We start from the raw sequence: 56,398 nt of genomic DNA on the forward strand, positions 1-56,398 counted from the left end.
TCCCCACCCTCAGGCTCTACCGCAACCCCGTCTCGGGCCATTGCCATCGCGTTGAGTTGTTCCTCTCGCTGCTCGGCCTGCCGTTCGAAAGCATCGATGTGGACCTCGCACAGAAGCAGCACAAAGCCCCCGACTTCCTCGCCATGAACCCGCTGGGCCAGATCCCGGTGCTGCGCGATGGCGAGCTGACGCTGGCGGACTCGAACGCCATCCTGGTCTACCTCGAAGCCCGTTACGCGCCCGGCCAGTGGTTGCCGCGCGACCCGGTGGGCGCGGCGCGCGTGCAGCGCTGGCTGTCGTTGGCCGCCGGTCCGCTGGCCTTCGGGCCGGCCGCCGCCCGCGTGGTGCAGCTGTTCAAGCTGCCGACCGACCCGAAAGACGCCGTCGCGCGGGCCGAGGCACTGCTCGGGTTGATGGAGGTGGAGCTCCACCGCACGCCGTTTCTGGTGGGTGAGCGCGCCACGCTGGCCGATCTGGCGCACTACGCTTATGTGGCGCGCGCACCCGAGGGCCTGGTGTCGCTGCAGCCGTATCCGGCGATTCGGGCCTGGCTGGCGCGCGTCGAGGCGTTGCCCGGGTTCGTGCCCATGCTCAAGTCGCCGGTGGGATTGGCAGCATGAGCGCTCGCACAGCAGCTCGCATGGCGAAGGTACACACATGACCACTTTTCACCTAGGTGAACAGACCCTGCAGGCGCGCGTGGGCATGCAGGCGCAGCTGGCGCAGATCGGCCCGCGCGTGATGCGTGACCACATGCCCGACCAGCACCGCGAATTTTTCGGCCTGCTGCCCTTTGTGGTGGTGGCCAGCGTGGACGCACAGGGCCAGCCCTGGGCCAGCGTGCTCGCGGGCGCGCCGGGCTTCATGCACTCGCCCGACCCCGGGCACCTGCACGTCCGCGCACAGGCGCTGCCGCACGACCCCCTGCAACACACGCTGCATGAAGACGCTGCGCTCGGTCTGCTCGGCATCCAGCCACACACGCGCCGACGCAACCGCATGAATGGCAGGGCGCATTTGCGGGACGACGGCTTCATGGTCGAGGTGGTCCAGAGCTTCGGCAACTGCCCGAAGTACATCCAGGCGCGCGAGCCGCGGTGGACACCCGACGCGCCCGCCGGTCAGGTGGCGCACCAGGGCCCAGGGCTGGACGAGGCCTCGCGCGAGCTGATCCGTGCGGCCGACACCTTTTTCATTGCCACCGCGCACCCCGGTGCGGCCGCGGCGCGCGAGCCCAGCCACGGGGTGGACGTGTCGCACCGAGGCGGTTTGCCGGGTTTCGTGAAGGTCGAGGGCCAGCGCCTCACCGTGCCCGATTTTTTGGGCAACCAGTTCTTCAACACGCTGGGCAACATCGCGGTGCATCCGCTGGCGGGCCTGCTGTTCATGGACTTCGAACGCGGCGACCGGCTCTACCTCGCCACGCGCGCCAGCGTGGTGTGGGACGGCGCTGAGCTCTCGGCATTCGAGGGTGCGCAGCGCTTGCTGCGGTTGGAGGTCACACACGCCCAGCGCGTGCAGGGCGACTTGCCGTTGCGCTGGGGTCCAGCCGAGCGCTCACCCCACCTCGCCGGCATGGGGCATTGGCCATCCCGCTAGGCGAGGGCGCAAGGGCTCAGCCTCTCAGGGTGGGGCTATGTCTTGGCGCGCACCTCGTCGCGCCGCAGTGCCCGGCGCTTGGCCATCTCGCGGCCCATGCCCAGGGTGTCCGCGCCGATCAGGCGTTTCTTCGCCTCCGGGTAGGCGATGGACTCTTCCAGAATGATGTGGTCGAGGTACAGCGCTTCAAACACCTCCAGCGCGTGGCGCAACTCGACGGTGTCGAACCACAGGTTGCCGCCGGTCGCGGCCTCCAGCGAGGGTGCGATCTGAATCCAGTTTTCCTCCAGCCAGCCATGGTCCTGGATCAGGTGTTCGGTGGCCTGCACGACCTCGGCGTTCGGGCTGTCGAGCAGCGCGGGAAAGATGTGTTTCTCTTCGTCCAGATGGTGCTGCCGCGCCTCGCCGTTGAAGTAGTCGAGCACGCGCCGCGCCTGGGCCCGGTTGGCCTGGTTCAGGCCCGAGGATTCGATCGTGTCCACCAGCGTGTGCAGCAGTTTGATCTGGCTCTGGATCTCTTGATGGGTGCTGTCGAGGAACTCGAAGACGGCGATGGAAACGGGGGCGGCACTCATGTTGAACTCCTGTGGAACGGTGGGTTCATTCTGAAGAAGCTGCGCTGTCGCCCATTGATCTTGCTCAAGAAATGGTTCCCCCCACGCTCCGCCGCTGTGCGGGTCGCTGCCCCGTAGGGGCGCGGCCTTGCTTGGGGCGGCCCGTCGCTGCGGCAAAAAAAGCCCGCCGAAGCGGGCTCTCGACGAACAGCGGTGTTGGGGTCAGTACGTGTACACACCTCTGCCCGACTTGCGCCCCAGCCAGCCTGCCGCCACCATTTCCTTGAGCAGCGGGGCAGGGCGGTACTTGCTGTCGTTGTACTCGGCCATGTAGACGTTCATCACCGCCAGACACACATCCAGGCCAATCATGTCGGCCAGCGCCAGCGGGCCGATGGGCTGGTTGCAGCCGAGCTTCATGCCGGCATCGATGTCCTCCGGCGTGGCCAGGCCTTCGGCCAGCACGAAGAAGGCCTCGTTGATCATGGGCACCAGGATGCGGTTGACCACGAAGCCGGGGGCGTTCTTCACCGTGATCGGCGTCTTGCCCAGCGCTTCGGCCATGGCCTTCACGGCGTCGTGCGTGGCGTCGCTGGTCTGCAGGCCACGGATGATCTCCACCAGCGCCATCATGGGCACGGGGTTGAAGAAGTGCATGCCGATGAAGCGGTCGGGGCGCTGCGTGGCAGCGGCCAGTTTGGTGATGCTGATCGAGCTGGTGTTGGTGGCCACGATCACCTCAGGGGCCAGCAGACCGTCGAGCTGCTGCAGGATCTTGACCTTCAGGCTTTCGTTTTCGGTGGCGGCTTCGATGACGAGCTGCGCGCCCTTGAGGTCGTCGTAGTTCGTCGAGCCTTTGATCAGTGCCAGGGCCTTGTCCTTGTCGGCGGCCGTGATCTTTTCTTTCTTGATCAGGCGGTCCAGGCTGCCAGCGATGGTGGCCACGCCCTTGTCCACGGCCGCCTGGGCGATGTCGACCATGACCACGCGAAGGCCGCTGGTGGCGCAGGCCTGGGCGATGCCATTGCCCATGGTGCTCGAGCCGATGATGCCGACGGTTTGAATGCTGCTCATGAAGGGTTCACTCCTGTGTGGAACGTGTCAAAAAAAGCCATTGTCCGGGGTGGCGCTGGAAAGGAGCCGAAGGGGCGTCACGCAGGTGTCTTTCCTAGGCTGGCTCACCTACCGGCGCCTCCTGAGGCCGTGCTAACTTCCCGCAGATTGTCGCGCTGCATCTTGCAAGGGCATGACGGCGGCGCGCCACGCACGGGGAAGCGATTCCCGTGCCACACAACGGAGACCTCATGTTTGATTTCATCATCGTCGGCGGCGGATCGGCCGGCAGCGTGCTGGCGGGCCGCCTGAGCGAAGACCCGGCCGTGCGCGTGGCCCTGCTCGAAGCCGGTCCGGCGGACAAGAGCGTGCTGATCCACTGCCCGGGCGCCCTGGCCGTGATGGCCAAGTACGAGCTCAATGGCTGGGGCTACAGCACCACGCCGCAGCCGGGCCTGAACGGGCGGCGCGGCTACCAGCCGCGCGGCAAGGTGCTCGGCGGCTCCAGCTCGATCAACGCCATGATCTACGCGCGCGGCCATGCGCAGGACTACGACAGTTGGGCGGCCGAAGGCAACCCGGGCTGGTCGTTCGCGGATGTGCTGCCTTACTTCAAGCGCTCCGAACACAACGAGCGTGGCGCCGATGCGCTGCACGGCCAGGGTGGGCCGCTCAACGTGATGGACCTGCGCTCGCCGAACCCGTTCCTGCCGTCCTTCGTCGAGGCGGGTCAGCAGGCGGGCCAACGGGTCAACACCGATTTCAACGGCCCGGAGCAGGAAGGCGTGGGCGTCTACCAGGTCACGCACAAGAACGGTGAACGTTTCAGCGCCGCCAAGGCCTACCTCACGCCGCACCTGTCGAGACCCAACCTGAAGGTGATCACGGGCGCGCCGACCACGCGGGTGCTCACCGACACGGTGAACGGACAGCTGCGCGCGGTGGGCGTCGAATACCGGGCCGATGGCGGTCGCGGCGCTTCGCAAGCCTTGAACCTCAAGCCGGGTGGCGAGGTGCTGCTCTGCGCCGGCGCGTTCGGCTCACCGCAGCTGCTCATGCTCTCGGGCATCGGCCCGGCGGCGCACCTGCGCGAACACGGCATCAGCGTGGTGCATCACCTGCCCGGTGTGGGCGAGAACCTGCACGACCACCCCGACGTGGTGATGGTGGTCAACGCGCCCCGGCTCACCGAGCTGTTCGGTCTGTCGTGGAAGGGCGTGTTGAACATGCTCAAGGGCATCGTCGAGTGGCGACGCCAGCGCAGCGGCCCGCTCACCACCAACTTCGCCGAGGCGGGCGGTTTCATCAAGAGCGCGCCGGAAGAGGCGATCCCCGACCTGCAGCTGCACTTCGTGGTCGGCAAGCTGGTGGACCACGGCCGCAAGACGGTGCTGGGTCACGGCTATTCGTGCCACGTGTGTGTGCTGCGGCCGAAGAGCCGCGGCACGCTGCGCCTGGCCAGCGCCGACCCGCAGGTGATGCCGCTGATCGACCCCGCTTTCCTGAAAGACCCGGACGACGTGGCCCGGCTGGTGCGCGGCTTCAAGGTGATGCGGCACCTGTTGCAACAGCCCGCGCTGGCGCGCCACGGCGGCCAGGAATCGAAGGCATCGGCGGGCGCGCAGAGCGATGCCCAGATCGAGCAGTTCGTGCGCCACCACGCCGACACCATCTACCACCCGGTGGGCACCTGTCGCATGGGCAGCGATGCGATGGCGGTGGTCGATGCCCGCCTTCGCGTGCACGGCGTGCAGGGGCTGCGGGTGGTCGATGCGTCCGTCATGCCCAGCGTGGTCGGCGGCAACACCAATGCGCCGGTGATCATGATGGCGGAGAAGGCCACCGATATGATTCTGGAAGATCGTCAGGCCGCAGTGGCATGACGCCTATTCCGGGACCTCACCATGATTCTTGAACACGCCGACATCCGCATCGACCCCGCCAAGGCCACCGAATTTGAAGCAGCCATCACCCGCGGCGCCAGCACGGTGATCGCCCATGCCAAGGGCTTTCAGGGCTACAAGGTCAACCGCAGCATCGAGAGCCCGGGCCGCTACCTCCTGACGATTTATTGGGACACGCTGGAAGACCACACGGTGGGCTTCCGCCAGTCGCCAGCGTTTGCCGAATGGCGTGCCATCGTCGGCCCGTTCTTCGTCCAGCCGACGGTGGTGGAGCACCTGGAGCTCGTCAGCAAAAGCTGAGTCACATCCCACCCCCATCGCTGGCTCACTTCGTGTAGCCAGCTCAGCCCCTCAAGGGGCAATGCCTGCGGACCGGCGAACCCGGTTCCGCGGCATTCTTGGTTGGGATCACGCGCGCCGGATTCAGGCCGACGTCCGGCGCAACCCCGCCAGCACCAGTCCAAAGCCGATGAACACGCTGCCTGCCACGCGGTTGATCCACAGCGCGGCGCGTGGCCGCTGCAGCCAGCGGCGCGCCCGGCTCGCCAGCCACACATAGGTCAACAGGCACGACACCGAGGCGCACACGCTCAGCGACACCAGCGTGGCGAACTGCGGAAGCAAGGGCTGTTCGGTCTGCACGAACTGCGGGAACAGCGCGCCAAAGAACAGGATGGCTTTCGGGTTGGTGAGCGAGACCCACAGGCCCAGGCGCAGCATCTGCGCGTCGCTGGCGGGCGGCGCTTCGCCGCGGTCGGGGCTCTCCAGTTCGAGCCCGCCGCGCGCCAGCAGCATGCGCGTGCCCAGGTACACCAGGTAGGCCGCGCCCACCCACTTCACCAGTGTGAACAGCCAGGCCGAGGTATGCAGGATCACGCCCAGGCCGAGGATGGACGCACCGGCCAGCAGCAACAGGCCCAACTGGTTGCCGAGCGTGGAAAAGAAGCCGGCGCGAAAACCGCGCGTGGCGCCGTTGCGCAGCGCCAGCAGCACCGCCGGGCCGGGCGTGGCCGCGGTGAGCCAGGTGATCAGGCTGTAGGCCAGCAGCAGTTGCAGGCTCATGGCTCGGTGGTGTTCAGGCCCGCGGCGCCGTCTGGCGCATCAGCGTGGACTTGCCGAACAGGCTCTCGATCAGGTCCACCGCCACCTCGGCGGTGCGGTTGCGCACGTCGAGCGCGGGGTTCAGTTCCATCACGTCGAGCGAGGCCAGGCGCCCGGTGTCGGCGATCATTTCCATGCAGAGCTGCGCCTCGCGGTAGGTCGGGCCGCCGGGCACGGTGGTGCCCACGCCGGGGGCGATTTCGGGGTCGAGAAAGTCCACATCGAAACTCACGTGCAGGTGGGTGTTGTCGTCCATGCCCATCAGCGCCTGGTCCATGGTGTGGCGCATGCCCATCTCGTCGATGTAGCGCATGTCGAACACCTCCAGCCCCGCTTCGTGCACCAGCCGCTTTTCGCCCGCGTCCACGCTGCGGATGCCGATCTGGCGCACCACGCTCGCGCTGATGGCCGGGGTGGTGCCACCGATGCCGGTGAGGGCGGCCGGACCCATGCCGCAGAGCAGGGCCACCGGCATGCCGTGAATGTTGCCGCTGGGCGTGAGGGCGGCGGTGTTGAAGTCGGCGTGGGCGTCGAGCCAGAGCACGCGCAGCGTCTTGCCGGTGTCGCGGCAATGGCGCGCGACCGCGCTGATCGACCCCAGCCCGAGACAATGGTCGCCGCCGAGCACGATGGGCATGCGGCCCAGCGCCAGCTCGGCGTGCACCGCGTCGTGCAGGGCGGTGTTCCAGGCCACCACCTCGGGCAGGTGGCGGTAGCCCTCGGTGGGCGGCAACCAGGGGTTGGCCGGGCCGCCCAGGTTGCCACGGTCGGCCACCTGCAGGCCATGGCTTTCCAGCACGGCCTGGAGGCCTGCCACGCGCAGGGCTTCGGGGCCCATGGAGGCGCCGCGCGCGCCCGCGCCGATGTCGGTGGGGGCGCCAATGAGACTGATGGGATTTTGCATGCCCTTATTGTGAAGCGAGTCGCCCCGCTGACCGACAATCGCGGGCCCGATTCACCACCGCGCGCTGCGGTTTCTTTCTGCCCCTGCCGTGCACCCTTTCTGGACCTCCTGCGGCCACGACCGCCTTGAATGCAATCCCCGTGGCTGGCTTGTGCCCACCGACGGCTACTGGCGGCTGTGGCTGGAGCGGCCCGAACTCGCTTTGGTGGACGAGTCGTGCGAGGGTGAAAGAGCTCTGCACGCGGCCCTGGTGGAGTCGCCCCTTCGAGCTGTCAATGCCGTTGAGCTCGACGCCATTGAAGACGCCGACGTGCGCGCCAACTTCCGCCTGTTTCTCGGTTTCCGCGACACGGTGCAGGCGGCGGGCTCGCTCGAAGCGGCCTACGCGGGCTTCTTCCGGGACGGCGCGATCCAGATGCCCCCGCTGTTCCTGGACCTCATGGTGCAGGCCATCGTCTGCCACCTGCTGAGCGGCGACGACGATGCCTGGCACTGGCGCGCGGCCGAGCTGCTGTTTCGCCGCCAGCGCGTGAGCGTGCAGGACGGTCGCGTGCTCTGTGGCGACAGCGCGGTGCTGGACATGATGAGCCAGACCGGCGGGCTCGGTGACATGGGCCGCTTGCTGATGCAGGGCGGCGCGGCGCTGCCGACGGTGCAGATGGACGTGCTGGGGCCGGACAACGCCGCGCGCTACCGGCAGAGCCAGGCGGGGGAGGGCCGTTTCAACTTTTTGCTCGATCTCACGCACGAGGTGCAAAACGAGCTGCCCCACGGCCTGACCCTGACGATGAACCGCGCCGACTCGGGCCTGAAAGCGCTGGCCCGGGTGCTGGAGCGGTGGGTAGGGCACTTCCTGGGCGCATCGGTGCAGATCCAGCCCGAGTCGCGCGTGGAAGACCCGTCGTGGCGCTGGCACCTGGGTCTGGACGCCGAGTCCAGCCCCTTGCTCAACGACCTCTACCTGGGCCACGAGGTGGCGCCCGAGCGCCTGCAGCGGCTGATCAGCCTGTTCCGACTGCGCTTTGACGACCCTCAGCAGATGCGGGCCGATCTGCAGGGCAAGCCGGTCTACCTGGGGCTGTCCATGACGGCCGACGGCCTGCTCAAGCTCAAGCCGCAGAACCTGTTGCTCAACCTGCCGCTGGCGCGGACGGTGTGACCCCGTTCGCCGGCGCAGCGCTCACATGTTGCGCCGGTACTGACCACCCACCTCAAACAACGCGCTGGTGATCTGACCGAGCGAGCAGCAGCGCACCGCGTCCATCAGCACCTCGAACACGTTTCGGTTCTCGATCACGGCGAGCTTCAGGCGTGCGAGCTGGGCGGGCGCCTCGTTGGCATGCCGGGTGTGGAAGTCGGCCAGCCGCTGCAGCTGGCTTTGTTTTTCTTCTTCGGTCGAACGCGCGAGCTCGATGGTCTCGGGCGTCTGGTCGCCGTGCGGGTTGCGGAAGGTGTTGACACCGATGATGGGGTACTCGCCGGTGTGCTTGAGCATCTCGTAGTGCATGCTCTCTTCCTGGATCTTGCTGCGCTGGTAGCCGGTTTCCATCGCGCCCAGCACGCCGCCACGCTCGGCAATCTTCTCGAACTCGCTCAGCACCATTTCTTCCACCAGCTCGGTCAGCTCGTCGATGATGAAGGCGCCCTGGTTGGGGTTCTCGTTCTTGGCCAGCCCCCACTCGCGGTTGATGATGAGCTGGATCGCCATCGCGCGGCGCACCGACTCTTCGGTCGGCGTGGTGATGGCTTCATCGAACGCGTTGGTGTGCAGCGAGTTGCAGTTGTCGTAGATCGCGATCAGCGCCTGCAAGGTGGTGCGGATGTCGTTGAACTGGATTTCCTGGGCATGCAGGCTGCGGCCGCTGGTCTGGATGTGGTATTTCAACTTCTGAGACCGTTCATTCGCACCGTACTTCTCCTTCATCGCCACCGACCAGATGCGCCGCGCCACGCGGCCGAGCACGGTGTATTCCGGGTCCATGCCGTTGCTGAAGAAGAAGCTCAGGTTGGGCGCGAAGTCGTCGATGTGCATGCCGCGCGCCAGGTAGGCCTCCACAAACGTGAAGCCGTTGCTGAGCGTGAAGGCCAGCTGGCTGATCGGGTTGGCGCCGGCCTCGGCAATGTGGTACCCCGAGATCGAAACCGAGTAGAAGTTACGCACGTCGTGGTGCACGAAGTACTCGGCGATGTCGCCCATCACCTTCAATGAGAACTCGGTCGAGAAGATGCAGGTGTTCTGGCCCTGGTCTTCTTTCAATATGTCGGCCTGCACCGTGCCGCGCACGTTGGCCAGCACCCACTCGCGGATCTTGGCGGCTTCGGTGTCGGTCGGCTCGCGGCCGTTTTCGGCTTTGAACTTCTCCAGGTTCTGGTCGATGGCGGTGTTCATGAACATCGCCAGGATGCTCGGCGCCGGGCCGTTGATCGTCATGGACACCGAGGTGGTCGGGTGGCACAGGTCGAAGCCGCCGTAGAGCACCTTCATGTCGTCCAGCGTGGCGATGCTCACGCCCGAGTTGCCGACCTTGCCGTAGATGTCGGGCCGCGGATCGGGGTCGTTGCCGTACAGCGTGACCGAGTCGAAGGCGGTGGACAACCGCTTGGCGGGCATGCCTTCGGACAGCAGCTTGAAGCGGCGGTTGGTGCGGAAGGGGTCGCCTTCGCCGGCAAACATGCGCGTCGGGTCCTCGCCCTCGCGCTTGAAGGCGAAGGTGCCCGAGGTGTAGGGGAAGCTGCCGGGCACGTTGTCGAGCATCAGCCACTTGAGCAACTCGCCGTGGTCCTCGTACTGCGGCAGCGCGACCTTGCGGATGGTGGTGCCGCTGAGCGACTTCGTGGTCAGCGCGGTGCGGATCTCCTTGTCGCGGATCTTCACCACGTACTCGTCGCCCGCGTAGGCCTTCTGCATGTCGGGCCACTGGGCCAGCAGCTTGCGCGCGGCCGGGTCCTGCGTCAGCTCGCGGGATTCCGCGAGGTCGATGGCTGCTTCGGACGCCTTGGGCCGGTTGGGCTTGTCCACCGCCAGCATGTCGGCGGCGGCGCGCAGTTGTTGTATCTCGCGCGCCAGCTTCGCCTGTTCGCGCGCCTTCTTCTTGTAGCCGCGCACGGTGTCACAAATCTCGGCCAAGTAACGCGTGCGCGCGGGCGGCACGATGGGCGTCTGGTTGGTGCTGTGGCGCACGTTCACCCGCGGCAGGTGGCCGTCGGTGAGCGGCAGGCCGAGCGCGATCAGCCGCGCCTTGATGGCCTGGTACAGCGCGGTCACGCCGTCGTCGTTGAAGCGCGCGGCCATGGTGCCGAAGACCGGCATCTGGTCTGGCATGACGGTGAAGGCCTCGCGGTTGCGCTGCACCTGCTTGGCCACGTCGCGCAGCGCGTCGGCCGCGCCTTTGCGGTCGAACTTGTTGATCGCCACGAACTCGGCGAAGTCGAGCATGTCGATCTTCTCCAGCTGGCTGGCCGCGCCGAACTCGGGCGTCATCACGTACATCGGGATGTCCACGTGCGGCACGATGGCCGCGTCGCCCTGGCCGATGCCCGAGGTTTCGACCACGATGAGGTCGAAACCCGCCACCTTGCAGGCGGCCACCACGTCGGGCAGGGCGGCGCTGATCTCGCTGCTGGTGTCGCGCGTGGCGAGCGAACGCATGTAGACACGCTGCCCGTTGCTCCAGGGCGTGATCGCGTTCATGCGGATGCGGTCGCCGAGCAGGGCGCCGCCGCTCTTGCGGCGCGAGGGGTCGATCGAGATCACGGCCACGCGCAACGCGTCGTCCTGGTCAAGCCGGATGCGGCGGATCAGTTCGTCGGTCAGTGAAGACTTGCCGGCGCCGCCGGTGCCTGTGATGCCGAGCACGGGGGTTTGGCTGCCCGCTGCGACCTGGCGCATCGCGTCGAGCACCGACGCCTGGGCCTTGCCATTCTCGATGGCCGTGATCAGCTGCGCCAGAGCGCGCCAGTTCATTTCACCGTGACCCTGAATGGCTTCCATCGCCTTGGGCGCGTAGGCGCTGATGTCCCGGTCGCAGCGCATGACCATCTCGCCGATCATCCCCTGCAGGCCCATCTTCTGTCCGTCTTCGGGGCTGTAGATGCGGCCCACGCCGTAGTTGTGCAGCTCGCGGATTTCGGCCGGCACGATCACGCCGCCGCCGCCGCCGAACACCTGGATGTGCTCACCGCCGCGCGCGCGCAGCAGGTCCACCATGTACTTGAAGTACTCCACATGGCCGCCCTGGTAGGAGCTGATCGCGATGCCTTGCACGTCTTCCTGCAGCGCGGCGGTGACCACGTCGTCCACCGAGCGGTTGTGGCCCAGGTGGATCACCTCGGCGCCCATGCCTTGCAGGATGCGCCGCATGATGTTGATGGCCGCGTCGTGGCCGTCGAACAGGCTCGCGGCGGTCACGAAACGCACCTTGTTGGTGGGGCGGTAGTTGGCCAGGGCCTTGAAGTCGGCGGACAGGTCGCTCATCTCGGTGTCTCTCTCGGGTGGGTCGGTTGTTATTCGATGCGCAGGCCCTTGAGGGCCGGATTCTCGGGGGGGTAGCGCAGGTCCAGCGCCTGCAGGCTGTCGCGCACGAGCGTCGCGATCATCAGGTTGCGGTGGGTCTTGGAGTCGGCGGGCACCACGGTCCAGGGCGCCCAGGGCGTCGAGGTCGCGTGCAGCAGGTCTTCATAGGCCTTTTGGTACGCCGGCCACTGTTTGCGCACCTCCAGATCACCGAGGCTGAATTTCCAGTGTTTCTCGGGGTCGTCCACGCGCTCCTGAAGGCGTTGCTTTTGTTCTTCGCTGCCGATGTGCAGCATGCACTTGATGATCACCGTGCCGGTCTGGGCGAGCAGTCGCTCGAAGTGATTGATCTGCTGGTAGCGCTGCTGCGTTTGCTCGGGCTTGATCCAGCGGTTGACCACCGGCACCAGCACGTCTTCGTAGTGGCTGCGGTTGAAGACCATGATCTCGCCCGCGCCGGGCATCTTCTGGTGGATGCGCCAGAGGTAGTCGTGGTCTCGCTCGGGCTCGGTCGGCGCCTTCCATCCCACCGTGTGCACACCCAGCGGGCTGGTGCGCGCGAACACGCCGCGCACCGTGCCATCCTTGCCCGAGGTGTCGCTGCCCTGCAGCACCAGCAGCAGCTTGAAGCGGCGGTCGGCGTAGAAGCGGTCCTGCAGACCGTCCAACTCCAGGGCCAGCGCCTCCACCGCCGCGAGGTCGACGGCTTTCTTGCCCAGACTGAACGGCTTGGCGCCGGTGTCGAAGCTTTTGAGTGCCTGTGCCTGGCGCGCCTTGGCGCTGCGTTCACCCGCCTCCGGTGCGATCTGCCAGTCTTTCCACGGACCCAGGCTGGCGCGAATGGCGGCAGGGGGGAAGGGCAGCGTGGCGTCGTCGGGACTGGGCATGGCGGCTCCGGAAAGGGGGTGGGTGGCCGTCTGGCCGAGTTGACGTTTACGTAAACGTCATGGTAACCGGTTTGGCGAAAAATGACACCTGGACACCCCCAGGGAGATGTGCCGCCCGGCGATGTGGCCGATATGCTGTCGCGTTTTGCCTGACATGCTTTTTTTGGAAGCCGACCTGCCATGAAGCCGATCCAGTTGTTTGACCCCGCCTCCAGCACCTTCACCTATGTGCTGTTTGACCAGTCCACCCGCGACGCGCTCATCATCGATCCCGTGGACGACCAAATCGAGCGCGATCTGGCGACCCTGCGCGAGTACGGCCTGAAGCTCGTGTGGACGGTGGAGACCCATGCCCACGCAGACCACATCACCAGTGCCGGCAAGCTCGCCGAACTGACCGGCGCAAAGACCGCGGCCCCATTTGGCTGCGGCATCGGCACGGCGGGGGTGCAACTGCAACACGCCGACACCTTGTCGTTCGGCGGTGAGAGCCTGCGCGCCTTGCACACGCCCGGCCACACCGCAGGCAGCATGAGCTTCGTGTGGCGTGAACACGTGTTCACCGGCGACACGCTGCTCATCAATGGCTGCGGCCGCACCGACTTCCAGTCGGGCAGCGCCGCCGATCTCTACCGCAGCCTGACACAGGTGCTGTTTGCGCTGCCCGACGCGACCACCGTCTGGCCGGGGCACGACTACCAGGGCCGAAGCCACTCGACCATCGGTCAGGAGAAGGCCACCAACGCGCGTGTGGCGGGCAAGAGCGAAGCCGATTTTGTGGCCCTCATGGATGCCTTGGAACTGCCCAAACCCAGGCGCATCGACGAGGCCGTGCCGGCCAACCTCACGTCAGGCATCCGCCATGACGCGGACGGCGCGCTGCTCATGCAGCCGCGTGCGACTCAGGGCGGTTACGCCGGCGACGTGTCACCGCAGCTGGCCTGGCAGTGGATGCAGGCGGGCCAGGCCGTGCTGGTGGATGTGCGCACCGACGCCGAGCGTGAATGGGTGGGCTTTGTACCGGGCGCCGTGCCAGTGGCCTGGAAGCAGTGGCCGGGCATGGCCATGAACCCACAGTTTGACGACGCCGTGCGGCAAGCGGCGGCGGGCGGGAACAAACTGGTGCTGTTGTGTCGAAGCGGTGTGCGCTCGATCGCTGCCGCCAAACGGGCCACCGAGCTGGGCCTGGAGGCTTACAACATCCTCGAAGGTTTCGAGGGCGATCCCGACGCCCAGGCCCATCGCGGGCGAAGAGGCGGTTGGCGCCACCATGGTCTGCCCTGGCGCCAGAATTAGCCGACCTGCGGCCTCGGTCGGCTGAATGGAATCGCGATATCAGGTGGCATCGAAGGGCCGCCAGCGCCGCTTATCGGATAGGTCGCCCCAAACTTGATAAGAAAGCGTAACAACCCCTGTCAGACCTAACAGGTGGGGTGGCGGTTTCATCTTGTTTCTTTCTTCAATGGGTTCTTCTTTTCACAGGAGTACCCCATGGAATTGCTGGAAACCACCCATTCAACGCAACGTCTCGCACCCCGGCTGAGTGTCGCGCTGGAGGCCCGCGTGGAGCGGGACTTTGTGCCGCGCTGGAAGGATCTTTGGAACGAGCGTTTTGCCGTTCAAGGCGCACGGCCCGGTCCCAATTCGGTGCGATTGGATGGCAACGACTATTTGTCCGTTTCGGGTCACCCGGACATCGTTCGCGCGCAGGTCGAAGCCCTGACCCGTTGCGGCAATTTCGCGGTGCAGTCGGGTGTGTTCATGCACGATGAACATCCCACTCGAAATCTGGAATTGAAATTGGCCAATTGGGTGGGCATGGACGATGGATTCGTTTGCCAATCGGGTTATGCGGCCAATGTCGGTCTGATCCAGTCGGTCGCGAACCAGGACACGCCGGTGTATCTGGACGGACAGGCCCACGCCTCGTTGTGGGAGGGGGCGCACGCGGCCCGCGCCCCGGCGCACGTGTTCCGGCACAACGACCCGCAGCACCTCGACAAGCTCATGTCGCGCGCGGGGCCGGGTCTGGTGGCGGTGGACTCGGTCTACAGCACCACGGGCGCCTTGTGCCCTCTGGTGGAGATGCTGGATGTGGTCGAGCGGCACGGCTCCATGATCCTGGTCGATGAATCGCATTCACTGGGCACGCACGGTCCGCGCGGTGCGGGGTTGTGTGCGCAGCTGGGTGTGACCGACCGGGTGCACTTCATCTCGGCCAGCCTGGCCAAGGCGCTCGCGGGCCGCGCGGGGTTTTTCAGCGCGCCCGCCCGGCTGCGGTACCACATCCTCACCTCGAGCTTTCCCAACATCTTCAGCTCCTGCGTGCTGCCGCACGAGGCGATCGGTCTCGGCGCGACGGTGGACGTGCTGCAGCAGGCCGATGCCGCGCGGGCCACGCTGCAGCGGCACACCCGGCGCATGCGCCAGTCGCTCACTGACATGGGCTACCCCATCCATCAGGGGACCGAGCAGATCATTGCGCTGGAGGCTGGGCTCGAACCCGACACGATCCGCTTGCGCGACGAGCTGGATGCCCGGGGCGTGCACACGGCGTTCTTTGGCGCGCCCGCGACCAGCCGCAACCGGTCGCTCGCCAGAATGACCCTGCACGCCGCGCTGACCGAGGCGGAGCTGATCCATGTCGAGGCCGCCGCCCAGGAGGTCGCGGCGCTGGTGAAGCCCTGGGAGTGGCCGGTGGCTCGCAGGAACCGGGGGGCGACTCATACGGCATTGCCTTCAAACGTATAACTTCGTTGCTTCGCCTGGCCGTGCTTTAGCACTGTCTGCGGCTTCGCGCCTTGTTCTACGCTTGAATGCAAAACCGTATCAGCTGTCGTGAATCGTGCGCGACCCCTGCATGTCCAGGAAGTTGTGGTACGGGTAGATCGGGTGCGGTGTGTCGGCCTCGTCCAGGCTGAACACCGCGCCGGTGAGCAGGCCCTCGTCGCCGATGGCAAAGGCGGGGGCGGTGCGGATCGGGCCGCGCAGGCCCAGTTGCTGGTGCAGCTCAACCGCCGGCAGCAGCGTGCCGTTCTGAATGGCGCGCACGGTGTCAAACCCCAGCCCGGCCGAGCGGGCCAGCTCGGCGAGGTCGTTGAGGCCCGAGCCGGGTTCAAGCTGCAACCAATGGCAGTGCCCCGCCGCGTCCAGCCCCAGCATGCCAAACGGTTCGCCCAGCACCACGTATTCGATCCAGTGCTTCAGCGCGTGGGCTTGCAGCGCTTCGGCCACCGAAGGCACCTGCAGCAGCGATTGCTGAGCCGGTTGCAGTGCGGTCCGCCACACGGTGTTGAGCCGCGGGTGGGCGGCGTGGGCGAGCCGGACCAGGGTGGTCAGCAGGCGCCCGGCAATGTCGGCCGTCTGCTTGGCAATGAACTGGTCGATCAAACCCTGGTTGAAGGCCTGAATGGCAATCTGTTCGTCGGCCTGACCGGTCAGCAGGATGCGCGAGCCGGGCCAGTCCAGCAGGGTTTTGAGCACCTTGAGGCCGTCGGTGCCGGGCATGGCGTAGTCGACCACACAGGTGTGCGCCAACTGGTAGCGCGCCGGGTTGGTGCCCCAGTAGCGCATCACCTGGGGCAGCAGGGGATGGCCCTGGCGCCAGCGTTCGATCATCAGCAAATGCAGAGCCGCGTCCGCTTCCCAGCGCGAAGGCTCGTCGCGCATGCGGTTCAGGAACGCCGCAGGACGGGAATACAGCTCCACCTGCAGGTGCGTGGGCACGACCATGCCGAGCATCTCCAGGTAGTCGATGTCGTCATCGAGAAAGAGAATGCAGCCCGAGCGGTGGTACAGCGGAAGTTTGAGGGCCATGGATCAAGCGGTATCAGGGGATGGTTCGGCGGATGTGTGGTGATGAATGGGAAGGGTGACCGTGAAGGTGGCACCGTGCGGAGGCTCGGAGCGCAGGCTCAGATGACCATCAGCCGCTTCCACCACATTCTTGCAAAAGGTCAGGCCCAGCCCATTGCCCACGGTGCTCTGAAGTGAAAAGAAAGGTTCGAAGACCCGCTGCTGCTTCGCCAGAGGGATGCCCGTGCCCTTGTCGGCCACCGTGAGACAACCGCGGCCCTGGGACACGTCCACCGTGATGTGCAGTGCGCCGGTCTGCAGTGCTTCGCTGGACGACGCCAGCGAATGGAGTGCATTTTTGATCAGATTCACCAGTACCTGGGAAAATTGAGCCCGTGAACCCAAGAAACAGAAGTCTTCTTTGAGTTCCAGGGTCACGCACTCGCGTTCGCCGGTGGACCGGTATGGGTACTGCGACACCACATCCTGGACCAGTTCAAACCCCATGATCCGGGTGGTTGGACGGGGCAGGCGCAGCAGCTGGGCGTTGGAGATCTGGGTGTCGATCTGCCGGTTCATGCTGCGCACCATGTTTTGCAACCGCGTCGAAAGCTCTTCGAGCTTCTTGCGTTTGATCTCGGGGACATCGGCTTGGGCCAGGCCGCGCAACACGTCGCCCATCAGATTGACCGAGGCCAGGGGCGTGCGCAGCTCGTGTGCCATGACGCCCATGGTGCTCAGGGTGTTGATGAGCCGCGCGCGGCGCAGGTTGGCGCCCGACATGCCCAACATGATGCTCATCACCCAGGCGAAGGCCAGGACCGCGAGGTTGTCCAGGTCCAGACCCAGCCAAGCCTGATCGGTGCGGGTGAGTTGAAACAGGATGGCTGCCAGGCCAAACCCGGTCACCGTGCCCAGCGTGGCCAGCCGCCAGTCGGTGATGTGGTAGTAGATCAGGACCATCGAGCAGAGGCTGGCCAGCCAGACCTTGTTGCCCTCGTTCATCAGGTACATCCAGCCAAAGTACAGCGGCAGTTGCATCCAGAAGATGAGGCCGAACACCCAGACACTGGTTTTGGCGCTCAAGTCGCGGTTCACGCGATTGAGCAGCAACAGCAGTCCCATGAAGGCCAGTCCGACCCGCACACTGAAGACCTCGTGGGGTTGCGGCAGCAAACGCCCCCACATCCAGGCAAACAGGAAGTGGCCGCCAAATGTGAATAGGCCCAGCCACTGAAGCCGCACCGTGGATGGGTGCAAAATAGGCTCCAGAGGAGCGCGGACAATTTCGTCCACCACCCAGCGCCAGAGCCTTGCACTGGCGTTGTGAACCCTGAGGCGGTCCAGCGGCAACATGTATTCCTTTCAGCTTCGGCCAACAACCTTCGCCAGAGCCTCCTGGGCGAACCACTGCATTGTCCCTTTTGTGGGAGGTGCCCGGCCATGACACTGCCTGTCAATTTTGACAGCGTGGGTGTGGACGCTATTCTGGCCGATTGGGTTCGTGCCTTGCAGGACCACGGCGTGGAGGCGGTCATGGTGCTGGGGCCGAATCCGCTGGGCGGGCGCGACGAGCGCGAGGTGCTCGCGGTGCATCCACCGCGACTGCTCGGCCCGGCGCAGGCCTTGGCCGAGAGCTCGGATTTCGGCTCCAGCTGGCGCGACAGCGACGCGCCACTGGTGGCCTGGCAGGACATTTCCAAATCGGCCTACGCCGAGCAGGCCGGGCGCTGGCGGCGCCTGTGGTTGGCGCACGGCCACCAGACGCTGGTGCGCGTGGCGTTCAGCCTGCCGGCGGGCCGGGCGTTCGAGTGTTTCATGTTCAGCCCGCGCGCTTTTGCGGACCGTTCGGAAGCCGCTTCGCTGGCCTGGTCGGCGTTCAATATCTGGCCGATGCTGCGGCGCGCGATCGCCGACCAGCGCGTGACCCTGAGTCCGCGCGAGCAGGAAAGCCTGAACCTCGCGTTCGAGGGGCTGACCGCCCGAGAAACGGCGCTGCGCATGGACTGTTCCGAGCGCACGGTGAACTACCACCTGGCCAACGCGATGACCAAACTCAAGACCGACAACAAGTTGTCGGCCGTGCAGCGAGCCTGCTGGATCGGTTTGATTTGACCCACCCCCGCCGCGCTACGAGCGACCCGGTCAGAGCCGGTTCCACCGCCTCCTGGGTTGATCCCTTCGCGCCGAAGCTGGCCTCCCGTCGAAGGCGCGGCAGGGGTTGTCCCGCAGCATCCGTGCTGCGCCGCCGCATATTCGGTGTGGCCCCTTGTTCATAATCGAGCCATGACACTCTTGGCCCTGGACGTAGGCAACACACGATTGAAGTGGGCGCTGTACGACGTACCCCGAGTGGGCGGACGCTTGTTGGCGCACGGTGCCCAGTTCCTGGAGAACATCGAGAAGCTCGCCGACGGTGACTGGAGCGCCCTGCCAGCCCCCACCTGGGTGCTGGGCTGTGTGGTGGCCGGCGATGCCGTCAAGCGCCGCGTGGTCGAGCAAATGGAGTTGTGGGACGTGGCCCCGCAATGGGTGGTCTCCAGCGCCGCAGAAGCCGGCGTGACCAATGGCTACGATCATCCGGCCCGGCTGGGTTCAGACCGTTGGGTGGCCATGATCGGCGCGCGTCAGCGGCTGTTGCGGCAAGGTCCTCAGCGGCCCTGCGTGGTGGTGATGGTCGGTACCGCCGTGACGGTGGAGGCCATCGACGCCGAAGGGCGGTTTCTTGGCGGCATCATCCTGCCGGGCCACGGCATCATGTTGCGCGCCCTGGAGTCGGGCACGGCCGGCCTGCACGTGCCGACCGGCGAGGTGCGTGACTTCCCCACCAACACCAGCGACGCGCTCACCAGCGGTGGCACCTTCGCCATCTCAGGCGCGGTGCAGCGCATGGTGGACAACCTCCAGCGCCACTGCGGTGAAACGCCGGCGGTCTTCATGACCGGTGGTGCCGGCTGGAAGATGGCGCCGAGCATGTCAACGCCATGCGAGCTGGTGGACAGCCTGATCTTCGACGGGCTGCTGGAAATCGCACATCAACGCTTGACGTAGCCCCCGTGCCGCAGAGATGGCTCCCCCCGCGCCGCCTGCGGCGTCACCCCCAGGGGGCGGCACTGGCGGCCCGGCAAAGCCGGTTCCGCGGTGCCCTGGGATCACTTCCCCTGGCTCCACCGTGGTCGCTCCGGCGCGCGTGACTGACCCAGGATGCGGTGGAACCGGCTTCGCCGGGCCACCCGCATCGCCCCCTGGGGGGTGACGCCGAAGGCGGCGCGGGGGGTTACTCGCTCCCCCACGGCAGCATCAGCGTCACCGCGAGCAATTGTGCGAACTCGGGTTCGAAGGCGTCAATGATCTGCTGGGGGTCGGGGCAGAGGGCGCTGTCTGAAATCACGCCGAACTGCACGCCGCCGCCGTAGCTCAGGATCGACACGCCCAGGCCCACGCTGCCGGTCTGCGGCACCCAGAACATGGTCTGCTCCAGCGTTGCGCCGCAAAACTTCAGCTTGGTTGCCGGCCCCGGCACGTTGGTCATCACCGCCGTCGTCTTGCGGCCGAACAGGCTCAACATCGCGTCTTGCGCGGGCTTGATCAGCAGGCCCGCCACCGACAGCAGCCCAAACGTCAGCAGCGGTTGCAGGCTGCCCTTGAGGTTGTTCATGCGCGAGCGCACCGTGTACACGCGCTCAATGGGGTTGGGCATGCCGATCGGCAGCACGAGCGGAATCAGGCCGAAGCGGTTGCCCAGTTTCCAGGCGTCTTCCATGGGGCGCAGGTTGATCGGCACCATGGCCCGGATTTCCTGTCCTGCCGGGTCATCACCTTGCTTTCGCAGATAGGCGCCGATGGCGCCGGCCACGCAACCCAGCAACACATCGTTGACCGAGCAGTTCAGGGCCTTGCCAATGGCCTTGACTTCGTCGAGCGGAATCGGCTGACACCAGGCCACGCGCTTGCTCCCCTGGGGCTGACCCTTGAGCCGGGTCGGCGAATCGTCGGGCATGAGCGCGAGCGCGGCGAGGTCGCTCGCGAGCTGGCCGCCCATGCGGGCGAGTTCCACGGCCTGGCCCAGCGAGTCGCTGAGTCCCTGTTGTGGCGAGGCCAGCAAGGCGAACGACTTGGCCGCGCCCCCGCCAGCGGCTTCCAGCGCCCGGGCGGTCAGGTCGCCGAACGGGCGGATCAGGGTGTCGGCCACCCAGTCTTCTGCAGCGTCGATGCCGCTTTTGGACTCTTTGGCTTTGCGCTTCGGTGGCAAGGCCCCGCCGTCGACCAGACTCATCATCACGCTGATGAGCGCAATGCCGTCTGCGATGCAGTGGTGGATGCGGGCCACCAGCGCCGAGCCGCCGTCGTAGCGCTCAATCAGCTCAAAGCGCCACAGCGGGTGTTGTGCGTCCAGCGGATCCATCGCCAGCGTACCGACGCGCGCCTGCAGGGCCTCCTGCTCGCTTTGTCCGCGCTCTCGGACCAGCGTGTGCCGAACCACGTGCCGATCGATCGAAAAATCGCCATCGTCGATCCAGTGCGCACCGGCCGCGTCCTGCCGCGCGATCTGCACGAAGCGGCGGTAGGGCAGCAGGCGCTCACTCACTCGCTCGGTCAGTGCTTTCAGGGTGATGCCCGGGCGCAGGATCCAGACGCCCACGATCATCATCAGGTTGGTGGCCGAGTCCATGCGCAGCCAGGCGGTGTCCACCTTGCTCATGCGCTCGCCTTCCAGCCCCAGCGTGGTTGCCAGGGACTTGGCCGCGGTCGCGGGCGGGCGGGCTGTTGCTGCTGGCGGGCGCGTCGCCCGAGGAATGCGCTGAACCATGAAGTCTCCTGCTGCGCCGCGTCATGGCGCGGCTGTTGTGGTTGGGTGTTGACGTCTATTCTGCCGACGGATCCAAACGTAAGATACCGGGCCAGCCCTTAGCCCGGCCCTCTGCCGGCACCCCACTTGCCTTCCACAGGAGCCCCCAACATGTCCGATCTGCAGTCCCGTTTCGATGCCGCCGTGGCCAATTCCAAGAATCTCAGCGAGCGCCCGGACAACGCCACGCTGCTGAAGATCTACGGTCTCTACAAGCAGGCCACCAGCGGCGACAACGCTGAGAAGAAACCCGGCTTCGGGGACATGGTCGGCCGTGCCAAGTGGGACGCGTGGAATGGGTTGAAGGGCACGGCGCAAGACGACGCCCAGCAGCAGTACGTCGACCTCATCGAGTCGCTGAGCTGAGCCGCTTCACTTCTTTCGTGAGCCGGAGGCCGCCTTGGTCGCCGGCTTTTTCTTCTTCTCGGCCAGCAGTTCGTCGAGGTTCTTGACGATCTCGCTTTCGATGCGGTCCTTGAACGCACCCAGCAGGAAGCCGAGCTGGGCGTCGAGTTCGAAGTGTTCGGCCGACACCCTGAGCGTGCCCTTCACGCCCGAGCGCGTGAACTGCACTTCGTCGCAATCGTCGCCTTCTTCATAGGCGCAAGCCATGTCGAACTCGGCCTCGGCCTGCTCGGCCCATTTCCAGGCCACCTTGCGTGCGCCGGTCAGACCCAGTTGGTGGGAGCGCTGAATGTGGATGTCTGCCATCGGGTGTCCTGTTCAGTGGATGAAGTCGGGGCCGGCGCCAGGTGCCAGCGCCTGCAAGGCTGCCCGCCGGTCCTTGGCGCTCAGGTTGGCCAGCGCGCGCACCGCATCATAGAACCGGATCAGGTCCCGGCCCTCGCGCGCGAAGAGGGCCTCGAAGGCCGGCACCCATTGGTCATAGGCGGCCTGCGCGCCAAAGGTGGCGTTGCTGGCTTGCGCCACCCAGGCGTCGTAGCCTTTGTAGCCGCCCCAGCCCTGTTTCAGAGCTTCGTAGCGCTGGCGGAAATCGTTCATGGTCTCGGCTTTGGCCTGCCGCTTGCTCTCTTCGTCCAGCGCTGCATCGTCGTAGACCGCCTGCAACCGCTGCCGCGTGGTCAGCGCATGGGCCCTGAAGGCCTGTCGGCGGCCGTCGAACTCGGTGTAGGTCCGGCGCGCCGTTTCGTCGGCCTGGGCCAGCCAGCGGGCCCCGCCGATGCGTTCGACCGCAGTGGCAAACGATTCGTTGAACACCGTGTCACCCGGGGCATAGACGACCTGGTGCGCCAGCTCGTGGAACAGCAGTCGGGCCAGCTCGCCTTCGGGGTAGCCGATGAAGGTGTTGAGCAGCGGGTCCCCGCCGGCCCAGTTCATCCAGCCCAGGGTCGAATACGCCGGCACCGGATACACCGACACGTCCATGTCTGTCGGGAGTGTCGCGGCGAAAGCCTTGGCTTCGGTTTCGTCGAAGTAGCCGCGGTAGCCCACACATCCCGCCACTGGAAAACACCAGTTGTGCAGCTTGAGCGACAGTTCCGGCGCGGCCACCACGTTGTACACGGCGGCGCGGCGTTGGAGGTCGGCGTAGTGCTGGTAGCTCGCGTTGTCCGGCAAGCCCAGCTCGGTGACGGCGAAGCGGCGCATGCGTTGCGCCAGCAACAGCCGTTGCTGCAGGGCGGGCGGCGTGGCCGGGTCGGCCAACCAATCTTTCACCGGGCGGGCGGCATTCATCATCTTCAGGTGACCAGCGACCGACTGCCAGTAGTAGCCGGGACCGGCGTCCGTGGACGCGCAGCCGCCGACGAGATTGGCAACAAGAAGCAGCGCCAGCAAGCGCCGTGTTTGCGCTCTGGGTGCCCTCTGAACGGCCGGCGCAGCGGCGCCGTCGAAAAACACCCCCCTCAGCCAAAGACGGGCACCCCCCCAGCACACGCCGAAGATCCGGCTTTGCCGGTCCAAGGGCGTGGTCCCCCTGGGGGGAAGCCGCGAAGCGGCGCAGGGGGGAGTCATGTCCTCTCCACCTCGACCAGACAGTCGTAGAACACCGGGCCCCGGCCCATGTCGGTCAGCCGCTGGCTGGTGAGCTGGTTGACGTTGGTGCCGTCCAGCCCCAGCTTGCGCCACCAGATGCCCAGGCCGTTGACCACGCCGGGCCGAGCGCGCGCCGACACCTTGGCTTTGCAGCGGTACTCGCCCCGGCTGTTGAAGATGCGCACCACGTCGCCGCTGTGGATGCCACGCACCTCGGCGTCCGTGGCGTGTATTTCCAGCAGCGGCTCGCCCTCGATGTCGCGAAGGCTTGTCACGTTGACGAAGCTGGAGTTGAGGAAGTTGCGCGCGGGCGGCGAGATCATGGCCAGTGGGTGGCGCGGGTCGCTGCCCGCCGTCTCGAAGTTGGGCAGGTGGTCGGGCAGGCCGTCCTGACCCTGCGCATCGAGCGCGGCGCTGAAGAATTCGCAGCGGCCCGAGGCCGTGGCGAAGCCGCCTTGCGCGAAGGGCGCTTCAGGCAGCGGCAAGGTGGCGAAGCCGTGCTCCAGCAGCTGGTCGAAACTCACCGCCGAGCCAAACGCCGTGCGGCACAGGGTCTCATCGTCGTCGGCGAAACACGGTTCATCGAAACCCATGCGTGCGGCCAGCGCGCGGAAGATGTCGGTGTTGCTGCGCGACTGCCCCACTGGTGCGATGGCCGGGCGGTTGAGCAGCACGTCGGTGTGACCGTAACTGGTGTGGATGTCCCAGTGCTCCAGCTGCGTGGTGGCAGGCAGGATGTAGTCGGCGTAATCGGCGGTGTCGGTCTGGAAGTGTTCGAGCACCACGGTGAACAGGTCTTCGCGCTCAAAGCCCTTCACCACCCGGCCCGACTCGGGTGCCACCGCCACCGGGTTGCTGTTGTAGACGATGAGCGCCTCGATCTTTGGCCCGAACCCGGGCGAGGCCTCGCGCAGCAGGTCGTCGCCGATGGTGCTCATGTTGACCGTGCGCGGCGTGCGCCCGGCCAGCAGGTCGGGCCGGTGCAGCGCGGCTCGGTCCACGGGGAAGTGCCCCGAGGCCGAGAGCAAAAAGCCTCCCGCCCGGTGCCGCCACGCGCCCACCAACGCCGGCAGGCAGGCCACGGCCCGCACCGCGTTGCCGCCGCCGCGCACGCGCTGCATGCCGTAGTTCAGGCGGATGGCGGCGGGCTTCGTTGTGCCGTAGGCGCGCGCGAGGTCGACGATCTGCTGCACCGGCACGCCGCACACCTCGGCGGCCCGCTCGGGCGGCCATTGCAGGGCGCGCTCGCGCAGGGCGTCCCAACCCAGTGTGTGCTGCGCGATGTAGTCGTGGTCCAGCCAGTCGTTGGCGATGAGTTCGTGCATCAGTGCCAGCGCCAGCACTGCGTCGGTGCCGGGGCGCAGGGCGATGTGTTCGTGGCATTTGTCGGCGGTTTCGCTGCGGCGCGGGTCGATGCACACCAGCCGCGCGCCGTCGCGCTTGGCCTGTTGCGCGAGACGCCAGAAGTGCAGGTTGCTCGCGATGGAGTTGCTGCCCCAGATGACGATCAGCTTCGCCTCGGCGAAGAACTCGACTTTCATGCCCAGCTTGCCGCCCAGTGTCTGCACCAGGGCCTCGCCGCCCGCGGCCGCGCAGATGGTGCGGTCCAGGTGCGCGGCGCCGAGGCGGTGGAAGAAGCGCGCCGCCATGCCCTCGCCCTGCACCAGGCCCATGGTGCCGGCGTAGCTGTAGGGCTGGATGGCCTGCGGGTCGCGGGCAGCAATGTCTTTGAGGCGGCGGGCGATGTCACTGAGCGCTGTGTCCCAGTCCACGGGCTCGAACTGGCCGCTGCCTTTGGGTCCGACGCGCCTGAGCGGGTGGAGGATGCGCTCTGGGTGGTAGGTCCGTTCGGTGTAGCGCGAGACCTTGGTGCACAGCGCACCGTCGGTGTGCCTGTGGGCCGGGTTGCCGGCCACGCGCACCGCCTTGGTGTCGATCACGGTGGTGACCAATGAGCAGGTGTCGGGGCAGTCGTGAGGACAGGCGCCGCGCACCGTGCGTTCTTGCATGACTTGGGACATTTGGTACCGCCGAAAGTGTGGGCAGGGTGAAGGGGCTGTAGTACGCTCAAGGCTTGTGGTTACAGCTGCTCACAGATGAGGTGCGGGCAGCGGGCCGAACGCATCAAAAAAGCATATCAGGAGAATCTGTATGCAACGTCGTCGGGTGATTGCGAGTGTGGGTTCGTTGGTGGGTGGGTCTGTTCTCGGCGGGTGGAGCGCTGTGGCGCGTGCCCAAAGCGCTGGAGGGAGCGATGCCCGCATCGTGCTAGGCCAATCCGCGCCGTTCACTGGCCCGTCGACACAACTGGGCCTGCAGTTTCATATGGGCGCCCAGCTTCACTTTGAGCAGGTCAATGCCAAGGGCGGCGTCAACGGTCGGCGCATCGAGCTCCAACGCCTCGACGATGGCTACGAGCCCGAGCGCTGCGTGGCCAACACCAAACAATTCATCGCGGACGGTGTGTTCGCCTTGTTCGGTTATGTCGGAACGGCCACCAGCCTGGCGGCCCTGCCGCTGGCCACCGAAGCCAAGACGCCGTTCTTCGCGCCGTTCACTGGCGCCCAGGCGCTGCGCGAGCCCTTCAACCGCTATGCGATTCACGTTCGGGCCTCCTACTTTGACGAAACAGCGGCCATCGTGCGCCAGATCACCTCCACGGGCATCAAGAAGGTGGCAGTGTTCTACCAGAACGACGCTTACGGCAAGGCCGGTCTGGAAGGCGTTCAGCACGCGCTCAAGGCACTGAACCTGGAAACCGCCTCGTTGGGCTCGGTGGAGCGCAACACCACCGATGTGGCACAGGCGCTGAAAGACATCCTGGCGGCCAAGCCCGAGGCGATTGTCCAGGTCGGTTCCTACAAGGCTTGCGCCACCTTCATCCGGCTGGCGCGCCAGCAGGGCTTTGGCGGCAACTTCTACAACGTGTCTTTCGTCGGTACACAGGCTTTGATGGACGAGCTGGGCGCGATGGCCAAGGGGGTGGCGGTGAGCCAGGTCATGCCCTTCCCCTATTCCCCGGCCACGCAGCTGTCGGGCGAGTACCTTGCGGAGCTCAAAGACAAACGCGGCCTGGCGCCCAACTACTCGGGCATCGAGGGCTATGTGGCGGCGAAGGTGTTTGTCGAGGCGCTCAAACGGGCCGGTCGGGGTGTCACGCGGGAATCCTTCATTGATGCCATCCACGGCATGCAGGCGGTCAACCTGGGTGGGTTCCCTGTGGATTTCGGTCCGCAGAAGCACACGGGATCGCGCTTCGTGGAGCTCACCTTGTTGACCGAGGACGGCCGCATCCGGCGCTGAGGCCCTGGCCCGACGGGCCAAAAGGGTTGTCGCTGGCTGCCACTCAGGGGCGCGGGTCTTGGTTACCATGGGCCCTTGACACAAGGCGCCCTGCCACGGGCACCCGGAGGCCCCTATGCAACTCATCGATTCCATCCTCACCCAGGCGGCCGGCATCGCGGCTCTGCGCCGCGACATCCACGCCCACCCCGAGCTCTGTTTTGAAGAGGTGCGCACCGCCGACGTGGTGGTACAAAAGCTCACCGAATGGGGCATTCCGGTGCGCCGGGGCATGGGCACCACCGGTGTGGTGGGCATCGTGCACGGCCGCGACGGTGGATCCTGCGGGCGAGCCATCGGCCTGCGCGCCGACATGGACGCCCTGCCCATGCAAGAGCACAACGACTTCGCCCACAAGAGCCAGCACGCCGGCAAGATGCACGCCTGCGGCCACGACGGCCACACGGCGATGCTGCTGGCCGCGGCACAACACTTCGCGAAACACCGGAACTTCGACGGCACGGTCTACCTGATCTTCCAGCCGGCCGAAGAGGGCGGCGGCGGCGCGCGAGAGATGATCAAGGATGGTCTGTTCGAGCAGTTCCCGGTCGAGGCGGTTTTCGGCATGCACAACTGGCCGGGCCTGGCGGTGGGCAGCTTCGCCGCCAGCGCGGGGCCCGTGATGGCGTCGAGCAACGAGTTTCACATCGTCATCCGTGGCAAGGGTTCGCACGCCGCACTGCCGCACAACGGCATCGACCCGGTGCCCGTGGCCTGCCAGATGGTGATGGCCTTCCAGACCGTCATCACGCGCAACAAGAAGCCGGTGGACGCCGGCGTGATCTCGGTCACCATGATCCACACCGGCGAGGCGACCAACGTGGTTCCCGACAGCTGCGAGATCCAGGGTACGGTGCGCACCTTCACCTACGAGGTGCTCGACATGATCGAGCGCCGCATGCAGGAGATCGCCGAACACACCAGCGCGGCCTTCGGCGCCACCTGCGAATTTCGGTTCAAACGCAACTACCCACCCACGATCAACCACGCCGCCGAAACCGCGTTCGCGCGCGAGGTCATGGCCGAGATCGTCGGGTCCGAGCGCGTGCTGGAGCAGGAGCCCACCATGGGTGCCGAAGACTTTGCCTACATGCTGCAGGCCCGCCCGGGCTGTTATGCCTTCATCGCCAATGGCGACGGCGCGCACCGCGAGATGGGGCACGGCGGTGGCCCCTGCATGTTGCACAACCCGAGCTACGACTTCAATGACGACCTGATCCCACTGGGCGCGACCTACTGGGTGCGGCTGGCCGAAAAGTGGCTCGCACGGGCACGCGAGGGGCAAGCGGCATGATCAATCCACAGCTGGCTTTTGCCCACTCGTATGCACGCGCCCGCGTTCAGTTTCTCGAAGGTGCCGCGACCGCTGGCATGGCGATCCAGAGCCACGTGCACCCGCTCACCGGGCGCGAGGGTGAAACCCTGGCCATGGACACGGCGCTGGACGGTTCGACCGATGCCGGGTGCCTGCTGATCGTCAGCAGCGCCTGTCACGGTGTGGAGGGGTTTTGTGGCTCGGGGGTGCAGGTGTTTGCTGCGCACGACGCTGAATGGCGCGCGCACGCCAAGGCCGCTGATGTGGCGGTGCTCTACATCCACGCGCTCAACCCGCACGGCTTTTCCCACCTGCGCCGCGTGACCCACGAGAACGTGGACCTCAACCGCAACTTTCCCGATTTCAGCCGACCGTTGCCGGTCAACCCGGCCTATGACGAGCTGCACAGCGCACTGGTGCCCAAGGAGTGGCCGCCCAACGCGGACACCGAGGCCCGCATCGCCCACTACATCGGCCGGCATGGCCTCGGTCGCTACCAGGCGGCGGTGTCACAGGGCCAACACCACCACCCGGACGGCTTGTTCTATGGCGGCATCGCGCCCACCTGGAGCCATCTGATGTTGCGGCAGGTGTTGCGCCAGCACGCCCGGTCAGCGCGGCACATCGCATGGATCGATTTGCACACCGGCCTCGGCCCGAGCGGTCTGGGCGAGCGCATCTTTGCCGGCCGCGATGACGTGGAAGCGATGCGGCGCGCGCGCGCCTGGTGGGGGGGCGACGGGCAGACCCCGGTGACCTCGATCTACGACGGCACATCCAACTCGGCCAGACTCACAGGGCTCATGTGGAGCGCTGTGTACGAGGAATGCCCGCAGGCCGAGTACACCGGTGTGGCCATGGAGTACGGCACCTTGCCGTTGCTGGATGTGCTCAATGCCTTGCGTGGTGATCACTGGCTGCACCAGCAACCCGACGCCCCCGCCGGGTTGCGCGCGGCGATTCAGCGGCGCATGAAAGATGCGTTTTATGTCGACACCGACGATTGGCGCGCCCAGGTCGTGGTGCAGGCCCGGCAGGCGATGTTTCAGGCCGTGGACGGTCTGCGCCGCCGCAGCAGTGTCAGTGCGTGATCACGCGGATCGGCGCCGGGTGCGATTTGTTCAGCCGTCGAGGTCGGCTCTGGCCGCGGTGAGGTAGAGCTGTTCCATCGCGTCCAGCGGCTCGAAGGCGTTGGCCTGCTCGCGCAGTTGCGTGGCCCGCTCCAGCCCCCGCTCGCCCTCCAGCATCAGCAACCCGTTCGCGAACTCGTGCATCGTCACCGCCGACCTGGGATTGAGCAACAGGGCTTTCTCATACAGCTCCAGCGCCGCGCACTTGCGCGCGCCATGCACCAGGTTGCCGATCAGTTCGCCGACCTTGTCGATGACTTCCGCGTGAAAGCTGGCGAGCGCCAGGTGCGCGTCGGCGTGGTGCGGTGCCAGCTTGATGGTGGTGTCCAGGGCACGCCGTACCGTGCTACCCAATCCTTTGGCCAAAGCCCTCGCCACACTCACACCCTGGCTGTAGCGGCCCAGTGCATAGCCTTGCCAGTACCAGGCGCCGGGGAGGTCTGGCGCAAGGCCTTGCTGTTGTTGGGCGCGTTCCGCGGCGCTCAGCAGGCGCTCAAGCCGGGCCGGCTCGCTCGGTTCGACATACGTGGCGTGGATGCAGGCGGCCTTGTTGGCCAGGGTGAATCCTGAAGGGCCCAGCGCCAGCGCGGCGAGCGAAGCGGCTTCGAACGCCCCGTTGTGGTACAGCACCCACGCGTCCATCAGCGCCGCATCGGTGGGCAACGGTTCGGCGTCGCCGGCGTGCAGGTGGGCCCAATGCCCGACGATGCTGTCGCGGTTGTATTGAAAAACGCCAGCGTACGGGCAAGGTGTCCAAGAAGGCATGGCGCGCGTCCCTGGGTCTTCAGGCCGGCTGCTGGTAGGCACCGGTGAGCTGCAGCAAGTGCTGACGCTGGCCGGCCTCCAGGTAGGGCGCCAGCAGGTTGAGCACATGCTGCGCGCCGCGCAGCAGGGCCTTCTGGGCGTTGTCGGGTTCGAGCGCATGGCGCGGATCGCGCACATACTCGAAGCTCAGCCAGTAGGTGAGCAGCACCACCATGCAGTTGGCCGTGGGTTCGAGTTCGCGGGCATCGAGGTCGATGGCGCCAGCGCGGCTCATGCCCGAGAGCAGGCTGCGGATGGCGCGGGTCTTGTTTTTCAGGACGCCCTGAAAGCGGGTTTCGAGCAGGCGATTTTTCGACAGCAGGTCGTTGAGGTCGCGGTACAGAAAGCGGTATTCCCAGACGATCTCGAACAGCGAGTGCAGGAAGAACCAGGCGTCTTCCACGTTGCGCACGCCGTCGCTCGCCTGCAGCAGATCGCCCAGCGCCTTTTCGTAGCGCTCGAACAGCGAGTTGATCAGCTCGTCTTTGGCCGGGTAGTGGTAGTACAGGTTGCCCGGGCTGATGCCCAGCTCCGCCGAGATCAGGGTGGTGGAGACATTGGGTTCCCCGAACCGGTTGAACAGCTCCAGCGAGACCTCAAGGATGCGCTCGGCGGTGCGGCGGGGGGCTTTTTTCACCATGGCTCAGCTCTCAGGCGGGCTGCGTCTGCAGCCGGTGTTGCAAGGTGTCGAGCGTGGCATGCAGCCGGTCCAGCGCGGCGGGGCGGCGCCGTCGGGGCGGCGCGAGCAGGTGGCGCTGGCGGTCATGGATCACGTCCATGTCCAGCGTCACGCCATGGCGCTGCAGGCGCGGCGCAAGCACCGCAGCGCGCTGGCGCAAGAGCCGCCGTGTCTGCTGGTAGGCGTGTTCGGCCAGTTCGCGGCGCTGGCGGTAGCTGAAGGTGTTGGCGAAGAACAGCTCGGCGTCGGTTTGGTCGGGTTCGATCAGCACGATGTCGGTGTCGGGGTAGGCGCGTTCGTAGTGCTTGAAACCCAGCGCCAGCCGGGAGTGGATCATGGAGCGAAAGGTCTGGCTCATCACCGCTGGCAGGCCGCCCTCGACCAGCGACGGAATGCGGGTCGTGTGGCTGGCGCGCGGGTCGGCGTGAAATGGCACGAGCGGATTCAGGCAGAGCAGCAGGTCAATGCCTTCATCCAGCGCCACCGTGGCGTGCACCGTCTTCTTCAGCGCGCCATCCACGTAATGTTTGCCTTCGATCTCCACCGGCGGGAACAGGCCGGGCAGGGCGGCGCTGGCCTGGATCGCACGCGAGATCGGCACATGGTCCCAGCCCGGTTGGCCAAACGGTGCGGCCTCGCCGGTGTCGAGTTCGGTCGCAACCAGGGTCAGGCGCGCGCGCAGGCGGCGGAAGTCGTTGCTGCGACCGGGTTTGTCGAAGAGGCGCTGAACTTGCAGGTGAATGCCTTCGTTGTCGAGCACGCCCGTGGGCAGCGCAGCACCCATGCGCTCGAAGGCGTTGGTGAGGCTTTTGCCTTGTGCGGCCCAGGCCCAGAGCGCGCCACCCAGCAGGCCCGGGATTCGCTTGGCCCGATCGCCCAGCTCGCTCCACGCGGGCTTCATCAGGCAGGCCGGGTCAAAGTGGTCGTCGTCCTGGCGGTCTTCGATGAAGGCCTCGCAGAGCTGGCGCGGGGTGATGCCGTTGGCCAGGCCCGCCGCAATGAAGCCACCAGCCGACACGCCCACATAGTGATCGCAGCCGTTGAAGTCCAGGCCCTGAAGGGCGTCGGACAACGCACAGAGCGCGCCGATTTCGTAGATGGCGCCGAGCGGACCGCCACCGGCAAAGGCCAGCGCGATGCGCGGCCGGTTGCGGCGGGTGTCCTTCGATCGGGCAGCGGGGGCTTTGCGTGAGGACGTCATGCGATTGAGTGTAGACCGGCCGTGTGGCACGCCATGCTGCGTCGCAGCACAAACACGGGGCGTAAAAAAGGGGCGCCTCGCGCCCCGGTTGCTGCGTGCAAACGGTGTGCACGGTCAGCGGTTTCAGGCCTTCTTGGCCCGGGCAGGGGTTTTGCGGGCGACTGGCTTCGCTTCGACCTTGGCCGGCGCTGCCTTCCGCGTGGGTGCCTTGGGCACGGCGGTGGCCTTGATGCCCTGTTTTTGCACCAGTGCGTTCAGGGCATCGATGCGCTCAATCAGCGCGTCAATGTCGCGCGCCGAGGGCACGCCCAGCTTGTTCAGGGCTTTGGCGACGCGGTCTTCAAAGATGTTCTCCAGCTTGTCCCACTGGCCGGCGGCCTTGGACGAAATCTCGTTGGCCATGCCGCTCATGCGGTTGGTGGCTTCCGAAATGCGCTCTTCGGCCACGGCCTGGGTCTTGCGCTGAATCGACAGGCCTTCCTTGACCAGCGATTCAAACGCCTTGCCGCCTTCTTCCTGCGCCTTGGAAAACGCGCCGAGGCCGGCCAGCCAGATCTGCTGCGCGGAGTCCTTGATGGCGCCGGACAGAGGGGAGCCGGAGGCGGCGGTGCTGGCTTTGGCGGTGCCGGATTTTTGTGTCTTGGTGACCATGGGGAAACTCCGTTGAAGGTTGACGGGGGGTGTGCTCGGCAGAGCGGCAAGCCGTTCTGCAACGGGGTCAATGTACGTGCGCGCCTTGGGGCCTGTGTAGGGTGTCGCAACTAAATCCCGAAGGCTTTTCCACGGGTTTGTGCTGAATCCACGGGGCTCGGGCATGGTGAAGAATGGCGGGCTGTGCCCGAAATCAACGACCTCAGGAGAACCGCCATGCATTACTTCGTCACCGGTGCCACCGGCTTCATCGGCAAACGCCTCGTCAAGAAACTGCTGGAGCGCAAAGGGTCCGTGGTGCACTTTTTGTTGCGCCAGGAAAGCGAGTCCAAAGTGCCCGCCTTGCGCGAGTACTGGGGTGTGAGCGCAGCGCGCGCGGTGCCGGTCTTTGGTGATCTCACGACCAAAAAACTGGGGGTGAGCGCCGAGGCCGTGAAGTCGCTCAAGGGGCAGATCGACCACTTCTATCACCTGGCCGCCGTGTACGACCTGGAGGCCGACGCCGAGAGCCAGATCGCCGTCAACGTGGACGGCACACGCAACACGGTGGAGTTCGCCAAGGCCATTGCCGCAGGGCACTTCCACCACGTGTCCTCGATCGCCGCCGCCGGTCTCTACGAGGGTGTGTTCCGCGAAGACATGTTTGACGAGGCCGAGGGGCTCGATCACCCGTACTTCATGACCAAGCACGAGAGCGAAAAAATCGTGCGCCAGGAGTGCAAGGGCCCATGGACGGTGTACCGGCCCGCGGCCGTGGTCGGCGACAGCCGCACCGGCGAGATGGACAAGATCGACGGGCCTTACTACTTCTTCAAGCTGATCCAGCGCATGCGCCAGATCCTGCCGCCATGGATGCCCAGCGTCGGCCTGGAAGGCGGGCGCATCAACATCGTGCCGGTGGATTTTGTGGTGGATTCTCTCGATCACATCAGCCATCAGAAGCGCGCCAGCGGCAAATGCTTCCACCTCGTGGACCCCATGGGCTACCGCGTGGGCGATGTGCTGGACATCCTGAGCAAGGCCGCACACGCGCCCAAGATGAACCTGTTCATCAATGCTGCGCTGATGGGCTTCATTCCCAAGAGCGTGAAGAAAGGGCTGATGGCGCTGGCGCCGGTGCGCCGCGTCTACCGCGCGGTGATGCAAGACCTCGGCTTGCCCGAGGACATGATGACCTTCGTCAACTACCCCACGCGCTTCGACTGCCGTGAGACGCAGGCCGCGCTCAAGGGCAGCGGCATCGCGTGTCCCGATTTCAAGGACTACGCCTGGCGCCTGTGGGACTACTGGGAGCGCCACCTCGACCCCGACCTGCACATCGACCGCAGCCTCAAGGGCACCGTGGCCGGCAAGGTGGTGCTGGTCACGGGCGGCAGCTCGGGCATCGGCCTGGCGGCGGCGCACAAGTTCGCCGAGGCGGGCGCGCTCACGATCATCTGCGGGCGCGACCAGGACAAGCTGGATGAGGCCTGCAAGGAAGCCAAAGACAAGGGCTACCAGTTCATCGCCTACCCGGCCGACATCGCCGACATGGCCGACGCCGACCGCTTCGTGCAACTGCTGGTCGCCAACCACGGCGGCGTGGACTTTTTGATCAACAACGCGGGCCGCTCGATCCGCCGCGCCATCGAAGGCAGCTACGACCGCTTCCACGATTACGAACGCACCATGCAGCTCAACTATTTCGGCTGCCTGCGCGTGACCATGGGCCTGTTGCCCGGTATGGTGGCGAAGAAGAAGGGCCATGTGGTCAACATCAGCTCCATCGGTGTGTTGACCAACGCGCCGCGCTTCAGCGCCTACGTGGCCAGCAAGGCCGCGTTGGACGCCTGGACCCGTTGCGCCTCCAGCGAGTTTGCCGACCAAGGCATCAGCTTCACCACCATCAACATGCCGCTGGTGCGAACACCCATGATCGCGCCCACGCAGATCTACAAGAACGTGCCCACGCTGGCGCCGGAAGAGGCGGCCGACATGATCGCGCAGGCCTGCATCTTCAAGCCGGTGCGCATCGCCACGCGCCTGGGGGTGACGGGGCAGGTGCTGCACGCGTTCGTGCCGCGCATCGCGCAGATCGTGATGAACACGAGCTTCCGCATGTTCCCGGATTCGTCGGCTGCGAAGGGCGAAAAGGGCGCGAAACCTCAGCTGTCGCCGGAGGCGGTGGCCATGCAACAGATGATGCGCGGCATTCACTTCTGAGTGTCTTTGGCCACGGACCGGCGGAGCCGGGTCCGCGGTGTTCTGAATGGCGGATCTGCGGTGCGGCGCGACCTACAATTTGGCGGCCCTCTCTTTTCACATGCCCATCCGCCATGACCAGCCCTGACCATACCCCCATCGACCTCTCTCACATCCAGCCCCGCGAAAAAGCCGAGATCCTGGCCCAGGCCTTGCCCTACATCCGCAAGTACCACGGCAAGACCATGGTCATCAAGTACGGCGGCAACGCCATGACCGACCCGGCCCTGCAGCAGGACTTTGCCGAAGACGTGGTGCTGCTGAAGCTGGTGGGCATCAACCCGGTGGTGGTGCACGGCGGTGGCCCGCAGATCGAGACGCTGTTGCAGCGCCTGGGCAAGAAGGGTCAGTTCATCCAGGGCATGCGCGTGACCGACGCCGAAACCATGGAGGTGGTCGAGTGGGTGCTGGGCGGTGAGGTGCAGCAGGACATCGTGGGCTTGATCAACGCCGCCGGCGGCAAGGCCGTGGGCCTGACCGGACGCGACGGCGCGATGATCCGCGCGCAGAAGCTGCGCCTGGCAGATCAGAAAGACCCGGGTCTGGAACACGATGTGGGCCAGGTGGGCGACATCGTCAGCATCGATCCCAGCGTGGTCCAGGCACTGCAGGACGACCAGTTCATTCCCGTGGTCAGCCCCATCGGCTTTGGCGAGAAGAACGAGAGCTACAACATCAACGCCGACGTGGTGGCCGCCAAGCTGGCGACTGTGCTGCAGGCCGAGAAATTGCTGATGCTCACCAACATCCGTGGTGTGCTGGACAAGGATGGCAAGCTGATGACCGAGTTGACACCGCGTCGCATCGACGAACTCGTGGAGGACGGCACGATCAGTGGCGGCATGATCCCCAAGATCGCGGGCGCGCTGGACGCCGCCAAAAGCGGCGTGAACGCGGTGCACATCATCGACGGCCGCGTGCCGCACGCTTTGCTGCTGGAGGTGCTGGGGGACCAGCCCTTCGGCACCATGATCAAGTCATGAAGCACCCCCTGCGCCGCCTTCGGCGTCACCCCCCAGGGAGGCGATGCCAGTGGCCCGGCAAAGCCGGTTCCACGGCATCCTGGCCGTTGGTTCGCGCGGCTGAACTGAGTTTTCATTGGCTATGACATGAGACTTTTGCTGGTCGAAGACGATGTGATGGTCGCCAGCGGCATGAAGCTGGGGCTCACCGACGCCGGCTACACCGTGGACTGGGTGGGCAGCGGTGAGCGGGCCGAGCAGGCGCTGGAGCGCGACAGTTTTGATCTGGCGATCGTGGACATCGGGCTTCCCGGGCTCAACGGCCTCGAGCTCACGCAGCGTTTGCGCGGGCGCGGGATCACCATGCCGGTGCTGATCCTGACCGCGCGCGACGCGCTGCACGACCGCGTGCAGGGTCTCGATCTCGGCGCCGACGACTACATGCTTAAACCCTTCGAGCTGCCAGAGCTGCTCGCCCGCCTGCGCGCCTTGCTGCGCCGCTCGCAGGCCGCGACCTCGGCGGTGCTCGGGCTGGGGCCGCTGGAGATGGACACCGCGCTGCGGCGCGCGAGCCTCGCCGGGCAACCGATGGAGCTGGGCCCGCGCGAGTGGACTGTGCTCGAATACCTGCTGCTCCAGGCGCCCAAGCCGGCCGCCAAAGACAAGCTGCTGGCCGCTCTGACGGGTTGGGACAAGGAGATCACGCCCAACGCGATCGAGGTCTATGTCTCGCGCCTGCGGGCCAAGCTCGAACCGGCGGGTGTGGCTCTGCGCTCCATCCGCGGGTTTGGCTACCGCCTGGAACTGATGGCGCCGGCCGACCATGCGCCCCCAGGCTGAACGCGCAGCCTCGGATGGCCTGATCTGGGGCCTGCAGCGCCGCCTGCTGGTCATGCTGTTTCTCCCGCTGGGCATGGTGGGCATGGTCAGCGTGTTTTTCCACTACCAGAGCGCCGGTACCGCGGCCTTGCAGCAGGACCAGCAGCTGTTGCACCTGGTGCCGTTGCTGGCCGATTCGGTGGTGGTGAGCCAGGACGGTTCAGATTCCCGCGCGCTGGGCACAGAGCTGGGACTCGCGCTGCTCCTGGCGCCGCCGGTGGAGGAGTTTCTCAAAGAGCGGGAAGGCTTTGCCGCCTACGGTTTGATGGACGCCAGCGGCCGCTTGTTGCTCGGAGACGCCTGGCTGCCGACGGTGCTGCCTTCGACCGGCGACGCCGAGTTTCTCAGTGTGGTGGAAGGTGGTGTCACCTACCGCGTGGTGGCGCAGCGCAACGACACCGCGGCCGGTGAGTTGATCGTGATGCTGGCCGATGGATCGGATGCCCGGCAGAACTGGCTCGAGACGGTGCTGCTGCGGGTGCTGCTGCCCAACCTGCTGCTCCTGCTGGTGGCGGCTGCGGCCGTGACCTGGGCCGTGGCCCGTGCGCTGCGGCCGCTGATCGATCTGAAGGACGCGGTGGAACACCGTTCGCCTCGCGACCTGAGTCCCATCGACGCAGAGAGTGCGCCCGCCGAAGTGCGACCGCTGGTGGCGTCGCTCAACCGCCTGTTCTCGCTGGTGAACGACCAGACGCAGGCACAGCGGCGTTTTGTCGCCGACGCCGCGCACCAGCTGCGCACACCGCTGGCCGGTCTGCAGGCTCAGGTGGAAGCCTGGGCTCAGGCGGCCCGCTCCATGGGCGCGGGCGACATGCTGAGCCTGCGCGTGGATCAGGTGCAGCGCATGCGGGACGCCACCCGCAGGACCTCGCAGTTGGCCAACCAGTTGCTGGCACTCTCGCGCGCCGACAGCGTGAGCGCCGACGCCCAGCCGATGGAGCAGGTGGACCTTCGTGAACTGTGCGAGAACATCCTGGCGTTGTACCTCGATGCGGCGACCAGCAAGCAGATGGACCTGGGCATCGAGAGTGCACCGGCCCAGACGCGTGGCCATGCCTGGCTGTTGCGCGAGCTGCTGATCAACATCGTCGACAACGCGGTGAAGTACACCCCGCCCGGCGGGCGCATCACCCTGCGTTGCGGGCTGGAAGAAACGCCGGCTGGGTGGCGTGCCTGGATGGAGGTCGAAGACGATGGCCCGGGCATCGCCTGCGACGAGCAAACGCGTGTGCTGCAACGCTTCTACCGCCTGCCCGGTACGCAGACCGAGGGCAACGGCCTGGGCCTGGCCATTGCCGACGAGATCGCTCGCGCGCACCGCACGCAGCTTCAGTTGGCGGTGGGCGCCATGGGGCACGGCCTGCGGGTGCGGGTGGCCTTTGATGCGGTGACACCACCGCTCGCCACTGTCGCGCATGGACCTCAGCGCGGGCGGAGCGCTGACGGGCCTGTGCGAGAATCAAAAGAGGGATGACACACCACGGGCAGGGACTCTCGCCCGACCGACGAAAACCAACGGACCCTTCGCCCATGACCTCCAGCGCCCCTCTGCCCATGGCCGCAGCCGCTTCCGATGCCGCACCCGATGCCGCCGACAGCAGCGAAGGCAACGGGCGCAAACGGCCCAAGCCGGGTGAGCGCAAGGTGCAAATCCTGCAGGCGCTGGCGACCATGCTGGAACAACCCGGCGCCGAGCGCATCACGACGGCCGCGCTGGCCGCCAAACTCGATGTGAGTGAAGCCGCCCTTTACCGCCACTTCGCCAGCAAGGCCCAGATGTTCGAGGGTCTGATCGAATTCATCGAACACACCGTGTTCGGGCTGATCAACCAACTCGGTGACCGCGAACCCGATGCTGTCCTGCGTTCGCGCAAGCTGGTCAGCCTGCTCCTGCAATTTGGCGAGAAGAACCCCGGCATGGCGCGGGTCATGGTGGGCGACGCGCTGGTGTTTGAAAACGAGCGGCTGCAGCAGCGCATGAACCTGTTCTTCGACAAGATCGAATCGGCCCTGCGCCAGAACTTGCGCGAAGCGGCCGTGCTGGTGGGCACCTCCACGCCCACGGTCGATGCACAGGCCGACGCGTCCGTGATCACCGCGTTTTGCGTGGGGCGCTTGCAGCGTTTTGCGCGCAGCGGCTTCAAGCGCTTGCCCAGCGAAAGCCTGGAGCACAGCCTGGCCCTGCTGTTGCCCGAAGGCCGGTTGTAGACGAGGCACCCCCGCCGCGCTTTGCGCGACCCCCTCTAGGGGGCGGCACTGGCCGTCCGGCAAAGCCGGCCCGGCGGTGCCCTGGGCTGACCACCTCGCGTGTTGAGATGGCTCCGCTTCAAGCAAGACAGAGATGACGCTGACGCGTGCGGGTTTACCCGCGCCAGACCGTTCTTCTCCGGACCTTTTAGGGCCTGGCACCTAAACAATTTCGATGCCCGTGGCGTGCTGATCGCACGGGTGGCGCGTTTTGCGGTAAAAATAGCACGACCGTTCGATTTGCGAGCGGTTTGTTTTTTCAACGCACCGCCACCTCGCATGAGCATCACCTCCACCGTCAAGCGCTCTCGCAGCGAACCCGCCGAGGTCCGACCCTTGCAGAAGGGCCAGCAGACCAAGGCCGCCATCGTCGATGCCGCGCTCGGTCTGGCCACGCAGATCGGCCTGGAGGGCCTGTCCATCGGCGCGCTGGCCGAGGTCATGCAGATGAGCAAGTCGGGCGTGTTCGCTCATTTCGGCTCGCGCGAAGAACTGCAGATTTCGGTGGTGCGCGAGTACCACGCGCGCTTCGAGGAAGAGGTGTTCTATCCCGCCATCCACACCCCGCGCGGGTTGCCGCGCTTGCGTGCGCTGTTCGACAACTGGATGAAACGCACCTCGGTCGAAATCGATTCGGGCTGCATCTACATCAGTGGCGCGGTCGAGTTCGACGACCGGCCCGGCCCGGTGCGTGACGCGCTGGCCAGCTCGGTCAACACCTGGCTCACTGCCATGCGCCGCGCCATCGAGATCGCTGTGGAAGAAGGGCACTTGCGCGCCGACACCGATGCCGCGCAGATGGGCTTCGAAATCCACGCCCAGATCCTGGCCTTGCACTATGAGGCGCGCTTCCTGCGAAGCCCCAATTCGCTCCAGCGCGCCCTCGCGGCGTTCGAGGGCATCGTCACCCGCTTCAGCGCGGTGCCTGCCTCGCCCCCCGCGGCGCGCCCGCGAAAGACGGCCGCATCCAAGGCCTGAACGTTCCCCTCTTTTCACAAACCCCACAGGAGTTCCCCATGCCCGTTTACAACCCGCCCCTGCGTGACATGCAGTTTGTGATGCACGAAGTGCTGAATGTGACCGCCGATCTGCAGTCCATGCCGCAACACGCCGAGATGGACGCCGACACCATCAACGCGGTACTCGAAGAGGCCGGCAAGTTCGCCTCGCAGGTGATCTTCCCTCTGAACATCAGCGGTGACACCGAAGGCTGCACGCTTGACAGGACCACCCACGAGGTCAAGACGCCGACCGGTTTCAAGGCGGCCTACAAGACCTACGTGGAAGGTGGCTGGGCCGCGCTGAGTTGTGATCCGGCCTACGGCGGCCAGGGCCTGCCACTGGTGGTGAACCAGTGTCTGTACGAGATGATGAACTCGGCCAACCAGGCCTGGACCATGTACCCCGGGCTCACGCACGGCGCCTACGCCGCGCTGCACACCTACGGCACCGATGCGCAGAAAGACGCCTACCTGCCCAAGATGACCAGCGGCGAGTGGACCGGCACCATGTGCCTGACCGAACCGCACTGCGGCACCGACCTGGGCCTGATGCGCACCAAGGCCGAGCCGCTGGCCGACGGCAGCTACAAGATCACCGGCAACAAGATTTTCATCAGCGCCGGTGAACACGACATGGCCGACAACATCATCCACCTGGTGCTGGCCCGCCTGCCCGACGCGCCTCCCGGCATCAAGGGCGTGAGCCTGTTCATCGTGCCGAAGTACCACGTCAACGCCGACGGGTCGCTCGGCGAGCGCAACGGCATCTACTGCGGTGGCCTGGAGCACAAGATGGGCATCCACGGCAACGCCACGGCGCAGATCGTGATCGACGGCGCCATCGGCACCATCGTGGGCCAGCCCAACAAGGGCATGCAGGCCATGTTCGTCATGATGAACGCCGCGCGCCTGGGCGTGGGCAACCAGTCTCTCGGCCTGACCGAAGTGGCCTACCAGAACGCCCTGGCCTACGCCAAGGACCGCATCCAGATGCGCAGCCTGACCGGCCCCAAGGCCAAGGACAAACCGGCCGATCCGATCATCGTGCACCCCGACGTGCGCCGCATGCTGCTCACCGCCAAGGCCTACGCCGAAGGCGGCCGCGCACTGGCCATCTACAGCTCGGTGCTGCTGGAAAAAGCGCACAACCACCCGGACGAAAAAGTGCGCAAGGACAGCGACGAGATGCTCTCGCTGCTCACGCCCATCACCAAGGCCTTCCTGACCGACAACGGCTACAACGCCGCCACCATGTGCCAGCAGGTCTTCGGTGGCCACGGCTACATCAAGGAATGGGGCATGGAGCAGTTCGTGCGCGATGCCCGCATCAACATGATCTACGAAGGCACCAACACCATCCAGAGCCTGGACCTGTTGGGCCGCAAGGTGCTGGGCAACAACGGCGCCACGCTGAAGAAGTTCGGCAGGCTGGTGGGCGCGCTGGTGATGGAAGAGGGCGTCAACGAGAAGATGGCCGAGTTCATCAACCCGCTGGCGGTGCTCGGTGAGCAGATCACCAAGTTCACCACCGAGATCGGCTTCAAGGGCCTGCAGAACGCCGACGAAGTGGGCGCTGCCGCGGTGGACTACCTGCGCGTGGCCGGGCATCTGGTGTTCGGCTACTTCTGGGCCCGCATGGCGCAGGTGGCGCTGCGCGAGATCGCGGCCGGCAACACCGACCCGTTCTACGTGGCCAAGCTGCAGACCGCACGTTTCTATTTCGCCAAGCTGTTCCCCGAGACCGCGACGCTGATGCGCACGGCGCGCACCGGCAGCAAGGTGTTGATGGACACCGACGCAGCGCTGGCCTGATCACCCGCTCCACCACCCACCGGAGACAGACATGAAGAAGACCGCCTTTGCCGCCCTGCTGAGCCTCGCCGCCGTGTCCGCCTTTGCGCAGATGTCGCCCGTGGGTCTGTGGAAGACCATCGACGACGACACCAAGAAGGAGAAGTCGCTGGTGCGCATCAAGGAAACCAACGGCGTCTACAGCGGCACCATCGAGAAGCTGCTCGACCCCACCAGCAAGCAAGACGCGGTGTGCGACAAGTGCACCGACGAGCGCAAGGACAAGCCCGTGCTGGGCATGACCATCCTGCGCAACCTCAAGCAGAGCGCCGACGACAAGACCGTGTACGACGGTGGCGACATCGTCGACCCGAACAACGGCAAGGTCTACCGCTCGCGCCTCAAGCCGGTCGACGACGGCAAGAAGCTGGAGATGCGTGGCTACATCGGCCCGTTCTACCGAACCCAGGTCTGGTTGCGAGTCGAGTGACCGCGAGCCTTTCCCCATTCATGGAAAACCAATGAACCGATTTCAAGTGAAGAAAGTCGCCGTGCTCGGCGCGGGCGTGATGGGCGCGCAGATCGCTGCGCACCTGGTCAACGTCAAGGTGCCCGTGGTGCTGTTCGACCTGCCTGCGAAGGAAGGCACTAAAAACGGCATCGTCACGCGCGCCGTCGAGAACCTCAAGAAGCTCAAGCCTTCGCCGTTGGGCGTGGCCAGCGATGCCGACCTGATCGGCCAGGCCAACTACGAAGAGCACCTGGAGCAGTTGAAAGACTGCGACCTGATCATCGAGGCCATCGCCGAGCGCATGGACTGGAAGCTCGATCTGTACACCAAGATCGCGCCCTTCATCGCGCCGCACGCCATCGTCGCGTCCAACACCTCGGGCCTGTCGATCACCAAGCTCAGCGAAGTGCTGCCCGAGGCGATCAAACCGCGCTTCTGCGGCATCCACTTCTTCAACCCGCCGCGCTACATGACGCTGGTTGAGCTGATCGCCACGCCCACCACGCAGCCACAGATCCTTGACGACCTGGAAACCTTCGTGACCAGCGGTCTGGGCAAGGGCGTGGTGCGCGCCAAGGACACGCCCAACTTCGTGGCCAACCGCATCGGCATCGCCGGCATGCTGGCCACGATCAAAGAGGTGGAGAACTTCGGCCTCACCTACGACGTGGTCGACGACCTCACTGGCAAGCGCCTGGGCCGCGCGAGCAGCGGCACCTTCCGCACCGCCGACGTGGTGGGCCTGGACACCATGGCCCACGTGGTCAAGACGTTGCAGGACAACCTGAACGAGCAGACCGACCCGTTCTACGGCAGCTTCGGCACGCCGCCGGTGCTGGCCAAGCTGATTGAAATGGGGAACCTGGGCCAGAAAGCCAAGGCCGGCTTCTTCAAGAAGGTCGGTCGCGACATCCAGCGCTTTGATCTGGAGAGCGGTGAGTACGTGCCCGCTGGCGAGAAGGCCGATGAGGTCTATGGCCGCATGCTCAAGCGCCCGGCCGCCGAGCGCCTGAAGCTCTTGCGCAACGCCGAAGGCCCGCAGGGCCAGTTCCTCTGGGCGATCCTGCGCAACAGCTTCCACTACGCCGCCGTGCACCTGGCCACCATCGCCGAGACCGCACGCGACGTGGACCAGGCCATGCGCTGGGGCTTCGGCATGAAGCAGGGCCCCTTCGAGCTCTGGCAGGAAGCCGGCTGGCTCGAAGTCGCGAAGATGGTTCAGGAAGACATCGATGCCGGCAAGGCGCTGAGCACAGCGCCGCTGCCCGAGTGGGTGTTCAAAGGCCCGGTGGCCGAGGCTGGTGGCGTGCACACCGCCCAAGGTTCGTGGAACCCGCCCCAGGGCGTGTTCGAAGCGCGCCGCTCGCTGCCGGTCTACGGGCGCCAGCACTTCCCCGAGCTGCTGCTGGGCGAAGCCGGGCCGAAGTTTGAGACCGCCGGAACCACCATCGAAGAAAACGACGCCATCCGCGTCTGGACGCTGGACGGCGACGTGCTGATCGCCAGCATCAAGACCAAGATGCACGCCATCAGCCCCGATGTGTGCGAGGGCCTGATGGCGGCCATCGACCTGGCCGAAAAGGAGTACCAGGGCCTGGTGGTCTGGTCGGGCGACGAGCCCTTCAGCGCCGGCGCCGACCTGCAGGCCATGCTGCCCGCCTTCATGGCGGTGGGCGTGAGCGCGATCGAAGACGCCGAAGGCTTCATGCAGCAGACCATGCTGCGCCTGCGCTATGCCAACGTGCCGGTGGTCAGTGCCGTGCGCGGCCTGGCGCTGGGCGGCGGGTGTGAGCTGGCCGTGTACAGCGCGCGCCGTGTGGTGCACATGGAGAGCTACATCGGTCTGGTGGAAGTCGGCGTGGGCCTGGTGCCCGGCGCCGGCGGCCTGACCTACATCGCGCGCCGTGCGGCCGAGAACGCCGAGACCTCCACCGGCAAGGACCTGCTCCCGTTCCTCACCGAAGGCTTCACCGCCGCGGCCATGGCCAAGGTCGGCACCAGCGCGCTGGAGTCCCGAAAGCTGGGCTACGTGCTGCACTCCGACGTGATCGTGCCGCACAAGGACGAGCTGTTGTTCGTCGCCATCAACGAAGCGAAGGCCTTGTTCAACGGCGGCTACCGCGCGCCGCACAAGCGCCTCTTCCCCGTGGCCGGCCGCGACGGCAAGGCCACCATCCTCGGCAGCCTGGTCAACATGCGCGACGGCGGCTTCATCAGCCAGCACGACTTCCACATTGCGTCGCTGATCGCGGGTGTGGTGACGGGGGGTGACGTCGATCCCGGAACGCTGGTGAACGAGGACTATTTGATGACGCTGGAGCGCCGCGCGTTCTGCTCGCTGATCGTGCATCCGAAGACGCAGGAGCGGATTCTGGGGATGCTGAATACCGGCAAGCCGGTGCGGAATTGAGCGCATGAAACCCGCCGAGGCCGACGTGTCTTACCCCCTCTCCCGCGTGCGGGAGAGGGTTGGGGTGAGGGCGGGCGCCAAAGTGAAAGCCCGTGGGTTGCGCGGCCAGATGACAGAAGACGAAACCCTGCTGTGGCAGCAACTCCGTGGTCGTCGCTTCCAGGATTTCAAGTTCCGCCGCCAGCGCCCGCTGGGGCCCTACATCCTCGACTTCGTTTGTTTGGAAGCGGGTTTGGTGATCGAAGTCGATGGCGGGCAGCACGCTGAGCAACAAGCGCATGACCTGGCGCGAACCGCCTTGATCGAGTCGCAAGGCCTGACCGTGATCCGGTTCTGGAACCACGAAGTCATGAATGAAACCCCTGCCGTGCTGGAGACGATCTGGCAGACGTTGCAGACCCTCACCCCGGCCCTCTCCCGCAAGCGGGAGAGGGAGTAATACCGAATTCCGAAAGTACCTCACCATGAGCAAACAGATCCAAGACGCCTACATCGTCGCCGCCACCCGCACCCCCATCGGGCGTTCGCACAAGGGCTCGTTCAAGCACCTGCGCCCGGACGACCTGCTGGCCCACGCGCTGCGTTCGGCCATGGCCCAGGTGCCGGGCCTGGACCCGAAGGCCGTGGAAGACGTGATCTGCGGTTGTGCCATTCCCGAAGGGCAACAGGGCCTGAACGTGGCGCGCATCGGCGCCATCCTGGCCGGCCTGCCCAACTCGGTGGGCGGCATCACCGTCAACCGCTTCTGCGCCTCCGGTCTGTCGGCCGTGCAGATGGCGGCCGACCGCATCCGCGTCGGTGAAGCCGACGTGATGATCGCCGCCGGCGCCGAGAGCATGAGCATGGTGCCGATGATGGGCAACGCGCCCAGCCTCTCGCCCGCGATCTTTGCCAACACCGATGACGTCGAGAAGTACGGCATCGCCTACGGCATGGGCCTGACGGCCGAGAAGGTGGCGCAGCAGTGGAAGGTGTCGCGCGACGCCCAGGACGCGTTTGCGGTGCAGTCGCACCAGCGCGCCGTGATCGCGATGAAGAACGGCGAGTTCACCGACGAGATCACGCCGGTGGAAGTGACCGATCGCAGCGTGGACCTGGAGACCGCCGAGGTCACGACACGCAGCCGCATCATCAGTCTGGACGAAGGCGCGCGCCCCGATACCTCGCTCGAAGGCCTGGCCAAACTGCGCACCGTGTTCGCCGCGCGCGGCTCGGTCACCGCGGGCAACAGCTCGCAGACCAGCGACGGCGCCGGTGCGCTGATCCTGGTGAGCGAAGCCGCCTTGAAGCGCTACAACCTCACGCCGTTGGCCCGTTTTGTGAGCTACGCCTCGCGTGGCGTGCCGCCGCACCTGATGGGCATCGGCCCGGTGGAAGCGATACCTGCGGCGCTGAAAAACGCAGGCCTGAAGCAGGACGACATCGACTGGTTCGAGCTCAACGAAGCCTTCGCCGCTCAGTCGCTGGCCGTGATGAACACGCTCGGCCTGGACCCGGCCAAGGTCAACCCCATGGGCGGTGCCATCGCCCTCGGCCACCCGCTGGGCGCCACCGGTGCCATCCGCGCCGCGACCGTGGTGCACGCGCTGCGCCGTCACAACAAGAAGTACGGCATGGTCACGATGTGCGTGGGCATGGGGCAGGGCGCTGCGGGAGTGTTCGAAAGGGTGTGAACAAGCACCCCCCGCGCCGCTGCGCGTCACCCCCAAGGGGCGGCACTGGCGGCCCGGCAAAGCCGGTTCCGCGGTGCCTCTGGATGAAGGCACGTCAGCCTGAAACCAATGGGTAGGGAAGCACCGTGTTCAAGGTCTGCCCAGAAACAGGTACAGCCCCGTGTAGCCCTTGGGCGCGCTGACCACGCCCAGGTACAGCGGGCCCACGCCGGTGTCGGCGCCGATGAAGAGGCTGGTGCCGGTGCGCAGGCCCTTGAAGCTGATGTCCCTTCGGCTGGCCCAGGCGTTGCCTGCTTCGACCGACGCGCCAGCGAACAGGGCGCGCGCCACGTTCACGCTCCATGGCAGGCGCTGGTAATAGGTGAGCCGCCCGAACAGCAGGTAGTTGCCCGCCACCTGGCCCACGCGGTAGCCCGAGAGCTGCTGGAAGCCGCCGAGCGAGTATTCGTCGATGGCGCCGGTCGGAATTTGCGTGGCGCGCGCGAAGCGGCCGCCGAGGTTGAAGCTGTGGCGGCCCCAGGTGTGCACGGCCGTGCCGCTGGCCTCCAGCCGCGTGAAGCCGGTGCTGGCGCCGCTGTCCAGGCTGCGCCGCCCGGCGGCCAGCTCGCTCTGGATGCGGTAGCCCGACGAGGGGAAGTTGGCGAAGTCCAGCTGGTCTGAAATCACCGCCGTGCGCAGGCCCGCGTCGCGCCACCGCTGCGAGGAGATCACCTCGCCCGAGTCGACCACGCTGGCCGACACCAGTTCGGGCACGGCCTTGTTCAGGCCCAGCTGCAGGCCCACGCGCAAGTCGCCGTAGCGCCCCAGCAGGCCGATGGGCCAGCCGATGTCTGCGCCCAGCCGCAGGCTCTGGCGCCGGCCGATGCCCTGCGCGCTGCCGTCGCTGTCGTACACCTCGATGCGTTTCAGGCTGGCGTCGGTGTAGGCGGCCACGAAGGCGTCGTTGGTCCGGCCCAGTGGCTGGTAGAGCTCGGAGTAGCCCGCCAGCGTTTCGCCCAGTTGCAGGCGGTTGCGCCACTCGGCGCCGGTGTCGTTGAGCCAGTGGCGGTTGTGGCTGATCAGCAGGTTGAAGGCGCCACGCCCTTCAAAATCGGTGCGCAGGTCCATGCCCAGTCGCAGGTAGTTGGGGCCCCAGTCGTTCTCGCGCAGGTTGACCACCAGCGTTTCGTCGGTGCTGCCGCGCAGGCGCTCCAGCCGGTAGTCCACCCGGTCGTAGTCGCCGCTGGCCGCGAGCCTCTGCAGGTCGGTCTCGATCTGCTTCACGTCCACGCGCTGCCCTGGCGCGGTGTCCAGCGTGAGCGCGAGCTGCTCGGCACGCGCCTCGGGAACGCCCTCGAAACGCACCACCTTCACCTGGCCCATGCCCTCGGCGTAGGCCTGCGCGTTCATGCCACGCGCCGCGCGCCACTGCGCGTAGCTGGCCTCGTCCACCGCAAAGCGAGCCAGCGCCTCGCGCATCGAGCGCGCGTGATCGGTGCCGATGCCCACCATCGCCTTGGCCTGATCGAAGTCGGCCGAGGTCAGTTTGCCCAGGGGCGGCTCCAGCAGCAGGTCGGTCGGCTTGAGGGTGGCGATGCTGGCCTGCACGTTCTGCTCGGTCAATATGTTGACCATCTGCGTCGTGATGCCCAGCAGGCTGCCCAGGGTTTCGCGGCCGGCCAGCGGCGTGCCGATGTTGACGGCGATGATCACGTCCGCGCCCATGCGCCGGGCCACGTCCACCGGCAGGTTGTTCACCAGCCCGCCGTCGCCCAGGATGCGGCCGTCCACCTCCAAGGGCGAGAACACGCCGGGCACCGACATGCTCGCGCGCAGCGCCGCCGCGAGATCCCCGTGGTCCAACACCACCGCGCGGCCGGTCTCCATGTCGGTGGCCACGGCGCGGAACGGCGTGGGCAGGCCGTCAAAGGTGGCGAGCAGGCGGGTCGAGAGCGTGTAGCGACGCAACAGCATTTCGAGCGAGCGGGTGGACACCGCGCCCGTGGGCAGCCGGAATTCGCCGTCGCGAAAGCCCACCTGCAGCACCGGCGACAGCTCGAAGTCCTCTTCCTTGCGGCGTTGCGACAGCAGCTGGCGTGGCTCGCGCCGCTCGAACACGTCGCCCCAGTCCACTGCCAGGATTTCGCGCTCCAGATCGTCGGCCCCCATGCCGCTGGCGTAGAGCCCGCCGATGATCGCGCCCATCGACGTGCCGACAATGAAGTCCACCGGCACCCGCGCTTCTTCCAGCACCTTGAGCACGCCCACGTGCGAGATGCCGCGCGCACCGCCGCCGGAGAGCACCAGGCCCACGCGCGGCTTGCTCACCTCCGCCGCAGGGGGCGCCGTGGTTTGCGCGAGGGCGGGGCTGGCGAGCAGCAGCGACAGCAGGCCCGCCGACAAGGCGCGGGCCAGTGAAACAAGGGGGGAAAACGGCATGGGCGGCACTCGAAGAAGGTCGGGTGAGACGCAGTGTAGGTGCGGCCTCGGCGTGTGTCGCCGATTGGGCACGGCGCCCCAGACGCCGCGCCGCTTTCATGTTAATTTGGCGCCCTTCTTCGCGTGCCCTGCTTCCTGTGGCCCGTGCCCCATTTGCCCAACACCGATTGCCATGAGCGACATCCTCGTCCACACCGAAGCCGGCGTCACCACGCTCACCTTCAACCGCCCCGACAAGAAGAACTCCATCACCGCCGCCATGTACGGCGCGCTGGCCGATGCGCTCGCCGCGGCGGCCGCCGACCCGGCCGTGCGCGTGGTCGTGTTCCAGGGCAACGAAACCACCTTCAGCGCCGGCAACGACATTGCCGACTTCCTGAACAACCCGCCCGCCACCGAGGACTCGCCGGTGTTCCGCTTCCTGCGCGGCATCGCGCAGTTTCCCAAGCCGCTGCTGGCGGCCGTCTGCGGCCCGGCCGTGGGCGTGGGCACCACGATGCTGTTTCACTGCGACCTGGTCTACGCTGGCGACAACGCCGCGTTCTCCATGCCCTTCGTCAACCTGGGCCTGTGCCCCGAAGCGGCGTCGAGCCTGCTGGTGCCGCAGATGATGGGCTACCACCGCGCCGCCGAGGCGCTGCTGCTGGGTGAGCCCTTCATGGCCGAGGCCGCGCTCGAGGTGGGCCTGGTTAACCGCGTGCTGGCGCCGAGCGAGACCACGGTCTACGCGCAGGCCGTGGCGCGCCGCCTCGCCGCCAAGCCGCTGGCCTCGCTGGTCGAGACCAAGCGCCTGATGAAAAAGGGCAACGCCCAGCAGGTCATGGCGGCCATGGCGGAAGAGGGCGCGAGCTTCGGCCGCATGCTCGGCGAGCCGGCCGCGAAAGAGGCCTTCGGCGCCTTCATGGCGCGCCGCAAGCCGGATTTTTCGGCGTTGTGATCAGCGGCCCTGGGGCCATCACCCTTCAAGCGTTCAGCCTGGCCACCCAGTAGGTCGCCCCCTCAGCACCGTAGCGCTCGGCGTGCGGCACGCCGAGTTCGAGCTCGAACAGATCGCCCGGCACCAGGTGCTGGGTCTCGTCGCCCACGGTGAGCCACAGTTCGCCCTTCACCACCAGCCCCTTTAACGCGAACGGATGGCTGTGGGTGTCCAGGGCTGTGTCGGGCGCCTTGACCCGCTCCAACACCTCGTCAAAGCCCTCGGCCAGAGCCTGGCTCTTGAAGGTTTCAAACGACTTGGGCATGGCGATCTCCTCGGAGAAGTGGACAGGCATTGCATCACGCTGGCGCAAGCCCTGACGTCTTCAAGGGTTTGCTTTGAACCGCCTGTGTAGGATCGCCATCTTGATGCCCGATACGCGAAAGGTCTGCCATGTCTTACATGCTCCTCATCATCGAACCCGAAGGCCAGCGCGCCACCCGCACCGAAGCCCAAGGCCGCGAAGCCTATGCGCAGATGCAGCGCTTCGGCGAGGGGCTCGCGGCCGACGGCAAGCTCAAGGCGGTGGAGTCGCTCGCCGGCCTCTCCAGTGCCGTTCGCGTGAGCCACGCCGGGGGGCGCGCGCAGGTGCTGGACGGCCCGTTTGCCGAAGCCAAGGAAATGATCGGCGGTTTCTTTCTGTTGCAAAACGTGGACCGCGAAGAGGCCATCGCCATCGCCCAGCGCTGCCCCGCAGCGCAGTGGTGCACCGTCGAAGTGCGGCCGCTCGCGCCGTGTTTCATGTGAAAAACTGATTCGGGTTTCCCCCTAATCCGGGCGTGTCGAAAACCGGCAGGCTGCTTCGTCGTACCCACATACAGACAAACGACCAGGAGCCTTGCCCATGAACACCTTGCACTTCGACATCCTGATCCACGCACCGCGCGAACACGTCTGGCGCACCATGCTGTTCTCGCCCACCTACGAGCGCTGGACCGCCATCTTCTGCGAAGGCTCCAGCTATGAAGGTTCCTGGGACGCCGGGTCGACGATCCGCTTCTGCGCCCCGAACGGCGACGGCATGGTGTCGGTGATCGACGCGCACCGGCCGGCCGAGTTCGTGTCCATCCGCCACATCGGCATGATCCACAACGGCGTGGAAGACACCACCAGCGAAGCCGTGCGCGCCTGGACCCCGTGTTTCGAGAACTACACGTTTTCCGACGAGGCCGGCGGCACCCGCGTGCGCGTGGATGTCGACGTGTTCGGCACCTATGAGGACTGGATGGCGCAGACCTGGCCCAATGCCCTGCAGTCGCTCAAGACCCTCTGTGAAACCACGGCCTGAGGAGACCGCCATGCGATTCATGATCATCGTCAAGTCCTGCGCCGAGTTCGAGGCCGAGGTCAGCCCCGAAGCCCCCGAAGAACTCATGGCCGAAATGGCCGCCTACCACGAAGAACTGGCGCGCGCGGGCGTGCTGCTCGACGGCAGTGGCCTGCACCCCAGTCGCACCGGCTGGCGCATTCACTACGACGCGGCTGGGCAGCGTGTCGTGGACGGCCCGTTCGCCGAGGCCAAGGAGCTGATCGCCGGCTACACCCTGATCCAGGTGCGCTCGCGTGAAGAGGCCATGGAGTGGAGCCGCCGTTTCCCCAACCCCGCCGGTCGAGGCAAAGAAGCCGTGATCGAGCTGCGCCAGCTCATCGAGCTCGACGAGTTCCCGCCCAGCGAGGCGCTGGAGCAGATGAAGGCCATCGATCAACTCGTCAAACCCTGAAAGGAGAACCGCCATGTTTCGCCAGATCTTCGTCAACCTGCCCATCAAGGACATGGCCCGCTCGATGGCCTTCTTCAAGTCACTGGGCCTCAGCTTCAACCAGCGCTTCACCAACGAGCAGGGCGCCTGCCTGGAGATTGGGGAGAACTTCTACGCCATGCTGCTGGTCGAGCCCTTCTTTCAGGGCTTCACCCAGAAGCCCATCAGCGATGCGCACAAAGCCACCGAGGTGCTGATTGCCCTGTCGGTCGACAGCCGCGCCGAGGCCGAAGCCGTGGTCGCCAAGGCCGTGGCCGCCGGGGCCACCACGCCCAACCCGCCGCAGGACCACGGCTTCATGTTCCAGCACGGCTTCGCCGACCTCGACGGCCACCAGTGGGAGGTGTTCTGGATGGACGAATCCGCCGCCCCCGAGCAGATGTGAAATCCCGCTCCCTCTCCCGCCAGTGGGAGAGGGCAGGGGTGAGGGCCTTGTTTGCATTCCGCCGTCCACAACACCATCGCCGCCGTCTGGCGCATCGAGTCCGCCCGCATCGTGGCGGCGGTGGCGCGGCGTGTGCGCGACCTCGGTGTGGCCGAAGAGCTTGCGCAGGACGCGCTGGTGGCCGCGCTCGAACACTGGCCGACCAGCGGCGTGCCACAGAACCCCGGTGCGTGGCTCATGACGACGGCCAAGAACCGCGCGCTCGACCACCTGCGCCACCGCCAGATGGCCGACGCGCGACACGGCGACATCGCCAGCGACCTCGAAGCCATGGAGGCCCATGTGGTGCCCGACTTCAGCGACGCCATTGACCAGCAGCGCGAGCGCGCCACCCTCGGCGACGACCTGCTGCGCCTGATCTTCACCGCCTGCCACCCCGTGCTCGGCACCGACGCGCGCGTGGCGCTCACGCTCAAGCTGCTCGGCGGCCTCACCACCCATGAGATCGCGCGCGCCTTCCTCGTGCCCGAGGCCACCATCGGCCAGCGCATCGTGCGCGCCAAGCGCACGCTCGCTGACGCCCAGGTGCCCTTCGAAGTGCCGCAGGGCGCACAGCTGATCGAGCGCCTGGGCTCGGTGCTGGAGGTGGTTTACCTCGTGTTCAACGAGGGCTACACCGCCACCAGCGGCGGCGACTGGATGCGCCCCGAGCTGTGCAACGAGGCCCTGCGCCTGGGCCGCATGCTGGCCGAGCTCGCCCCCGATCAGTCCGAGGTGCACGGCCTGGTGGCGTTGATGGAAATCCAGGCCTCGCGCACCGCCGCGCGCACCGACCGAGAGGGCCGGCCCGTGTTGCTCAACGATCAGAACCGGGCCCGCTGGGACCACCTGCTCATCCGCCGTGGCCTCGCTGCGCTGGCGCGCGCGCAGGCCCTGAACCAGCCGCTGGGCAGCTACCGCCTGCAGGCCCAGATCGCCGCCTGCCACGCCCGCGCGCCCACCACTGAGGCCACCGACTGGCAGCGCATCGCCGCGCTCTACGCCCAGCTCATGCAGGTCGCGCCCTCGCCTGTGGTCGAGCTCAACCGCGCGGTGGCGGTGGGCATGGCCGACGGCCCCGCGACCGGTCTCGCCATCGTCGATACGCTGCTGCAGGACAAGGCCCTGCAGCGCTACCCCTGGCTGTGTGCGGTGCAGGGCGACCTGCTGGACAAACTGGGCCGGCGGGACGAGGCACGCGCCGCGTTCCTGCGCGCCGCGGCGCTGGCCAGCAACGAGCGCGAACGCACGCTGTTGCAGGGGCGGGCGCAGGGGCCAGCGGCTGCCGGCTGACAGGTCGTCGATGGTCTACCGGTAGCCGATCAGGCGGCCGGCGGTGATCACCCCCAGCCAGAGCACGATCGACAGCAGCCCGTGCAGCCGCCAGACCCGCTGGTGCGGCGCGCCTTGCGCAAGCTCCATCCGCCGCCAGCCCGGTGCCAGGCGCAGCAGCAGCGCGTTGAGCACAGCCGTGCTCAGCAGCGCCAGCTTGATGCCGAACAGCGGCTCCACCACATAGTCCAGTGGACGCGTCGCAAAGAGCAGCGAACCGGTGGACAGCGCGAGCACCAGCCCGGTGACTGAGACAGGCACCAGCGTGCGGGCGAGGTGCTCCAGCGGCGTGCGCGAGAAGCAACCGATCAAACGCAGATCAAGCGGCACGATGGCGCCGAACAGCAGCGCAATGCCCACCACGTGCCCGGTGTTGACCAGGGGGTACAGCCAGACTGACGAGCGCAACAGCGCCGAGAGCCCGCTGGCCTGCAGCGCCGTGGCCAGGGCGTCCACCACGGGCATCAAACGCCCATGCCGCTGGGCAGCGGGAGCATCAGTTGCGATCCGGGTAGAGGTTAAACGTCTTGCCGTCGATGACCAGGCGTTCGGCCTTGAACACCTTCTTCTTGGGATCGCTGTGCTTGTGGCCCGACACGGTGAGCTTCACGCCCTTGACCAGCATCGCGTCCTTCAGCCCGGCTTGCTCGTTGCGCCACGGTTGGCCCACCTCGACGATCCAGTTGGCGCCTTCGACGGCCAGCGTCAGTTCGCCATGGGGATTGCCGAGCTTGGCCGCGACGATGGTGCCGGTGAGTTCGGCGTTGACGTCCTCGGCCCAGGTCCAGCCGTGGTGCGCCGCCGCAGGAAGCGCCGCGGCGATCACCAGAAAGGCCGCCGCCAGGGGTCGAAGCGCTCTCAGCCAAAAGGGTGTTGGTGTCGGGGACATGAAAACTCCTTGTTGAAGAGACAGGGACCGTGCGCGCGCATCCTCGGCATGAGGCTCGCCGCGGGACGCTCATTGGACAACCCTCCGTGCTGCGCACTGCGGGGCTGAGCGCCTTCGGAGCGGCCGGTCGGCGCTCATGACGCTCACCAGTTTGCGGCGATGCGTGTGTCCGCGCAATCTTTGACCCTGCGCGACCCAGGCACTTTTGCGGCGCGCACGCCGCCCCGGCCGGGCTTCTTCAGGCCTGATCAGTGGCGTGCGGCGGCTCGATCTCGAGCGTGAAGGCAAACGTGGCGCCCTGGCCCCGCGTGCTCCGGGCCACGATGAGGCCGCCGTGGCGCGCCACGATGCGCTGCACCGTGGCCAGCCCGATCCCGATGCCCGGGAACTCGTCCTGCCGGTGCAGGCGGTGGAAAGGCTGGAACAGATGGCCGGCCCGGGCCGGGTCGAAGCCGGCGCCGTTGTCGGCCACGCCGTACCAGGTGCCGTCGGCGTCGGTGTGGCTGAACACGCGGATCTCCGCATCGGGCTTGCCGCTGCTGTACTTCCAGGCGTTGTCCACCAGGTTGGTGATCACCACGTCCATCATGCGCGGGTCGGCCGTGACCCGCAGGCCGGGCTGCACGCTCACCGTCACCTGGCGCTGCGGCTCGCTCGCGGCCAGCTCGGCCAGGCGGCGCTGGGCCAAGGCCGAGAGGTCCACCGGGCCGAGCGTCATGTCGTCGCGGGCGCTGCGGGAGAGCACCAGAATGCCGTCGATCAGCCCGCTCATGCGGTGGCTGGCGGAGGTGATGCCGTTCAGGCAGGCCCTGGCCGATTCATCCAGCTGCTCGGCCAGGTCCTGCTGCAACACCTGGGCGTAACCGTTCATCGCGCGCAGCGGTGCGCGCAGGTCGTGGCTCACCGTGAACGCAAAGCTGTCGAGGTCGCGGTTGGCGGCGCTGAGTTCGGCGGTGCGTTCCTGCACGCGCCGCTCCAGCGTGGCGTTGAGCAGCAGCACCTCAGCCTCGGCGCGCTTGCGGTCGATCATGTTCGTCGCGTAGCCGATGCGGGTCACCGGGTGCCCGTCGGCATCGCGCAGCACCGTGAGGTCGATCAGCACCGGAAAGCGGCTGCCGTCCTTGCGCACGTGTTCGCACTCGAACGCGGCGTGGGAATGGTGGGTCATCGTCTGAACCATCTCGCGCAACTGCGCCTGGCCATTGTCCGAAAACAGCTGCGAAAGCGGCATGCCCGTCATTTCCTCGCGCTGGTAGCCGCGCTCGGCCGCGAAGGCCGGGTTCACCGCGATGACGGTGTTGTCGCGCGCGTCCGAAATCACCTGCCCGAGCTGCGCCTGCTCGAAGGACTCAACCCAGAGGCGGAGGCGGTCCTCCGCTTCGCGGCGCTCGGTGACATCGACAAAGGTGGACAGCAGGCCGTCGTCCAGCAAGATGCCGTGGATCTGCACCGTGCGCACCGTGCCGTCTTTTGAGGTCGGGCGGAATTCCCCCATGTTGATGTCGCCCTTGCCGCCGTCGGTGCGCTCCACCGTGTTCTTCCAGCTGGCCTCGATCTCGGCGCGATAGACCGGGTCTGGGTAGGCGAGGCGCCGCCAGGCTTCCATGGTGGGGATCTCGTCCGCGGTGTAGCCGAAGAGTTCACCGAAGCGCGCGTTCCAGGTCAGGATGCGGCCGTCGCGTGACACCAGGCGCATGGCCACCGGTGCGTCTTCGAACAGGCGGCGAAAGCGGGCCTCGCTCTCGCGCTGTTGCGCGGCGGCTTCGTCCAGGCGGCCGCGCACGTCATTGATCTCTGAAATCTCTGTGCTCGCGCTGGTGCGCGTCGCCGGGTGGGTGGTGTCCACCAACGAGGCCACGGCCCGCCCCAGGCGGCGGCTGGCCACCGTGCCGCCCAGCACGCCGGTGAAGGTCGCCATCAGCAGGCCCATCAGCAACAGGCCGCCGTTGCTCGTCAGCGGGGCCAACTGGACCGCTCGCGAAATCTCCAGCTCCACCCGCCACGGCGCGCTTTGCAAGGGGGTCACGAAGCGCCCGGTCTGTGCCACGTCGCGCGCAGCGTCGAAGCCCGGCGGGGCGAGCCGTGCAATGGTGTCGCCGCGCCCGTCGCGCAGGGTCATGGCCCAGCCCTCGGGCAGCGTGATTTGTTCGATGCGCTCCTGGAACTGGCGCGCCTCGAAGGTGCCGAGCACCACATGACTGACCCGGCCCTCCCGCAGCACGGGCACCGCCATGGCCACCAGCAGCGTCTGAGCCACAGGGCCGATGAAGCTGTCCCCGACCGCCGGCTGGCGGGTCAACACAGCGGCCGGCGCCGCCGCATGGCCTTTGGGGCGGGGCAGGGGCGGCAGGGCGTTGCCATAGGGCGCGCGCGTGTTGAACAGCATCTGCATCGGCTCGTCCGCCGTGGCCAGCACCACGTGCCCGTCGAAGCTCTTCTGATAGCCCTGCGCCTGCTGGTACAGGATCGGCCACTGCGCCGGCTCGTCCAGCAAGGGCGAGATCGCGACCATGTTCAGCCCCCGGATGCGCGAGCGCAGGTACTGGTCGACCGAGCTGGCGAAGTTCTCTGTCATCTGCTCGGCCGCCTGCCGCTGGCCGACACGCAG

The 56,398-nt window shown here is 66.6% G+C and carries 51 protein-coding genes and 1 pseudogene (1 of these 52 cut by a window edge); 31 read left to right on the forward strand and 21 right to left on the reverse strand.

Translation table 11 applies throughout. From position 1 onward, the window contains the following. Both B0E41_RS09985 and B0E41_RS09990 read left to right on the forward strand, forming a co-directional pair. The coding region (locus tag B0E41_RS09985) for a glutathione S-transferase (protein WP_143433765.1) at positions 1-620 on the forward strand (620 nt) is incomplete at its 5' end. Between the two features lie 37 nt (positions 621-657). Further along, on the forward strand, positions 658-1,599 hold the full coding sequence (locus B0E41_RS09990) for a pyridoxamine 5'-phosphate oxidase family protein (protein ID WP_077330944.1): 942 nt from the start codon (positions 658-660) through the stop codon (positions 1,597-1,599). Between the two features lie 35 nt (positions 1,600-1,634). Here the strand turns inward: B0E41_RS09990 and B0E41_RS09995 are convergent, their stop codons facing one another. Both B0E41_RS09995 and B0E41_RS10000 read right to left on the reverse strand, forming a co-directional pair. Then, positions 1,635-2,174 (reverse strand): hemerythrin domain-containing protein, encoded by a 540-nt coding sequence (locus B0E41_RS09995; RefSeq protein ID WP_077330945.1) that lies wholly within the window; start codon positions 2,172-2,174, stop codon positions 1,635-1,637. 201 nt (positions 2,175-2,375) lie between these two features. Continuing rightward, the gene (locus B0E41_RS10000) at positions 2,376-3,227 is read right to left on the reverse strand and encodes a 3-hydroxybutyryl-CoA dehydrogenase (RefSeq protein WP_077330946.1); all 852 of its coding nucleotides are present in this window, start codon (positions 3,225-3,227) and stop codon (positions 2,376-2,378) included. Between the two features lie 230 nt (positions 3,228-3,457). Between B0E41_RS10000 and B0E41_RS10005 the strand changes: the two genes are divergently transcribed. Both B0E41_RS10005 and B0E41_RS10010 read left to right on the forward strand, forming a co-directional pair. After that, positions 3,458-5,089 carry a choline dehydrogenase gene (locus B0E41_RS10005; protein WP_077330947.1) on the forward strand — a complete coding sequence of 544 codons (1,632 nt, stop codon included), beginning with the start codon at positions 3,458-3,460 and terminating at the stop codon, positions 5,087-5,089. Positions 5,090-5,110: 21 nt separating this feature from the next. Further along, positions 5,111-5,410: an antibiotic biosynthesis monooxygenase family protein gene (locus B0E41_RS10010; protein ID WP_077330948.1), complete on the forward strand. Its 300-nt coding sequence runs from the start codon at positions 5,111-5,113 to the stop codon at positions 5,408-5,410. 123 nt (positions 5,411-5,533) lie between these two features. Here the strand turns inward: B0E41_RS10010 and B0E41_RS10015 are convergent, their stop codons facing one another. Continuing rightward, positions 5,534-6,172: a LysE family translocator gene (locus B0E41_RS10015; protein ID WP_077330949.1), complete on the reverse strand. Its 639-nt coding sequence runs from the start codon at positions 6,170-6,172 to the stop codon at positions 5,534-5,536. Between the two features lie 13 nt (positions 6,173-6,185). Continuing rightward, positions 6,186-7,115, reverse strand: a complete 930-nt coding sequence (gene rocF / locus B0E41_RS10020; protein ID WP_077330950.1) for an arginase — start codon at positions 7,113-7,115, stop codon at positions 6,186-6,188. 88 nt (positions 7,116-7,203) lie between these two features. Between rocF and B0E41_RS10025 the strand changes: the two genes are divergently transcribed. Next, positions 7,204-8,274: a DUF6352 family protein gene (locus B0E41_RS10025; RefSeq protein WP_077330951.1), complete on the forward strand. Its 1,071-nt coding sequence runs from the start codon at positions 7,204-7,206 to the stop codon at positions 8,272-8,274. A gap of 21 nt (positions 8,275-8,295) precedes the next feature. Here the strand turns inward: B0E41_RS10025 and icmF are convergent, their stop codons facing one another. After that, positions 8,296-11,589 carry a fused isobutyryl-CoA mutase/GTPase IcmF gene (icmF, locus tag B0E41_RS10030; RefSeq protein WP_077330952.1) on the reverse strand — a complete coding sequence of 1,098 codons (3,294 nt, stop codon included), beginning with the start codon at positions 11,587-11,589 and terminating at the stop codon, positions 8,296-8,298. Positions 11,590-11,618: 29 nt separating this feature from the next. Continuing rightward, on the reverse strand, positions 11,619-12,515 hold the full coding sequence (locus tag B0E41_RS10035) for a PPK2 family polyphosphate kinase (protein WP_077330953.1): 897 nt from the start codon (positions 12,513-12,515) through the stop codon (positions 11,619-11,621). A 180-nt stretch (positions 12,516-12,695) separates the two neighbouring features. Between B0E41_RS10035 and B0E41_RS27550 the strand changes: the two are divergent. The 3 genes and pseudogenes from B0E41_RS27550 to cqsA form a co-directional block, all read left to right on the forward strand. After that, positions 12,696-13,196: pseudogene (locus B0E41_RS27550) on the forward strand (MBL fold metallo-hydrolase); the annotation flags it as partial. Between the two features lie 204 nt (positions 13,197-13,400). Next, positions 13,401-13,811 (forward strand): rhodanese-like domain-containing protein, encoded by a 411-nt coding sequence (locus B0E41_RS27555; protein WP_253194763.1) that lies wholly within the window; start codon positions 13,401-13,403, stop codon positions 13,809-13,811. A gap of 195 nt (positions 13,812-14,006) precedes the next feature. Next, entirely contained in the window at positions 14,007-15,266 is a 1,260-nt protein-coding gene (gene cqsA, locus B0E41_RS10045) for an alpha-hydroxyketone-type quorum-sensing autoinducer synthase (RefSeq protein ID WP_077330955.1), read from the forward strand. 78 nt (positions 15,267-15,344) lie between these two features. On the opposite strand, the gene B0E41_RS10050 is transcribed toward cqsA, so the two are convergent. Together B0E41_RS10050 and B0E41_RS10055 are read right to left on the reverse strand one after the other, a co-directional pair. Further along, a complete protein-coding gene (locus B0E41_RS10050) occupies positions 15,345-16,331 on the reverse strand; it encodes a response regulator (protein WP_077330956.1) in 987 nt (328 codons plus the stop codon). A 3-nt stretch (positions 16,332-16,334) separates the two neighbouring features. Beyond that, positions 16,335-17,666, reverse strand: coding sequence for a HAMP domain-containing sensor histidine kinase (locus tag B0E41_RS10055; RefSeq protein ID WP_253194757.1), 1,332 nt, complete (start codon positions 17,664-17,666; stop codon positions 16,335-16,337). Positions 17,667-17,753: 87 nt separating this feature from the next. On the opposite strand from B0E41_RS10055, the gene B0E41_RS10060 reads away from it, so the two are divergent. Both B0E41_RS10060 and B0E41_RS10065 read left to right on the forward strand, forming a co-directional pair. Further along, on the forward strand, positions 17,754-18,425 hold the full coding sequence (locus B0E41_RS10060) for a helix-turn-helix transcriptional regulator (RefSeq protein WP_077330957.1): 672 nt from the start codon (positions 17,754-17,756) through the stop codon (positions 18,423-18,425). A 171-nt stretch (positions 18,426-18,596) separates the two neighbouring features. Next, positions 18,597-19,361, forward strand: coding sequence for a type III pantothenate kinase (locus tag B0E41_RS10065; RefSeq protein WP_077330958.1), 765 nt, complete (start codon positions 18,597-18,599; stop codon positions 19,359-19,361). A gap of 226 nt (positions 19,362-19,587) precedes the next feature. On the opposite strand, the gene B0E41_RS10070 is transcribed toward B0E41_RS10065, so the two are convergent. Then, positions 19,588-21,120: a wax ester/triacylglycerol synthase family O-acyltransferase gene (locus B0E41_RS10070; protein WP_253194759.1), complete on the reverse strand. Its 1,533-nt coding sequence runs from the start codon at positions 21,118-21,120 to the stop codon at positions 19,588-19,590. 150 nt (positions 21,121-21,270) lie between these two features. Between B0E41_RS10070 and B0E41_RS10075 the strand changes: the two genes are divergently transcribed. Continuing rightward, the gene (locus tag B0E41_RS10075; RefSeq protein WP_077330960.1) at positions 21,271-21,525 is read left to right on the forward strand and encodes an acyl-CoA-binding protein; all 255 of its coding nucleotides are present in this window, start codon (positions 21,271-21,273) and stop codon (positions 21,523-21,525) included. Positions 21,526-21,531: 6 nt separating this feature from the next. Here the strand turns inward: B0E41_RS10075 and B0E41_RS10080 are convergent, their stop codons facing one another. The 3 genes from B0E41_RS10080 to B0E41_RS10090 all read right to left on the reverse strand — a co-directional run bounded on the left by B0E41_RS10080 (position 21,532) and on the right by B0E41_RS10090 (position 25,163). Continuing rightward, a complete protein-coding gene (locus B0E41_RS10080; RefSeq protein ID WP_077330961.1) occupies positions 21,532-21,870 on the reverse strand; it encodes a polyhydroxyalkanoic acid system family protein in 339 nt (112 codons plus the stop codon). 12 nt (positions 21,871-21,882) lie between these two features. Continuing rightward, entirely contained in the window at positions 21,883-22,953 is a 1,071-nt protein-coding gene (locus B0E41_RS10085) for an aminopeptidase (RefSeq protein ID WP_253194765.1), read from the reverse strand. A gap of 176 nt (positions 22,954-23,129) precedes the next feature. Continuing rightward, positions 23,130-25,163, reverse strand: a complete 2,034-nt coding sequence (locus B0E41_RS10090; RefSeq protein WP_077330993.1) for a molybdopterin oxidoreductase family protein — start codon at positions 25,161-25,163, stop codon at positions 23,130-23,132. Positions 25,164-25,305: 142 nt separating this feature from the next. On the opposite strand from B0E41_RS10090, the gene B0E41_RS10095 reads away from it, so the two are divergent. From B0E41_RS10095 to B0E41_RS10105, 3 genes are all read left to right on the forward strand, one after another. Further along, the gene (locus B0E41_RS10095; protein ID WP_171984725.1) at positions 25,306-26,457 is read left to right on the forward strand and encodes an ABC transporter substrate-binding protein; all 1,152 of its coding nucleotides are present in this window, start codon (positions 25,306-25,308) and stop codon (positions 26,455-26,457) included. Between the two features lie 115 nt (positions 26,458-26,572). Continuing rightward, a complete protein-coding gene (locus tag B0E41_RS10100) occupies positions 26,573-27,790 on the forward strand; it encodes a M20 aminoacylase family protein (RefSeq protein ID WP_077330964.1) in 1,218 nt (405 codons plus the stop codon). Beyond that, positions 27,787-28,902: a M14 family metallopeptidase gene (locus B0E41_RS10105; RefSeq protein WP_077330965.1), complete on the forward strand. Its 1,116-nt coding sequence runs from the start codon at positions 27,787-27,789 to the stop codon at positions 28,900-28,902. The genes B0E41_RS10100 and B0E41_RS10105 overlap by 4 nt, the downstream gene beginning before the upstream one ends. Positions 28,903-28,932: 30 nt before the next feature. Here the strand turns inward: B0E41_RS10105 and B0E41_RS10110 are convergent, their stop codons facing one another. From B0E41_RS10110 to B0E41_RS10125, 4 genes are all read right to left on the reverse strand, one after another. Next, positions 28,933-29,706, reverse strand: a complete 774-nt coding sequence (locus tag B0E41_RS10110; protein WP_077330966.1) for a hypothetical protein — start codon at positions 29,704-29,706, stop codon at positions 28,933-28,935. Between the two features lie 19 nt (positions 29,707-29,725). Next, positions 29,726-30,385, reverse strand: a complete 660-nt coding sequence (locus B0E41_RS10115; RefSeq protein WP_077330967.1) for a TetR/AcrR family transcriptional regulator — start codon at positions 30,383-30,385, stop codon at positions 29,726-29,728. A 10-nt stretch (positions 30,386-30,395) separates the two neighbouring features. Then, entirely contained in the window at positions 30,396-31,625 is a 1,230-nt protein-coding gene (locus B0E41_RS10120; protein ID WP_077330968.1) for a patatin-like phospholipase family protein, read from the reverse strand. Between the two features lie 123 nt (positions 31,626-31,748). Then, complete coding sequence (locus B0E41_RS10125) at positions 31,749-32,276, reverse strand: phasin family protein (RefSeq protein WP_077330969.1); 528 nt, start codon at positions 32,274-32,276, stop codon at positions 31,749-31,751. 216 nt (positions 32,277-32,492) lie between these two features. Here B0E41_RS10125 and B0E41_RS10130 point away from each other — a divergent pair, with 216 nt between their 5' ends. From B0E41_RS10130 to B0E41_RS10180, 11 genes are all read left to right on the forward strand, one after another. Beyond that, complete coding sequence (locus tag B0E41_RS10130; RefSeq protein WP_077330970.1) at positions 32,493-34,478, forward strand: SDR family oxidoreductase; 1,986 nt, start codon at positions 32,493-32,495, stop codon at positions 34,476-34,478. 113 nt (positions 34,479-34,591) lie between these two features. Further along, complete coding sequence (gene argB / locus B0E41_RS10135; protein WP_077330971.1) at positions 34,592-35,500, forward strand: acetylglutamate kinase; 909 nt, start codon at positions 34,592-34,594, stop codon at positions 35,498-35,500. Between the two features lie 126 nt (positions 35,501-35,626). After that, on the forward strand, positions 35,627-36,319 hold the full coding sequence (locus B0E41_RS10140; RefSeq protein ID WP_077330972.1) for a response regulator transcription factor: 693 nt from the start codon (positions 35,627-35,629) through the stop codon (positions 36,317-36,319). Next, on the forward strand, positions 36,303-37,832 hold the full coding sequence (locus B0E41_RS10145) for an ATP-binding protein (RefSeq protein ID WP_077330973.1): 1,530 nt from the start codon (positions 36,303-36,305) through the stop codon (positions 37,830-37,832). The genes B0E41_RS10140 and B0E41_RS10145 overlap by 17 nt, the downstream gene beginning before the upstream one ends. A gap of 80 nt (positions 37,833-37,912) precedes the next feature. Then, on the forward strand, positions 37,913-38,566 hold the full coding sequence (gene slmA / locus B0E41_RS10150; RefSeq protein WP_253194766.1) for a nucleoid occlusion factor SlmA: 654 nt from the start codon (positions 37,913-37,915) through the stop codon (positions 38,564-38,566). 318 nt (positions 38,567-38,884) lie between these two features. Then, entirely contained in the window at positions 38,885-39,583 is a 699-nt protein-coding gene (locus B0E41_RS10155) for a TetR/AcrR family transcriptional regulator (protein WP_077330975.1), read from the forward strand. Between the two features lie 38 nt (positions 39,584-39,621). Then, positions 39,622-41,418 carry an acyl-CoA dehydrogenase C-terminal domain-containing protein gene (locus B0E41_RS10160; protein ID WP_077330976.1) on the forward strand — a complete coding sequence of 599 codons (1,797 nt, stop codon included), beginning with the start codon at positions 39,622-39,624 and terminating at the stop codon, positions 41,416-41,418. Positions 41,419-41,449: 31 nt separating this feature from the next. Then, entirely contained in the window at positions 41,450-41,887 is a 438-nt protein-coding gene (locus tag B0E41_RS10165; RefSeq protein WP_077330977.1) for a DUF2147 domain-containing protein, read from the forward strand. A gap of 31 nt (positions 41,888-41,918) precedes the next feature. Beyond that, on the forward strand, positions 41,919-44,318 hold the full coding sequence (locus tag B0E41_RS10170; RefSeq protein ID WP_077330978.1) for a 3-hydroxyacyl-CoA dehydrogenase/enoyl-CoA hydratase family protein: 2,400 nt from the start codon (positions 41,919-41,921) through the stop codon (positions 44,316-44,318). 4 nt (positions 44,319-44,322) lie between these two features. Beyond that, positions 44,323-44,757 (forward strand): endonuclease domain-containing protein, encoded by a 435-nt coding sequence (locus B0E41_RS10175; protein ID WP_077330979.1) that lies wholly within the window; start codon positions 44,323-44,325, stop codon positions 44,755-44,757. A gap of 25 nt (positions 44,758-44,782) precedes the next feature. Further along, complete coding sequence (locus tag B0E41_RS10180; protein WP_077330980.1) at positions 44,783-45,991, forward strand: acetyl-CoA C-acyltransferase; 1,209 nt, start codon at positions 44,783-44,785, stop codon at positions 45,989-45,991. 129 nt (positions 45,992-46,120) lie between these two features. On the opposite strand, the gene B0E41_RS10185 is transcribed toward B0E41_RS10180, so the two are convergent. Then, positions 46,121-48,409 (reverse strand): patatin-like phospholipase family protein, encoded by a 2,289-nt coding sequence (locus B0E41_RS10185; RefSeq protein WP_077330981.1) that lies wholly within the window; start codon positions 48,407-48,409, stop codon positions 46,121-46,123. A 172-nt stretch (positions 48,410-48,581) separates the two neighbouring features. On the opposite strand from B0E41_RS10185, the gene B0E41_RS10190 reads away from it, so the two are divergent. Beyond that, positions 48,582-49,346: an enoyl-CoA hydratase gene (locus tag B0E41_RS10190; protein WP_077330982.1), complete on the forward strand. Its 765-nt coding sequence runs from the start codon at positions 48,582-48,584 to the stop codon at positions 49,344-49,346. Positions 49,347-49,371: 25 nt separating this feature from the next. Here the strand turns inward: B0E41_RS10190 and B0E41_RS10195 are convergent, their stop codons facing one another. After that, a complete protein-coding gene (locus B0E41_RS10195; protein WP_077330994.1) occupies positions 49,372-49,650 on the reverse strand; it encodes an AraC family ligand binding domain-containing protein in 279 nt (92 codons plus the stop codon). 128 nt (positions 49,651-49,778) lie between these two features. Here B0E41_RS10195 and B0E41_RS10200 point away from each other — a divergent pair, with 128 nt between their 5' ends. The 5 genes from B0E41_RS10200 (at position 49,779) to B0E41_RS10220 (ending at position 52,862) form a co-directional block, all read left to right on the forward strand. Further along, positions 49,779-50,132 carry a YciI family protein gene (locus B0E41_RS10200; protein ID WP_077330983.1) on the forward strand — a complete coding sequence of 118 codons (354 nt, stop codon included), beginning with the start codon at positions 49,779-49,781 and terminating at the stop codon, positions 50,130-50,132. Between the two features lie 97 nt (positions 50,133-50,229). Continuing rightward, complete coding sequence (locus B0E41_RS10205; protein ID WP_077330984.1) at positions 50,230-50,673, forward strand: hypothetical protein; 444 nt, start codon at positions 50,230-50,232, stop codon at positions 50,671-50,673. A 10-nt stretch (positions 50,674-50,683) separates the two neighbouring features. After that, entirely contained in the window at positions 50,684-51,106 is a 423-nt protein-coding gene (locus B0E41_RS10210; RefSeq protein ID WP_077330985.1) for a YciI family protein, read from the forward strand. 13 nt (positions 51,107-51,119) lie between these two features. Beyond that, on the forward strand, positions 51,120-51,530 hold the full coding sequence (locus B0E41_RS10215) for a VOC family protein (RefSeq protein ID WP_077330986.1): 411 nt from the start codon (positions 51,120-51,122) through the stop codon (positions 51,528-51,530). A gap of 51 nt (positions 51,531-51,581) precedes the next feature. Continuing rightward, complete coding sequence (locus tag B0E41_RS10220; RefSeq protein WP_077330987.1) at positions 51,582-52,862, forward strand: RNA polymerase sigma factor; 1,281 nt, start codon at positions 51,582-51,584, stop codon at positions 52,860-52,862. A gap of 15 nt (positions 52,863-52,877) precedes the next feature. Here the strand turns inward: B0E41_RS10220 and B0E41_RS10225 are convergent, their stop codons facing one another. The 3 genes from B0E41_RS10225 to B0E41_RS10235 form a co-directional block, all read right to left on the reverse strand. Next, positions 52,878-53,366 (reverse strand): hypothetical protein, encoded by a 489-nt coding sequence (locus B0E41_RS10225; protein WP_077330988.1) that lies wholly within the window; start codon positions 53,364-53,366, stop codon positions 52,878-52,880. Positions 53,367-53,397: 31 nt separating this feature from the next. Next, positions 53,398-53,790, reverse strand: a complete 393-nt coding sequence (locus B0E41_RS10230; protein ID WP_143433767.1) for a DUF6152 family protein — start codon at positions 53,788-53,790, stop codon at positions 53,398-53,400. A 238-nt stretch (positions 53,791-54,028) separates the two neighbouring features. Beyond that, positions 54,029-56,398: the 3' portion of a PAS domain S-box protein gene (locus B0E41_RS10235; protein WP_077330989.1), read on the reverse strand. The gene runs 129 nt beyond the window's last position; only the last 2,370 of its 2,499 coding nucleotides appear in the window; its start codon lies off the right edge, out of view; it ends in the stop codon at positions 54,029-54,031.

This window comes from Hydrogenophaga sp. A37 (assembly GCF_002001205.1).
Taxonomy (GTDB): domain Bacteria; phylum Pseudomonadota; class Gammaproteobacteria; order Burkholderiales; family Burkholderiaceae_C; genus Hydrogenophaga.

Excerpts from the sequence above, each read along its gene's own strand:
- B0E41_RS27555 (WP_253194763.1), top strand. The coding sequence starts at position 13,401 with ATGCAGCCGCGTGCGACTCAGGGCGGTTACGCCGGCGACGTGTCACCG.
- B0E41_RS10065 (WP_077330958.1), top strand. The coding sequence starts at position 18,597 with ATGACACTCTTGGCCCTGGACGTAGGCAACACACGATTGAAGTGGGCG.
- B0E41_RS10000 (WP_077330946.1), bottom strand. The coding sequence starts at position 3,227 with ATGAGCAGCATTCAAACCGTCGGCATCATCGGCTCGAGCACCATGGGC.
- B0E41_RS10205 (WP_077330984.1), top strand. The coding sequence starts at position 50,230 with ATGAACACCTTGCACTTCGACATCCTGATCCACGCACCGCGCGAACAC.
- B0E41_RS10075 (WP_077330960.1), top strand. The coding sequence starts at position 21,271 with ATGTCCGATCTGCAGTCCCGTTTCGATGCCGCCGTGGCCAATTCCAAG.
- B0E41_RS10060 (WP_077330957.1), top strand. The coding sequence starts at position 17,754 with ATGACACTGCCTGTCAATTTTGACAGCGTGGGTGTGGACGCTATTCTG.
- B0E41_RS10115 (WP_077330967.1), bottom strand. The coding sequence starts at position 30,385 with ATGGTGAAAAAAGCCCCCCGCCGCACCGCCGAGCGCATCCTTGAGGTC.
- B0E41_RS10055 (WP_253194757.1), bottom strand. The coding sequence starts at position 17,666 with ATGTTGCCGCTGGACCGCCTCAGGGTTCACAACGCCAGTGCAAGGCTC.
- B0E41_RS10170 (WP_077330978.1), top strand. The coding sequence starts at position 41,919 with ATGAACCGATTTCAAGTGAAGAAAGTCGCCGTGCTCGGCGCGGGCGTG.
- slmA (WP_253194766.1), top strand. The coding sequence starts at position 37,913 with ATGGCCGCAGCCGCTTCCGATGCCGCACCCGATGCCGCCGACAGCAGC.
- B0E41_RS10200 (WP_077330983.1), top strand. The coding sequence starts at position 49,779 with ATGTCTTACATGCTCCTCATCATCGAACCCGAAGGCCAGCGCGCCACC.
- B0E41_RS10120 (WP_077330968.1), bottom strand. The coding sequence starts at position 31,625 with ATGACGTCCTCACGCAAAGCCCCCGCTGCCCGATCGAAGGACACCCGC.
- B0E41_RS09990 (WP_077330944.1), top strand. The coding sequence starts at position 658 with ATGACCACTTTTCACCTAGGTGAACAGACCCTGCAGGCGCGCGTGGGC.
- icmF (WP_077330952.1), bottom strand. The coding sequence starts at position 11,589 with ATGAGCGACCTGTCCGCCGACTTCAAGGCCCTGGCCAACTACCGCCCC.
- B0E41_RS10175 (WP_077330979.1), top strand. The coding sequence starts at position 44,323 with ATGAAACCCGCCGAGGCCGACGTGTCTTACCCCCTCTCCCGCGTGCGG.
- B0E41_RS10210 (WP_077330985.1), top strand. The coding sequence starts at position 50,684 with ATGCGATTCATGATCATCGTCAAGTCCTGCGCCGAGTTCGAGGCCGAG.
- B0E41_RS10130 (WP_077330970.1), top strand. The coding sequence starts at position 32,493 with ATGCATTACTTCGTCACCGGTGCCACCGGCTTCATCGGCAAACGCCTC.
- B0E41_RS10050 (WP_077330956.1), bottom strand. The coding sequence starts at position 16,331 with ATGGCCCTCAAACTTCCGCTGTACCACCGCTCGGGCTGCATTCTCTTT.
- B0E41_RS10190 (WP_077330982.1), top strand. The coding sequence starts at position 48,582 with ATGAGCGACATCCTCGTCCACACCGAAGCCGGCGTCACCACGCTCACC.
- B0E41_RS10165 (WP_077330977.1), top strand. The coding sequence starts at position 41,450 with ATGAAGAAGACCGCCTTTGCCGCCCTGCTGAGCCTCGCCGCCGTGTCC.
- B0E41_RS10215 (WP_077330986.1), top strand. The coding sequence starts at position 51,120 with ATGTTTCGCCAGATCTTCGTCAACCTGCCCATCAAGGACATGGCCCGC.
- B0E41_RS10145 (WP_077330973.1), top strand. The coding sequence starts at position 36,303 with ATGCGCCCCCAGGCTGAACGCGCAGCCTCGGATGGCCTGATCTGGGGC.
- argB (WP_077330971.1), top strand. The coding sequence starts at position 34,592 with ATGACCAGCCCTGACCATACCCCCATCGACCTCTCTCACATCCAGCCC.
- B0E41_RS10110 (WP_077330966.1), bottom strand. The coding sequence starts at position 29,706 with ATGCCTTCTTGGACACCTTGCCCGTACGCTGGCGTTTTTCAATACAAC.
- B0E41_RS10185 (WP_077330981.1), bottom strand. The coding sequence starts at position 48,409 with ATGCCGTTTTCCCCCCTTGTTTCACTGGCCCGCGCCTTGTCGGCGGGC.
- B0E41_RS10125 (WP_077330969.1), bottom strand. The coding sequence starts at position 32,276 with ATGGTCACCAAGACACAAAAATCCGGCACCGCCAAAGCCAGCACCGCC.
- B0E41_RS10010 (WP_077330948.1), top strand. The coding sequence starts at position 5,111 with ATGATTCTTGAACACGCCGACATCCGCATCGACCCCGCCAAGGCCACC.
- B0E41_RS10080 (WP_077330961.1), bottom strand. The coding sequence starts at position 21,870 with ATGGCAGACATCCACATTCAGCGCTCCCACCAACTGGGTCTGACCGGC.
- B0E41_RS10160 (WP_077330976.1), top strand. The coding sequence starts at position 39,622 with ATGCCCGTTTACAACCCGCCCCTGCGTGACATGCAGTTTGTGATGCAC.
- B0E41_RS09995 (WP_077330945.1), bottom strand. The coding sequence starts at position 2,174 with ATGAGTGCCGCCCCCGTTTCCATCGCCGTCTTCGAGTTCCTCGACAGC.
- B0E41_RS10155 (WP_077330975.1), top strand. The coding sequence starts at position 38,885 with ATGAGCATCACCTCCACCGTCAAGCGCTCTCGCAGCGAACCCGCCGAG.
- rocF (WP_077330950.1), bottom strand. The coding sequence starts at position 7,115 with ATGCAAAATCCCATCAGTCTCATTGGCGCCCCCACCGACATCGGCGCG.
- B0E41_RS10015 (WP_077330949.1), bottom strand. The coding sequence starts at position 6,172 with ATGAGCCTGCAACTGCTGCTGGCCTACAGCCTGATCACCTGGCTCACC.
- B0E41_RS10225 (WP_077330988.1), bottom strand. The coding sequence starts at position 53,366 with ATGCCCGTGGTGGACGCCCTGGCCACGGCGCTGCAGGCCAGCGGGCTC.
- B0E41_RS10180 (WP_077330980.1), top strand. The coding sequence starts at position 44,783 with ATGAGCAAACAGATCCAAGACGCCTACATCGTCGCCGCCACCCGCACC.
- B0E41_RS10095 (WP_171984725.1), top strand. The coding sequence starts at position 25,306 with ATGCAACGTCGTCGGGTGATTGCGAGTGTGGGTTCGTTGGTGGGTGGG.
- B0E41_RS10005 (WP_077330947.1), top strand. The coding sequence starts at position 3,458 with ATGTTTGATTTCATCATCGTCGGCGGCGGATCGGCCGGCAGCGTGCTG.
- B0E41_RS10090 (WP_077330993.1), bottom strand. The coding sequence starts at position 25,163 with ATGCAAGAACGCACGGTGCGCGGCGCCTGTCCTCACGACTGCCCCGAC.
- B0E41_RS10070 (WP_253194759.1), bottom strand. The coding sequence starts at position 21,120 with ATGGTTCAGCGCATTCCTCGGGCGACGCGCCCGCCAGCAGCAACAGCC.
- B0E41_RS10140 (WP_077330972.1), top strand. The coding sequence starts at position 35,627 with ATGAGACTTTTGCTGGTCGAAGACGATGTGATGGTCGCCAGCGGCATG.
- cqsA (WP_077330955.1), top strand. The coding sequence starts at position 14,007 with ATGGAATTGCTGGAAACCACCCATTCAACGCAACGTCTCGCACCCCGG.
- B0E41_RS10230 (WP_143433767.1), bottom strand. The coding sequence starts at position 53,790 with ATGTCCCCGACACCAACACCCTTTTGGCTGAGAGCGCTTCGACCCCTG.
- B0E41_RS10100 (WP_077330964.1), top strand. The coding sequence starts at position 26,573 with ATGCAACTCATCGATTCCATCCTCACCCAGGCGGCCGGCATCGCGGCT.
- B0E41_RS10035 (WP_077330953.1), bottom strand. The coding sequence starts at position 12,515 with ATGCCCAGTCCCGACGACGCCACGCTGCCCTTCCCCCCTGCCGCCATT.
- B0E41_RS10195 (WP_077330994.1), bottom strand. The coding sequence starts at position 49,650 with ATGCCCAAGTCGTTTGAAACCTTCAAGAGCCAGGCTCTGGCCGAGGGC.
- B0E41_RS10105 (WP_077330965.1), top strand. The coding sequence starts at position 27,787 with ATGATCAATCCACAGCTGGCTTTTGCCCACTCGTATGCACGCGCCCGC.